We start from the raw sequence: 55,598 nt of genomic DNA, 5'->3' as shown, positions 1-55,598 counted from the left end.
GATCGAACGCTACATCCGCGAGCAGCGCATCGACCGTCCCGCCGTGATCGGCCATTCGCTGGGCGGCCAGATCGCCCTGCGCGTCGCCGCCGATATGGGCGACCGGATCGGGCGCGTCATGGTGGTCGATTCCTCCCCCTTCTTCCCGTCCCTGATCGACGCGCGCACCACATCGGATCAGGTCGAGCCCCTGGCCCGGCTGGGCTATCAGGCCCTGCTCCTGTTCGGCGATCAGGCGCTGAAGTCCCAGGTCGCGGCCTTCGGCGTGGACATGGGTCTGGCCGGCGACATGGTGTTCGAGGGGCTGGGACTTCAGGGCGGCGACCGGCGCGTCCTGGCCCAAGGCCTGTATGAGGCCCTGACCGTCGATCTGCGCCCCCGCCTGTCTGAGATCACCGCCCCGGTCACCGTCGTCTATGGCTGGACCCGCGATTCCGATGCGCCTCGCAACCGGCTGGAGGGTCTGTATCGCTACGGCTTCGAAGGCCTGGCGCGCCCGGTCCGGTTCGAACGGATCGAAGGCGCCGAACATCAGGTGATGATGCAGCAGCCGCAGCGGTTTCTGGCGGCGGTGCAGCGGTTCCTGAGCTGACGCTCAATCCTTCAGCGCATCCACGATGACGCCCTCGGTCAGCAGTTGCGGCAGGATTTCCGGCTCGGCCCGACCCGGTCGATACAGCAGATACAGCGGCACGCCCGATCGCCCGTGCGCCTGAAGCTCACGCGTGATGGCGTCGTCGCGCCGGGTCCAGTCGCCGACCAAATAGGCGGCGTTCGCTTCGCGCATCGCCTTGGCGACACGCGGCGAAGATAGGGCCGCGCGCTCGTTGATCTTGCACGTCACGCACCAGTCGGCGGTCAGATTGACCAGCACGGGGCGTCCCGAGGCCGTCGCTGCATTCACCGCCGCCGCCGACCAGGGCTGGGCCGCCAGCGGGCCGCTGTCGCCTTGCGGCGCGGCGTCCGCACTCCGCGCTGCACCGGCCGCGACGTCTGCCAGGCCCAGCGCCAGAACGCCGACGACGATCGCGCAGATCGTGGTCAGGATCGGACGTTCATCACGCTGGCGCGCCGCTTGCGCCAGGCCTGTCAGCCAGGCCGCCAGGGCCAGCAGCAGCGCCGCCGTCAGCAGCAGGCCCAAGGCGTCGACGCCGCTCTGTCGCGTGAACACCCACAGCAGCCACAGCGCCGCGCCATACATGGGAAAGGCCAGCAGACCTTTCAGCCGCTCCATCCAGACGCCCGGTCGCGGCAGGCGCGACAGCAGGCCGGGCGACAGGCTGACCGCCAGATAGGGCAGGGCCAGACCCAGCCCCAGCATCAGGAACACGGCCAGCGCCATCGGCCAGGACAGGACCAGAGCCGCGCCGAGCGCTGCGGCCATGAAGGGCGCGGTGCAGGGCGCTGCAACGACCACGGCCAGCACCCCGGTGAAGAAGGCGCCCGCCGATCCGGGCAGGCGCGACAGGGGGCCAGACCCCGCGTTCTGCAATCCGGCGCCCACATGGAAGACGCCCGACAGATTCAACCCGACCAGCAGCATGACCAGGGCCAGGGCCGCGACCACGCCCGGCGACTGAAGCTGGAAGCCCCAGCCGATCGCCTGACCCGCCGCCCTGAGCGCCAGCAGAACGCCGGCCAGAACCAGGAAGCTGACCAGCACCCCGGCGGTGAAGGCCAAGCCGTCGCGCCGCGCCCGCGCCGGATCATGCGCCGCCGCCGACAGCGACGCCGCCTTCATCGCCAAAACCGGGAAGACGCAGGGCATCAGGTTCAGCACCAGCCCGCCCAGCAGCGCCAGGCCCAGGGCCTGAAGGAAGACCAAAGCGCCGGTCTTCGCCGGCGCGGCCGTGGTTTCGTCCAGCGGTTTCAGCGCCGCGCCACCTTGGGCGGCTGCCAGAGGCGCGCCCGGCTCCGCCGTGATCTCCCACGCGCCCTTGTCGGTCGCCAGGACCCCGCTCAGCGCCGTCTGCGTGGCATCCTTGCCGGCCGTCAGCGTCAGGGTCAGGCCATTGGGCCCCCGCTGACCCGACTGCGACGCCGCGTGGTCGATGCGCCCGCCGTTGAAAGGATAGAAATAGACTTGGCTGATGTCGGCGCCCGCCTGGTCACCAGATAGGGGGCCGCCGGTCGCGGTCAGGATCAGCTGGCCGCCCTGACGCGTGACGCGCGCCTCGATCCCGGCCGGTCGCGGCGCGGTTTCGACCAGCCGCTCGATTTCTTCACCCCAGGGTTTGGCCAGCGGCGCTGCGCCCTCGCGCACCGGCAGGGCCAGCGACAAGGTCATCGGCTCGGGCACGCACATCTGGTCGCTGCACACCAGAAACAGCACATCCGTCGTCAGGGTCAGCACTTCGCCCGGCCGCGCCGTCGGCGGCACGTGGATCGGCACGGGCAAGAGCACCGCGCCCGAATAGCCATAGTTCATCAGGCTCATCAGCCGCTGCCGGCTGGGCAGGGGCCACAGGATCGGATCGGCGCTCACCCCGGCGGGCAGGGTCCAGATCAGGCTGGTCGCACCGCCGCTGTCGCCGGGATTGCGCCAATAGGTGTGCCAGCCGGGCGCGATCTTCTGGCGGACCGCCACCACGGTCGTCGAACCGGGCGCGACCCATTGCGACATCGGGACCAGTTCGGCCTCGATACGCTCGGTCCGCTGCGGTCCGAAGGCGACGACGCCCGTGGGCTGGCTCTGCACCGGCTGGGCGACGGCCGCCGAAACGCCCGTCAAACTGAACAGCAGGCCGAGGAGAAGAGCGAAGAGGCGCAAACGCGTGTTCCGGCAGGCGAGGGGAGCGCCGCAACCTAATGCGTCACGCGTCCCCGCGCCATCGCTGCGCCCGCCCCCGCGTCGATCAGCGCGGATAGGCCTCGTAGATCACTTCCGCACGGCGCCGCAGCGGTTCGTCATTGCCGGCTGCGGTCGTGGCGCCCGCATCGCCCGCAGCGTTCAGCTCGAAGATCGGCGCGGGCATGCCCGCCTGGGTCAGCGCCTCGACCACCGTCCGCGCGCGCCGCTGCGACAGGTTCAAATTGGCTTCGGGCGTTCCCGTGGCGTCGGCCAGGCCCACCACGCGGACCTTACGCACGTCGCAATCCTTGGCCTTGCTCGCCGCCGCCTTCAGCACCATCGCCGCGGGCTCGGTCAGCCGCGCCTGATTCTCCAAGAAGTAGATATCGAAACGCCCCGGCGCGCACAGCGATTCGCCCACCACCAGCGCTTCGCGCTTGGGCATCGGCGTGCACGCCGCCAGCATTCCCACGGCCGCCACAGCCAGACCCATCGATCGCTTCATCTCAGCCCTCCTCCGGCTCGGCCGGCCCATTACGCAAAAGAGGCGGCCCGTCGTCCGACAGGCCGCCTCTTCAACCTAGCGCCGGTCGCGGACCTTCGCGACCGGCATTTGATCACTGATCAATAACGGCGCTGACCATTGTCCCAGTAGCACTCGTCCTGGCGATTATCGTAGCAGTAGTAGTAACGGCCTTGATTGTCGCGGTAGCGCTGCTGGTTGTTGCGGTCCTGGTTCGAGCCGCGGATGGCGCCGGCCGTGCCGCCCAGTGCGCCGCCGATCAGGGCGCCGGTCGCAGCGTTGCCGCCGCCGACGTTGTTGCCGATGATGGCGCCGGCGACGGCGCCCAGGCCGGCGCCGATGGCACCTTGGCGGACGGTTTCATTCGAGCCGTTGTTATAGCCGTACGGGTCGCTGGCGCAGGCCGAAGCCAGCAGGCCGGCGCCGGCAATCGCGATAATCGCCTTTTTCATGATGAATTCCTTTGTCCCTGGGTGTTGGCCCCTGTGGGCAGGAAACGTGTCCTCGCGGCATAGGTTCCGCGTCGGCAGACTGCATCCGCAACTATGGTGACGCTTGGGCGGAACGACGGCGCCTGCGGGGCGTTCGGCCGCCATGACCGATGTCGCCCACCCCCCCTCCGATGCAGACGACAAAACTGCGTTGACGCCCCATGCCCAGATCCGGCACGCCGTGATGCTGGTCAATCCGCTGTCTGGAAGCGTGGGGCCCCGCGCCGCCGGCGAGGCCGAAGCCCTGTTGGGGCAGTATGACCTCAAGGCCGAGGTCGTGTCGTTTGAAGGAGGCAACTTCGACCAGATCATCGCCGACGCCTTCGCCGCCAAGCCGGACGTGATCTTCGTTCTGGCCGGCGACGGCACGGCGCGCTCGGTGGCGTCCAAGGCCAAGCCGGACGGTCCGATGATCGCCCCCCTGCCGGGCGGCACGATGAACATGTTGCCCAAGGCGCTGTACGGCACCGCCGACTGGAAACTGGCGCTGAAGCGGGCGCTGGAGGAGGGCGAACCTCAGGCCGTTTCGGGCGGCGAGGTTCAGGGCGAATACTTCTATTGCGCCGCCATTCTGGGATCGCCGGCGCTTTGGGCCCCGGCGCGCGAGGCGATGCGGACCGGCAAGATCAAGCTGGCCTGGCAATATGGCCGTCGCGCCCTGAAACGCGCCTTCTCCGGCCGTCTGCGCTTCACCCTGGATGGCGGCGAGAAACGCCGGACCGAGGCTCTGGTGCTGATCAGCCCGATGATCTCCAAGGCGATGGAGGATCCCATCGGACTGGAGGCCGCGGCCATGGACCCCAGCGACACAACCCAGGCCTTCCGCCTGGCTGCGACAGCCTTGTTCAGCGATTGGCGCCAGGATCCGGCCGTCTCGACCCGCCCGGCGAAACGGATCGAGGTGCGCGCCCGCTCGAAAATTCCGGCCGTGATCGACGGCGAGCCGCTGCTGCTCAAGCCCGAGGCCGTGATCCGCTTCGTGCCCAAGGCCTTCAAGGCGCTGGCGCCCAAGCCGCCTTCGGCCGAGGACAGCATCTAGTGGGCCGCGTTCTTCAGTTCTCCGACGTCCATTTCGGCTGCGAGCACAAACGCGCCTGCGCCGCCGCTCTGGACTACGCCCACGCCACGCCGAACGATCTGGTTCTGATCACCGGCGACATCACCCAGAAGGGGTTTCCCGACGAGTTCAAGGCCGCCGGCGAATGGATGCGGGCCATGCCCGAGCCGCGCTTCGTCATCGTCGGCAATCATGACGTGCCCTATTGGGACGCTATCGCGCGGGTCTTCCATCCCTGGCGGGCGTTCGAGACGGCGACCGGCTTTCCGGCCCACGACGGCCAGTTCTGCAGCGATGCGGTCATGGTGCGCGGCGTCGTCACCGCGCGCGGCTGGCAGGCGCGCCCCAACTGGTCGAAGGGCGTCATCGATCTGGACCAGACGCGGCGTGCGGCCGAGGCCCTGCGTCAGGCGCCGATCGGCGCGCTGCGGATTCTGGCCTGTCACCATCCGCTGATCGAGATGGTCGGCACGCCGATGACCGGCGACGTCAAGCGCGGCGACGAGGCGGCCCTGATCTTCGCCGAGGCGGGGGTCGATCTGATCATGACCGGCCACGTCCATGTGCCATTCGCCATGCCGATCCCGCTGGCGGATCGTTGCTCCTACGCCGTCGGCTGCGGAACCCTGTCGCACCGTGAGCGCGGCGCGCCGCCCGGCTTCAATCAGATCGACTGGGACGCCAAGACCATCACCGTGACGGCCCTGGCCTGGGATGGAACCAGCTATCGCTCACACCAGGTGTGGCGACTGCCGCGCCGTCAGGATACCCGTAAGGCGACCACCGCGCCCAGCCCGGTCGAGCCCGGCGCGCTGGAGAAGGCGGCGGTCTGAAGACCTCAGATCCGTCCCCTCCCTGCGAAGCGGGGAGGTGGCTCGAAGCGTAGCGGAGAGACGGAGGGGTTTCTTGCTGCATCGCAGCGCCGGTGCGACTTCAAGAGCCCTCCACCCCGCTTCGCGCGGTCCCCCTCCCCACGCTGTGGGGAGGAGACGGCTGGGATCAACGGAACGGCGGCTCGTCGAAGGCGCGCAGTTTGCGTGAGTGCAGCTTGGAGCCTTCGCTGCGCATCAGGTCGACCGCCTGGATGCCGATCTGCAGGTGTTCGGAGATCGAGCCTTCGTAGAAGCGGTTGGCCTGACCCGGCAGTTTGATCTCGCCGTGCAGCGGCTTGTCCGACACGCAAAGCAGCGTCCCGTAGGGCACGCGGAAGCGATAGCCCTGGGCCGCGATGGTGGCGCTTTCCATGTCGATGGCGACGGCGCGGCTCTGGTTGAAGCGCAGGGCCGACTTGGAATAGCGCAGCTCCCAGTTCCGGTCGTCGGTGGTGACGACAGTGCCGGTGCGAAGCCGCAGCTTGACCTCGTCGCCCGGCATGCCGCTGACCGACTTGGTGGCGTCATAGAGCGCGCGCTGGACCTCGGCGATGGAGGGGATGGGGATGTCGGGCGGCAGCACCGCGTCCAGCACGTGATCGTCGCGCAGATAGGCGTGGGCCAGCACATAGTCGCCGATGGTCTGGCTGGCGCGCAGGCCGCCGCAGTGACCGATCATCAGCCAGACGTGCGGACGGGTGACGGCCAGGTGGTCGGTGATCGTCTTGGCGTTGGACGGGCCGACGCCGATGTTGACCAGGGTCACGCCCTTATGGCCCGGCGCGGTCAGGTGATAGGCCGGCATCTGGTGCTTCTTCCAGGCCGTGTCGCTGATCGCCGCCTCGGGGTTGGGCGTATCGCGCGTGATCACCACGCCGCCGGCGCAGGACAGGGTCTGATACGGCGAGCCGGGCGTCCGAAGCTGCTCGATGGCCCAACGCACGAACTCATCGACGTAACGATTGTAGTTGGTGAACAGGACATAGGACTGAACGTCGTCCACCGGCGTGCCGGTGTAGTGTTTCAGCCGCGCCAGCGAGAAGTCTGTCCGCAGGCCGTCGAAGTGCGACAGGGGGAAGTCGCCGCCCATTTCGAACAGACCATCGGCGATTTCGTCGCCGATATGGGCGAGGTCCGTGGTCGGGAACCAGCGCGCCAGGGCGGCCGTCATCGATCGGTCCAGCGCGACCTCCAGCCCGTCCGTCACATAGGGGAAGGGGATTTCCTGGCGCGACAGCCCGACCTCGAAGGTCGCGGCGTATTCCTGCTCCAGCAGGCCGAGCTGTTCGGTCAGATAGGGGCGGAAAAGGTCCGGTCGCGTGACCGTGGTCGAATAGCTGCCCTGTCTCGACAGCCGGGCGTAGGCGCGCGGCTCCAGGTCCTGGGGGCGATCCCCGTCCCAGCGGATGCGAAGTTCGGGATAGGCGAACACCCCTTCGGCGCGTTTGACCGGATCGGGCCGCGCGCCGGTGTTGACGAAATCCCGCACGGCGTCGCGCAGGTTGGTCACGGATTGGGTGTAGAGGGTTTCGAGGCGGTCCAGCGCCGCCTGTGCTGTCATCTGTTCTGTCATGACTTCCTCTAGCGAAGCTTCGCGGCTTTGGCGAGGCGCCGGCCGTTCAAACCCGATTTCGCTGCATTGCAGCAATTTATGACGGGCGTACGGTTGCGGATCGGGGCGTGACGGCGCATCTGGCCCGGATGTCTTCTTCCCTTGCGTCAGCGCCCGCCAAGAAGGAGCTCGGCTTCGTCGAGTTCGTCTGCCTCATCGCCCTGATGATGGCGCTGAATGCGCTGGCGATCGATTCCATGTTGCCGGCCCTGCCGCACATCGGCGCCGACCTGAACGTGGCGACCGACAACGACCGACAATGGGTGGTGACGGCCTATCTGCTGGGCTTCGGCGGGGCGCAGCTGTTCTATGGTCCGTTGGCGGATCGGTTTGGCCGAAAGCCCGTCCTGCTGTTCGGCGTCGGCGTCTATGTGATGTTCAGTCTGCTGGCGACCCTGGCGCCGACCTTCGAGACGCTGATCATGGCGCGCGTTGGCCAAGGTCTGGGCAGCGCCTGCACCCGCGTGCTGGCCGTCTCCATCGTGCGCGACCGGTATGAGGGACGCACCATGGCGCGGGTCATGTCGTTCAGCTTCCTGGTCTTCCTGGGCGTGCCAATCCTGGCGCCGTCGCTGGGACAACTGATCATGCTGGTCGGACCGTGGCGCTGGATTTTCGCCGGGCTGGGCCTGATCGGGGTCGGCCTGATCGTCTGGGCCAGCTTGCGCCTGCCCGAGACGCTGAAGCCCGAGGATCGGCTGCCCATTCAGGTTAAGCGTCTGACGGCGGCCTACAAGATCGCCCTGACCGACCGCACCGCCGTCGGCTACACCCTGGCCATGACGGCGATCACCGGGGCCCTGTTCGGCTTCATCAACTCGTCGCAGCAGATCTTCGCCGACGTCTTTCACGCCGAGGCGGCGTTTCCGGCGGTGTTCGCGCTGATCGCGGGCGGCATCGCCGTGGCCTCGATCGTTAATGCGCGGCTGGTGGTGAGGCTGGGTTCGCGCAAGATTTCGCACACCGCCCTGATCGGCTTCACCAGCATCGCCGCCATCCATGCGGTGGTGGCGATCAGCGGTCATGAATCGATCTGGACCTTTGCGGTGCTGCAGACCCTGACCATGTTCTGTTTCGGCCTGATCGCGGGCAATTTCGGATCGATGGCGATGGAGACGATGGGCAAGATCGCCGGCACGGCGGCCTCGATCCAGGGGTTCGTCTCCACCATCGTCGGCTCGCTGCTGGGCTTTGCGGTGGGCCAACAGTTCAACGGCACGACCATTCCGATGTCGGTCGGCTTCACTGTCTTTGGCTTGGTCGCCCTGGGCTGGGTGCTGTTCGCCGAGCGGGGACGGCTGTTCCGGGCCCATCACGCGCCGGTCGCCGCCAAGGCTTGATCTTTTTCGCGTTTCCGCGCGTTCTCCGGGCCAATCGTCAAGATCAGCCCAGGAAAACCTCGATGACGCGCAAAGCGCTCGGTCTCGTCTCCGCCCTCGCCCTGGCCGCCGCCATGGGTCTGAGCGCCTGCTCCACCACGACGGGAGGGTCGGCCATGACCCCGCCCGCCATCGCGCCGGCGCCCGGCCCCGAAGCGGTGGACGTCCACACCCATGCCCGGCCCGAGATCGCCCGCGTCGTCGATGTGGCTCTGGACCTGACCGCCGACTTCAACGCCAAGACCCTGGCGGGCACGGCGACCCTGGACATCCTGGCGATCCCGGGCGCCAACGAGATCGTGCTGGATATCCGCGATCTGGACATTCAGGACGTGCGCGACGCGGCGGGCCAGCCGCTGCGCTATGTCGTGGGCGACAACGACCCGATCCTCGGCCAACCGCTGACGGTCTATTTCCCGGCCTTCGCCGCCAATGAGCGGCGCAAGATCACCATCCGCTATTCCACCCGCCCGAACGCGGCGGCGCTGCAATGGCTGAACCCCAGCCAGACGGCGGGCGGACAGAAGCCCTATCTGTTCAGCCAGGGCCAGGCGATCCTGACCCGCACCTGGGTGCCGACCCAGGACAGCCCCGGCATCCGCCAGACCTATTCGGCCCGCATCACCGCGCCCGAAGACCTGACGGTGGTCATGAGCGCCGACCATCTGACGCCGAACGGCGAGCGGGCCGCAAACGGGATGAAGACCTGGCGCTTCCGGATGGACAATCCGATCCCGCCCTATCTGATCGCGCTGGGCGTCGGCGACATCGCCTTTGCGCCGTTCGACGGCCGCACCGGAGTCTGGACCGAGCCCAGCCGCCTGCGCGCCGCCCAGTGGGAGCTGGAACCGACCGCCCAGATGGTGACGGCGGCCGAGAAGCTGTACGGCCCGTATCGCTGGGGCCGCTACGACCTCTTGGTCCTGCCGCCCTCCTTCCCGTTCGGCGGGATGGAGAACCCGAAACTGACCTTCGCCACCCCGACCATCATCGCCGGCGATCGCTCGCTGGTGTCGCTGGTCGCGCATGAGCTGGCGCACTCCTGGTCGGGCAATCTGGTCACCAATGCGACCTGGAACGACTTCTGGCTGAACGAGGGCTTCACCGTCTATTTCGAGAACCGGATCATGGAGTCGGTCTATGGCCATGACCGCGCCATGCAGGAGCAGGTGCTGGGCTGGGACAGCCTTCAGGACACGCTGAAGTCCCTGCCGGCGGCGGACACCCGCCTGCATCTGGACCTGAAGGGCCGCGACCCCGACGACGGCATGAACGACATCGCCTATGAGAAGGGCGCCCTGTTCCTGCGGACCATCGAACGCACCGTCGGGCGGGATCGGTTCGACGCCTGGCTGCGCGGCTATTTCGACCGCAACGCCTATCGTCCCATGACCACGGCCATGTTCCTGCAAGACATCCGCGACAACCTGATCAAGGGCGACGCGGCGCTGGAAAGTCAGCTGCAGATGGACGCCTGGGTCTATCAGCCCGGCCTGCCGTCCAACGCCGTGGCGCCGGTGTCCCATGCCTTCGAGCCGGTGGATGCGGCCGCCGTCGCCTTCTTCAAGGACAAGGGACCGGCATCGGCCATTCCGTGGGCGGACTGGAACACCCAGCAGCGCCAGCGTTTCCTGGGCTGGCGTCCCGAGGGTCTGCGGACAGGCGCCGACTGGCTGACGAATGCGCAACTGGCCGATCTGGAGCGGACGCTGAACCTGGCGAACGAAGGCAACGCCGAACTGACCTTCGCCTGGCTGCAGATCGCCCTGGCCCATCGGTATCAGCCGTCGGTCGCCACGGCCGAGAAGTTCCTGACCAGCCAGGGCCGTCGCAAGTTCGTCCTGCCGCTGTTCCAGACCCTGTGGAACGAGGGCGAATGGGGCCGGGGCAATGCGCGGCGCATCTACGCCGAGGCCCGGCCGCTCTATCACCCGGTCACCAGCGGTTCGGTCGATCAATTGGTCGGAAGGCCATAAGCCTAGAGGTCAATGACCGCCACGCCGGTTTCCGCCGACAGCCGTTCCGCCAGGACGGCGCGGTGGCAGCCGGCGTGATCGGCCTCGAAGCACAGCAGGGCGACGGGTTTGTCGGCCGCCAGCGCCTTCAATCGCTCGTACTCGATCTGCGCCTGGGGCTCGGCCAGGTGATCGGCGAAGATGGCGCGCATCTCTTCGACACGGCCCTTGCGCGCCGCGTCACGTCCCGCCTTGGGCGTGCCCAGCCCGCGCAGGTGGACATAGTCGATCTTTTCGGCCTTCAGGCTCTCGCCCAGGATCGTCTTGGAAAAGCCGGCGCGGCGGGACGCGGCGACCGCGCGGACATCGACCAGGGTTTGCACGCCGGCCGTCTTCAGCCGCGCGATGACGTCGGCCTGGGTCGCGCCCTCGTAGCCAATGGTGAAAAGCTTCATCCGCCTCAGATGGGCGGCCGCGCGTCGAACGCCAGCGTGACCGTGAAGGCTCGCGTTGCGGTGCGGCGCCCTATCGTCTATCCCGCCGAAACGGATTTCGACTGGAGCTTTCCCCATGGCTGACCTCGCCCCCGGCGTCGTGACCCTCTTCGGAGGTTCGGGCTTTATCGGGTCGCAGGCGGTGCGCGCCCTGGCGCGTCGCGGCTGGCGCATTCGGGTCGCCGTGCGCAACCCAGTCCTGGCGATCGAAATCCAGCCGCTGGGCGATCCCGGGCAGATCCAGTTCATGCGCTGCGACATCACCAACCCGGCGGATGTGGCGCAGGCCGTGCGCGGCGCGGACGCCGTCGTCAATCTGGTCGGCGTCCTGCATGACGCAGGCGGCAAGCGCGGCTTCGACTCCGTCCATACCGAGGCGGCCAAGACCATCGCAGAGGCCGCCAAGGCGGCGGGCGTTGAGCGCCTGGTCCAGATCTCGGCCATCGGCGCCGACGCCGCCAGCCCCTCGGCCTATGGTCGCACCAAGGCCCAGGCCGAGGCGGGCGTTCGCGACGTCTATCCGGACGCGGTGATCCTGCGTCCGTCGCTGGTGTTCGGCGCGGGCGACAGCTTCCTCAATCGCTTCGCCGCCATGGCGACGATGGCGCCGGCCCTGCCGCTGATCGGCGGCGGCGAAACCCGGTTCCAGCCGGTCTATGTCGGCGATGTCGCCGAGGCTATCGCGCGCGGCGTGACCCGCGCGGACGCCGCCGGCCGCACCTATGAACTGGGCGGGCCGAGCCTCTATACCTTCCGCGAGGTGCTGGAGCTGGTGCGTCGTGAGACGGGCCGCGACCGGATGCTGGTTTCGGTGCCCTTCATCGTCGCCAAGCCCCTGGGTTCGCTGCTGCAACTGAGCCGGTTCGTCGGCCTGACCCCGCCGCTGACGCGCGATCAGGTGCTGATGCTGGAGAAGGACAATGTGGTCGCCGCCGATGCGCTTGGCCTCAGCGATCTGGGCATCGACCATCCGGCCGGCATGGCGGCTATCGCCCCGTCCTATCTGTGGCGCTACCGCGTCGGCGGCCAGTTCGCCGAAGCGCCCGCCCACTAAACCCTCCCCCTATGACGCCGCCGCCGGTCGCCTTCGCGGCCGGCGGCGTCTTCTGTTTGGGAACAAAGAGTGCACAGCTTAAGGATGCCGGCCACGCGCCCCCAGTTTTCCTCGACCGATACGACTGACCTGAACGACGCGCGGGCGTTGTTGGCGCGCGTCTGGGGGCACTCCGACTTCCGGGGGCTGCAGGGGCAGGTGGTCGAGCAGATCCTGTCGGGCGGCGATGTGCTGGCGGTCCTGCCGACCGGCGGCGGCAAGAGCGTCTGCTATCAGATCCCGGCCATCCTGCGCCCCGGACTGGGGTTGGTGGTGTCGCCGCTGATCGCCCTGATGACCGATCAGGTGGAGGCGTTGAAGCAGCAGGGCGTCGCGGCGGCGCGGCTGGATTCCGGGGTGTCGCTGGACGAGCGCTCGGCCATCTGGGCGGCGGCGCGGTCGGGGGAGCTGGACCTGCTCTATGTCTCGCCGGAAGGCCTGGCGGCGGGGGCCATGATGGACCGGCTGGCGGAACTGCCGCTGAGCCTGATCGCCATCGACGAGGCCCACTGTGTGTCCCAGTGGGGTCACGACTTCCGCCCCGACTATCGCAACCTGGGTCTGCTGGCCGAGCGGTTCCCCGACGTGCCCCGCATCGCGGTGACGGCGACCGCCGACGCCCGCACGCGCTACGACATTCTGCGCTCGCTTCGACTGGAAGAGGCGACGGTCTTCGTCGATAGTTTCGCGCGTCCGAACCTGCAACTGTCGGCCGAGCGCAAGGAGAGCGCGTCTCGGGCCAAGACCGACGCGCGGGTCATTGAACTGGTGCGCGAACGGCGGGGCAAGTCGGGCGTGGTCTATTGCGGCAGCCGCGACGGCTGCGACCGCGTGGCCCAGGCGCTGCGCGACGCCGGGACCAACGCCATCGCCTATCACGCCGGCATGGATACGAAGGAGCGCGACCGCCGGCTGGAACGCTTCCTGGCCGAGGAGGGCGCCGTCATGGTCGCGACCATCGCCTTCGGCATGGGCGTCGACAAGGCCGATGTCCGCTTCGTCATCCACGCCGATCCGCCCGGTTCGCTGGAGGCCTATTGGCAGGAGATCGGGCGCGGCGGTCGCGACGGCGAACCGGCCGAGGGCATCACCCTGTATGGCCCGTCCGACATCGCCTGGTCCTTGCGTCGGCTGGACAGCCGCCCGATGGCCGAGGAGGTCAAACAGGTCCAGGTCAGGAAGACCCGTCAGCTGTTCGCCATGCTGGACGGCGCCGTCTGCCGCGCCCAGGCCGTGCGGCGATATTTCGGCGAGCATGACGCCCAGCCTTGCGGCGTCTGCGACATCTGCGGCGACCCGCCCCAGCTCTATGACGCGACCGTCCCGGCCCAGAAGGCGTTGGCGGCGGTGCAGCGCTTGGGCGGCCGGTTCGGGCGCAACCGCGTCGTCGATCATCTGACCGCCCGCACCAAGGACTTGCAGCCGTGGGAGCAGCAACTGTCCACCTGGGGCATCGGGCGCGAGATTTCGCTGACCAGCTGGCGCGAGATCGTCGATCATTTGCTGTTCGAAGGTCTGCTGGCCGAGGATCCTAACGACGGCAAGCCGCTGGTCGGGCTGGGCGATCCCGAAGCGGTGCGCGCCGTCTATCGCGGCGAGCGCCAGATCGAGGTGCGTCGCGCGCCTCTGAGGGCCGATACGGCCCCGCGCCGTCGTGACCGATCGGGCGAAGGGCGCAATGCGGCGCTGGAGACGATGGACGCGGACGTCCGCGCCCGGTTCGAGGCCTTGCGCGCCTGGCGCCGCGACCGCGCCTCGGAACAGCACGTCCCGCCCTATGTCATCTTCCAGGACCGGACGCTGCTGGAGATCGCCCACGCCGAGCCGGGCGACCTGAACAGTCTGGGCGCCATTTCCGGCGTCGGTCAGTCGAAGCTGGATCGCTACGGCAAGGGCGTGCTGGAGGCGCTGGCCGCTCTCTAGAAGGCGTCAGACTTCCGGCTTGGGCGGGGCGGTGATGACTTCGACGTTGTCGTTCAGCAGATAGGACAGTTCCGACAGGGCTGTGGCGCGCTCGGCCGGGTTGGCGGCGGCCTGAACGGCCTGAACCTTCTTGGGCATGTCCTCGGAAATGCCGCGCAGGATGCATTTCAGGTCGCCGTCGGTGCCGCGTTCCTTCAGGATCAGGTGACCCTGCATGTCCAAGGCGGCCAACTGTTCCGCCTGGGCTTTGAAGCCGGTGAAGGCCTGGCTGGTGAAGAAGGCGGCGTCGTCGGCGGCCTTGGCGGCGGCCCAGCCATCGACGACAGCCTTCAGGCTGGCCGAGCGTGAGATGATGTCAGCGAACAGCGGCTCGCCCGCCACCGAGATCGGCGCGCCGGGCGCGGCGGCCGGCTGTTCGGCGGCCAGGGCCACCGAGGGATTGGACATCGCCAGGGCGATCGTGAGAGCAAGGCCGCAGGACATGGAGGTGACTTCCTGTTTCAGCGTCCGCTGGGACGTTGAACCTGAATACGCCCCAGCCGTAAACGAGTGTTTACCCTGTCATTCCCGATGGAGACGACGATGACCCGCGACGCCGCCTGGACCGCCTTCGACCAAGCCGCCGCCGAGGCCGCCTCCGTGCGGATCGTGGATCAGTTCGCCGCCGATCCTGACCGGCTGGCGCGGATGTCGGTCGAGGCTGCGGGGCTCTATCTGGACTTGTCGAAACAGAGCTGGACCAAGGCCGCCTTCGACGCCTGTCTGAATCTGGCGCGCGCCAGCGACGTGGAGGGACGTCGCGCGGCCCTTTTCGCCGGCGAGGCCGTCAATCTGACCGAAGGGCGGGCGGTGCTGCACCCGGCCCTGCGCGCCGCGTCGGGCGCCGACTTCAAGGCCCTGGGTGAGCCGGTCTCGGCTGAGGTGGACGCCGTGCGGGCGGACATGAAGGCCTATGCCGACGCCGTGCGGTCGGGCGCCGAGGCGGGCGCGACGGGGCGCAAGTTCGAGGCGATCGTCCATGTCGGCATCGGCGGGTCGGACCTGGGGCCGCGCGTGGTCTGGGACGCCCTGCGCCCACTCGATCCGGCCATCGATCTGCGCTTCGTCGCCAATATCGACCCGCGCGACATGGCCGAGGCGTTGACCGGCCTCGATCCCGAAACCACCCTGGTCGTGGTCGTGTCCAAGACCTTCACCACCCAGGAAACCCTGGCCAATGCAGAGGCGGCCAAGGCTTGGCTGGCTGCGTCGCTGCCGGCCGAGGGGATGACCAAACACTTCATCGGGGTGACGGCGGCGCCGGACAAGGCGGCGGCCTTTGGCTGCGGCCGGACGTTCGCTTTCCGGGACTGGGTCGGCGGGCGCTATTCCCTGTGGTCGGCGGTCAGCCTGTCGTGCGGCATCGCCCTGGGCTGGGACGTGTTCGAAGGGATGCTGGCGGGCGCCGCCGCGATGGACGACCATTTCGTGTCGGCCCCGCTGGAGCGGAACGCCCCGGTTCTGCTGGCCCTGGCCCAGGTGTTCAACGTCGATGGCCTGAACCGGCCGGCGCGTACGGTGGCGCCCTACGCCCACGCCCTGCGTCGCCTGCCGTCCTTCCTGCAGCAGCTGGAGATGGAGTCGAACGGCAAGCGGGTGCATCGCGACGGCACGCCGGTGACGCGCCAGACCTGCCCCGTCGTCTTCGGCGAGCCCGGCACCACCGGTCAGCACGCCTTCTTCCAACAGATCCATCAGGGGCCGCAGACCGTCCCGGCCGAGTTCGTGATCGTAGCCAAGACTCATGGTGACGCGCCGGAGGCGCCCCCAGAAGCGCCTTTGTGGTCCAACGCCCTGGCTCAGGGCCAGGCCCTGATGCTGGGCAAGACGACAGAGGCCGCCAAGGCCGAAGGGTTGGCGCAAGGATTGTCGGAGGAAGAGGCGACGCGCCTGGCGTCCCACCGCACCTTCACCGGCAACCGTCCGTCGACCGCCATTGTCATGGAGCGGCTGACGCCCGAAACCCTGGGGGCGCTGCTGGCCCTGTATGAGCACAAGACCTTCGTCGAGGGCGTGATCTGGGACATCAACAGTTTCGACCAATGGGGCGTCGAACTGGGCAAGGTCCTGGCCAAGGCGATCCTGAAGGACGTGGACGCGGGCGGCCCCTCGGCGGACCTGGATCCGTCCACGGCGGCCCTGATGCGCCGCGTGATGGGCTGACGCGAAAAGGGCCCGTCCTTGCCGGACGGGCCCTTCCAGTCATCTAGACTGTCAAACGCTTACCAGCGGCGGTCGTAGCGGTAGTCGCGATCATTGCGATAGTCGCGGCGGTCATAGCGCGAGTCGTAACGGCGGCCGTCGTAGCGGTAGTCGTAGCCCGAGCGGCTGCGATCGATGCCGTGCTCGCGCTCCCAATGGCCTTGGTTACGGTAGCACTGGCCGCCGCGGTAGTATTCGCAGCCCGAGCCGCGGTTGGAGGCCACTGCGCCCAGCGCCGCGCCGGCCAGGGCGCCGCCCGCGATGTAGCTGCCATCGCCGTTGCCATAGATGGCGCCGGCCAGACCGCCCACCGCAGCGCCGATCAGTGCGTTGCGACCGGTGTTGTCGCGATCGCGCGATTGGGCGGAAGCCGGAGCGGCCATCAGGCTCAGGGCCACGACGGGGGCGGCGGCGACCGCAGTGATCTTCAGCAGCTTGGACATTTTGGTCTCCTTGTTTGCTTGCCGATCTGCGTTTCCGGGGCGGGAAGGCATCCAGCGTTGAGGCCTTTCTATCGCTCCCAGTTTGAACGACCCCGGAGGCCGGCATTCATTTTCGGTTCATTTGTCACAGAGAATTCGCGCGGCGATCCATCGCCGCCGCTTGACGATGACCCCCCATCTGCCTAACTCCCGCTCGCGTTAGCACTCTCGCTGGTCGGCTGCCAAAACGGCGATCGCGAGAGCGCCGCACACCGTTTCAAAAACGCCCCGATCCGGGGGTTTTACAGGGAGAAGTCCGATGGCGTTCCGTCCGCTCGGCGACCGCGTGCTGGTCAAGCGCGTTGAAGAAGAATCCAAGACCAAGGGTGGGATCATCATCCCCGACACCGCCAAGGAAAAGCCGCAGGAAGGCGAAGTCGTCTCCGTCGGCCCTGGCGCCCGCGACGACACCGGCAAGGTCAATGCTCTGGAGCTGAAGGCCGGCGACCGCATCCTGTTCGGCAAATGGTCCGGCACGGAAGTGAAGATCGACGGCGAAGACCTGATCATCATGAAGGAATCCGACGTCCTGGGCGTGCTGTCCTAAGCACCCGACGTCCGACGTTCTTCAATCAACCCATATAGATAGGAGCTGCCCGCATGGCCGCTAAAATCGTACACTTCAACACCGACGCGCGCGACAAGATGCTGCGCGGCGTCAACGTGCTCGCCAACGCCGTCAAGGTGACGCTGGGGCCTAAGGGCCGCAACGTCGTGATCCAGAAGTCGTTCGGCGCTCCGCGCTCGACCAAGGACGGCGTGTCGGTCGCCAAAGAGATCGAGCTGGAAGACGCCTTCGAGAACATGGGCGCCCAGATGATCCGCGAAGTCGCTTCGAAAACGAACGACAAGGCGGGTGACGGCACCACCACCGCAACCGTTCTGGCTCAAGCCATCGTGCAAGAGGGCCTGAAGGCCGTCGCCGCCGGCATGAACCCGATGGATCTGAAGCGCGGCATCGACAAGGCCGTCGGCCTGGTGCTGGAAGAGATCAAGTCGAACTCCAAGCCCGTTTCGAACAACTCGGAAATCGCCCAGGTCGGCACCATCTCGGCCAACGGCGACTCGGAAATCGGTGAGCTGATCGCTCAGGCGATGGCCAAGGTCGGCAACGAAGGCGTCATCACCGTCGAGGAAGCCAAGACCGCCGACACCACCGTTGACGTCGTCGAAGGCATGCAGTTCGACCGCGGCTACCTGTCGCCTTACTTCATCACCAACGCCGACAAGATGGAGGCCCAACTCGAAGAGCCGCTCATCCTGCTGTTCGAGAAGAAGCTGACCTCGCTGCAAGCCATGCTGCCGATCCTGGAAGCCGTGGTGCAGTCGGGCCGTCCGCTGCTGATCATCGCCGAGGACATCGAAGGCGAAGCCCTGGCGACCCTGGTCGTCAACAAGCTGCGTGGCGGCCTGCGCGTCGCCGCCGTCAAGGCTCCGGGCTTCGGCGATCGCCGCAAGGCCATGCTGGAAGACATCGCCATCCTGACGGGCGGCCAGGTCATCTCGGAAGACCTGGGCATCAAGCTTGAGAGCGTCACCATCGACATGCTCGGCAAGGCCAAAAAGGTCACCATCACCAAGGACGACACCACCATCGTCGAAGGCGTCGGCGGCAAGGACGAGATCGAAGCCCGCGTGGCCCAGATCAAGCGCCAGATCGAAGACACCACCTCCGACTACGACAAGGAAAAACTGCAGGAACGTCTGGCCAAGCTGGCCGGCGGCGTCGCGGTTCTCCGCGTCGGCGGTTCGACCGAAGTCGAAGTGAAGGAAAAGAAGGACCGCGTCGACGACGCCCTGAACGCCACGCGCGCCGCGGCTGACGAAGGCATCGTTCCGGGCGGCGGCATTGCTCTGCTGAAGGCCTCCAAGATCCTGGCCGACGTCAAGGGCGACAACGCCGACCAGAACGCCGGCATCGCGATCATCCGTCGCGCCCTGCAGGCTCCGATCCGTCAGATCGCCGAAAACTCCGGCGTCGAAGGCTCGATCGTGGTCGGCAAGGTGCTGGAAAACGGCGACGCTTCGTTCGGCTTCAACGCCCAGACCGAAGAGTACGGCGACCTGGTGCAGATGGGCGTCATCGACCCGGCCAAGGTCGTCCGCACGGCCCTGCAAGACGCCGCTTCGGTGGCCGGCATCCTGATCACGACGGAAGCCGCCGTCGCCGACGCGCCCAAGAAGTCGGGCGGCGCCTCGGCCCCCGACATGGGCGGCATGGGCGGCATGGGCGGCATGGACTTCTAAGTCCAAGCTGACCGACGCTGAAATGCAGAAGGGCGGGGCCGCAAGGTCCCGCCCTTTTTGTTTGCCTATCCTCTCTGCCAAGCAGGGAGGGTGTGGGCCGTCTCAGAACTCCGAAATCGCGCCTGGCTTGCGGGACCGCGTCTTCAGCCACATGACGCCCAAGAGGTCCGAGACCGACGCCCGCAGTCGGCCCCAGTTGGTGTATTTCGAGCGGCCGACCTCGCGGTGGCGGTGGTCCACGTCGAGATACTGGTTCTTGAACCCCTCGCGGATCATCAGCGCCGGCAGGTAGCGGTGGATGTGATCGAAGTAGGGCAGGCGCAGGAAGACGTCGCGGCGGAAGGCCTTCAGTCCACAGCCGGTGTCGTCGGCGTCGTCGCCCAACAGTTTGCGGCGGATGCGGTTGGCCCAGATGGAGGCCTGGCGTTTGGCCTCGGTGTCCTGACGTTTGGCGCGACGGCCGCCGACCAGGCCCACGTCGCCGGGGGCGGACAGAAGCGCATCGACTAGGCGGGGCGCATCGGCCGGCGGGTTCTGGCCGTCGCCGTCCATCGTCACCACGACCGGCGCGCGCGCAGCCAGGACGCCGGTTCGAACCGCCCGGCTCTGGCCCGCGTTAGCGCCGTGGGCCAGCACGCGGAGCGCTGGCAGTTCGGCCATGGCCGCCTTCAACTCGGCCAGGGTCGCGTCCCTGGACGCATCGTCCACGAAGATCATCTCGTACGAACGGCCGGCGAAGGCGGCGGCGATCTCGCGCGCCAGGGGCACGGCGGCGCCCGCCTCGTCATGGACGGGAACGACGACGGAGATTTCGGGCGTTTCGACGGTCATCGGCGCTCCATAGAGGATAACGAGAGCTTAGGGGAGACGGCTGACGCAGGCGTGGTCGCCGTGTAAGGAGTCTGGAATGAAGACTTTCGATCTGGATGGCCGCATCGCCGGCTGGCGCGGGCCGGTTCTCGCGGCCCTGCTGACGCTGATCGCCGGCCTGCCGGGCCTGCTGCTGCTGCCGCCGCTGGATCGCGACGAGAGCCGGTTCGCCCAGGCGACGTCCCAGATGCTGGAAAGCGGCGACTATGTCGACATCCGCTATCAGGACGAGCCGCGTTGGAAGAAGCCGGTCGGCATCTACTGGATGCAGGCGCTCGCCGTGGGTCTGACCTCGGATGTCGAGGACCGCGAAATCGCGCCCTATCGCATCCCCTCCCTGCTGGGCGCCATGCTGGCGGCCTGGGCCGTGGCCTGGGCCGGCTCGGCCATGCTGGGCGGGCGGGTCGGCTTCTTTGGCGGGGCCATCATGGGGGCGACCTTCCTGCTGTCGACCGAGGCGGGGATCGCCAAGACCGACGCCATGCTGTGCGGCGCGACGACCCTGGCCATGGCGGCGTTGGCGCGCATCTATATGGCGACGAAGGCGGGCGAACGACCGATCCGGCCGCACAAGCTGCTGTTCTGGATCGGGATCGGTCTGTCGATCCTGATCAAGGGACCGATCGGGTTCTTGGTCGTGGCCCTGGCGATCATCGCCCTGTCCATCTGGGATCGGAACATCAGATGGCTGTATCGCCTCGGTTGGGGGTGGGGCCTGCCGCTGGTCGCCCTGATGGTCGGACCGTGGGCCATCGCCATCACCATCGCCACCGACGGCGGTTTCTGGCGCGAGGCCATCGGCGGGGACCTGGCGCCCAAGATCGCGGGCGCGCATGAAAGCCATTCGGGCTTCCCCGGCATGTATCTGCTGCTGGCGCCCCTGCTGTTCTTCCCTTCGACCCTGCTCTTGCCCGCCGCCGTATCGACGGGCTGGAGCCGGCGCGCCGAGCCGGCGATCCGGTTCCTGGTCTGCTGGCTGGTCCCAGGCTGGCTGATGTTCGAACTGGCGCCGACCAAGCTGTGGCACTACACCCTGCCGACCTTCGGAGCGCTGGCCCTGTTGGCGGCCGCGGCCCTGGCCCAACCCATCGGCAAGGTCTCGCGCATCACCGGCGCGGTGCTGGGCGCGTTCGCGGCTCTGCTGATCATCGGCATCACCGTCTATGGGCTGACGGTCTATGGCACCTCGACGGCCCAGACCTGGGCGGCGCTGACGGTGGTCATGGCGCTGGCGGCAGGGGCGATGGGGGGCTTCCTGCTGCTGAACCGCGCGCCGGTCGCAGCGCTGGTCGCCTCGCTGGCCTTCGGGATCGTGGCGCACGCGGCTCTGTCGGGCACCATCCGCCAACTGCGGCCCCTGGCCATCGCGCCTCAGCTGGAAAAGGCGCTGGAGGCGGCGGACCTGCACCCGCGTCAGGGGCGCACGCCGGGGCCCGTGGCGATCACCGGCTTCCATGAACCCAGCTTCGTCTTCCTGACCGGACGCGACACCGACCTGACCGACGCCCAAGGCGCGGCCGAGGCCCTGGCCGAGGGGCGGCCCGCCATCGTCGAAGGACGCGACGCCGACGCCTTCCGTGCGGCTGCGGCGCGTCTGGGCGTGTCCGGTCGCGCGGTCGGGACGGTCAACGGCTACAACTATTCGGCAGGCGATCCGGTCAGCCTGACCGTCTATGCGCCGCCGCCCAGAAACGGGAATGGTAACGGGAACGGGAACGGGAACGCCGCAGCGGGAGCCGAGTGATGGGCCGCTTCATCCAGATCGTCGAAGTCGGGCCGCGCGATGGCCTGCAGAACGAAAAGGCGGTGCTTGAGCCCGCCGTCCGCGCCGATCTGGTGCGACGTCTGGAGCAGGCGGGGGCGAAACGGATCGAGGCCGTCTCCTTCGTCCATCCTAAATATGTGCCGCAGATGGCGGGTGCCGAGGAGGTCATGGCCGCCCTGCCGCACGAGGCGGGGCGCAGCCGCATTGGCCTTGTGTTGAACGGCAAGGGCTATGACCGGGCGCTGGCGACCGGGGTGGACGAGGTCAATGTCTCGGTCGCCGCCACCGACGGCTTCGGCCTGAAGAACCAGGGCCTGGCGGTGAAGGATCAACTGGCCATGCTGGGCGAGATCGTCGCCCGCCGCCACAACGCCGAGGCCAGCGAGGGCGCGCCGTCGCTGTCGGCCATGATCTCCTGCGTCTGGGGCTGTCCGTTCGACGGCGAGGTGTCGGTCGATCAGGTCGCAGACATGGTCGGCGCCATCGCCGAGATGGGCGTGGGCGAGATCGGTCTGGCCGACACCATCGGCGCGGGCGATCCCTGGGCGGTGACGAAAAAGGTCGAGGCGGCCAGGGCGGCGGCGCCGGATGCGACCCTGCGCCTGCACTTCCACGACACCCGCAACACCGGCCTGGCCAACGCCTATGCCGGCGTCGAGGCCGGGATTGACGTCCTGGACGCCTCGGTCGGGGGGATCGGCGGCTGCCCGTTCGCGCCGGGCGCCACGGGAAACATCGCCACCGAGGATCTGGTCTATATGCTGGTGCGGGGCGGGTTCGAGACCGGCTATGACCTGGACGCCCTGATCGCGACGGCGCGCTGGATCGGCGAGGCCATCGGCCGGCCGGCGCCGTCTGCGCTCAGCCGGGCAGGTGGATTTTCCAGGGCTTGAACCTTTGTGGCGGCGTTTCGCAAACGGCGCTAAATCAGAGTGAACAGGCGTAGCCGTTGGACCGGCTGCGAAGAGGACCGTCCATGCTGCTCGCCATTCCGCTGCTGCTGATCCCGGTGGTGCTCTACAATATCGTGGTGCTGTTCGGCGCGCCGAGCGAGGCGGGGATGGTGCAGGCGGACGTGCTGCTGCGCGATCCGCTGTTTTCCGTCACCATGACCTCGGGCGCGCAATGGACGATCGGATCCGGCGACCTGATCCTGTTTCTCGGCCTGATCCTGCTGTTCTTCGAGCTGGTGAAGTCCACCTCCAGCCAGCGGATCGCCATCATCAATCACGCCCTGTCGATGATCCTGTTCATAGGCGTGCTGGTGGAGTTTCTGCTGCTGCCGGGCTTTGCGACCTCGACCTTCTTCTTAATCGTGATCATGATCCTGCTGGACGTGCTGGCCGGGTTCATCGTGACCATCATCGCGTCGCGCAAGGATTTCGATTTCGGCGGGGCTTGAGCCCAACGGCTCTCCCCGACAACGGCCTCAAGTCACGCAAAGCGCGATAGGCCCATAAGAAACATGCGCTCAAGCAGCGCGAAGCGCGGTAGCGCTTACGAAAACGCCGTGAAGATCAGGGCGACGACGGCGACGTCGAAGGCTTTGGCGAAAAGGGCGAAGACGGCGGGCATGGGCGGGTCCGGCTGAGAGCGTTCTGCCTTGCTCCCCAGCAAACCCCGTGCCGCCCGAGCGGCGTCAGCTCAGATGTCGGTCTTGGCGGTCTTGCCCGTTTTCGGACGACGCTCGGCCGCGCCCGAATATTCGGCTCCAAGGTACGCAGAGCGGGCTGCATCCAGCACCGGCGGGCCTCCGCGCAGGCCGCGTTTCTGCCCGCTCTGGCCCATCTGCTGGGCGACGAAGGCGGCGGCGCCGGGCTCGGGCGTCGGCAGGACGGCAGCTCTTGCCGGGGCCGGTTGGGGTTCGAGGATCTCAGGCGGATCGACGGGGACCAGGGCGCGCGAGGCGGATCGGGCGCGCCGCTCGCGCTCGCGGCGTTCGCCTTCGCGGCGATCCACCCGGTCCGGTCCGCCGACGGCCTGGATCCGGTCGGTCATTTGCTCTTGCCGCCCGCCAGCTTTTCGATCTGACGGCGCATCTCGTCCATCTGGCGACGCATCTCGTCTAGGGCGTCAGGCGCCTCGGGCGGCGGCGGCGGCTCGGCCTTGTCATCGGACGCGGCGGGCGTCGGTTCGGCGCGGGGATAGGTGAAGGCCGGGAACATCTGCATGGCGCGCTCGAACATCGCCATATTGGCCCGCGCGGCGTCCTCCATCAGGGTCGCGCCCGCGCCGGTGCCGAAGGCGCGTCCCATCTGGCTGGCGAACTGTTCCTGCTGGCGACCGAAGTTGGCTAACGACATCTCCAGATAGGAGGGCAGGACGCCTTGCATCTGACCGCCGTAGAAGCCGATCAGCTGGCGCAGGAACTGAACCGGCAGCAAGGCCTCGCCCCGGCTCTCTTCCTCGAAGATGATCTGGGTCAGGATCTGGCGGGTCAGGTCGTCGTTGGTCTTGGCGTCATAGACGACGAACTCCGTGCCCTCGCGCACCATGGTGGCCAGGTCTTCCAGCGTCACATAGGCGCTGGTCCGCGTGTTGTAGAGCCTGCGGTTCGCATACTTCTTGATGACGACCTGAGCACTGTCGCCGGTCTTTCCACCCTTGGTCTTTTCGTCAGCCACGCTTGTTCTCGCGATGTTGCAACGCGTCACTATCCTCCGTTGCGACGCGATGCGCCAGAGGGGGAGAAAACCGCGGGGAACGGACGGTTGATCAGTGGCTCATGGCCGGGGCCAGCACGACGCCGACCAACACGGCGGTCCAATGCACGGTCGCCCCGGTGACGACGAACCCGTGCCAGATGGCGCGGCGGAACTTCACGCGCGGGCTGATGAAGACGAAGACGCCGGCGGTGTAGATCAGGCCACCGATGACCAGCAGGGCCAGGGCGATCGGATGCACCGTCTCGACCATCGGCTTCAGGGCCGCAACCGCCAGCCAGCCGAAGACGACGTAGACGCCGCTCCAGAACTTGTCCGAGATGCGCGGCGCGAACAGCTTCACCCCGGCGCCGAGGAAGGCCAGGGTCCAGATCAGGGTGGTGAAACCGATGGCCCACAGACCTTCAAACCGCTGAGTGGTGAAGGGGGTGTAGCTGCCGGCGATCATCAAAAAGATCGCCGCCTCGTCCAGTCGCCGCAACACCGGTCGCGCGGCGCAGGGATTGGTCCAGTTGTAGATGGTCGAGGCCGTCAGCATGCCGACGAGGCACAGGGCGTAGATGGCGGTGGCCATCACGCCGCCGATCCCCGCATAGACCCCGGCCAGACCCGCCAGGATGATGCCGCCGACCGCCGCCAGCATCAGGCCGACGACGTGGACCCACAGATCCGCCAGCTTTTCCGCGCGCGTTGGATAGTGCTCGATCATGTCCAGCTCATCCGGCGTGCAGACGTGGGTGACAAGACGTTTCAGCGTGCGCAGCATGGACCTTCCAATCCGTCGATCGCCTCTATCGTTCCCCGACAATGCGCCGACAGGGTGACGATTGGCTGAATCGCGCCCTGTCCATGTCGTCGCAGGTGACGAACGCGCTGCAATGCGGCAAAACGGTCACGCCGAGTTATTCTCCAAAGAGTGAAATCCCATGACCGACGTCGTCATCGTTTCCGCCGCGCGCACCCCCGTCGGCTCCTTCCTGGGCGCCCTGTCGTCGCTTCCGGCGTCCAAGCTGGGCGAGATCGCAATCAAGGCGGCGCTGGAGCGGGCCGGCGTCTCCGGCGACGAGGTCGATGAGGTCATCCTGGGTCATGTGCTGCAGGCCGCCGCGGGTCAGGGCCCTGCGCGCCAAGCCGCCGTCGGCGCGGGCGTTCGAAAGGAAGCGGCCGCCTGGAGTCTGAACCAGATCTGCGGATCGGGCCTTCGCGCCGTCGCCATCGCCGCCCAGCAGATCGCTTTGGGCGACGCCAAGATCGTCGTCGCCGGCGGTCAGGAGAGCATGAGCCAGGCGCCGCACGCCCAACAGCTTCGCAACGGACACAAGATGGGCGACGTCGCCCTGGTCGACACCATGGTCAAGGACGGCCTGTGGGACGCCTTCAACGGCTATCATATGGGTCAGACGGCCGAGAACATCGCTGAAAAATGGTCGATCAGCCGCGAGGCGCAGGACGAATTCGGGCTGGCCAGCCAGCACAAGGCCGAGGCGGCCCAGAACGCCGGCAAGTTCGATGAGGAGATCACGCCGGTCGTTATCCCCGGCAAGAAGGGCGATGTGACGGTCGACAAGGACGAATACATCCGCCACGGCGCGACGCTGGAGCTGATGCAGAAGCTCAAACCGGCCTTCACCAAGGACGGCAGCGTCACCGCCGCCAATGCGTCCGGGCTGAACGACGGCGCCGCCGCCCTGGTGCTGATGAGCGCCGACGAGGCCAAGGCGCGCGGGCTGGAGCCGCTGGCCCGCATCGCCTCCTACGCCACCGCCGGCGTCGATCCGTCGATCATGGGGACCGGCCCGATCCCGGCGTCGAAGAAGGCGCTGGAGAGGGCGGGCTGGGACGTTTCCGATCTGGATCTGGTCGAGTCCAACGAGGCCTTCGCCGCCCAGAGCCTGTGCGTGGTCAAGGAGCTGGGTCTCGACCCGGCCAAGGTCAACGTCAACGGCGGCGCCATCGCCATCGGGCACCCCATCGGCGCCTCGGGCGCGCGCATCCTGACGACGCTTCTGTTCGAGATGAAGCGCTCGGGCGCGAAGAAGGGTCTGGCGACCCTGTGCATCGGCGGCGGCATGGGCGTGGCCATGTGCGTCGAGCGCGCGTGATTTTCTAAGCCCTTCTCCCGGTGGGAGAAGGTGGCCGGGCGGAGCCCGGCCGGATGAGGGTCGGATAATGGGCCAAATCGCACCAGCCGACCCTCACCCTTTCGCACAAGGACGACGGCTGCGCCGCCGTGTGCTCAAGCCCTCTCCCAACGGGAGAGGGTCGTCATTTTCAGTCCGCAGGATATTCGAACGGATCGCTCGGCGTCGGCTGGGTGGGCAGCGGCATGCGCGGCAGGGGCTCGTCGCGGTTGGCGGCGTTCAGCAGGAAACTGGCCAGAATGACGGCCGCCTGACGCAGGTCCTCGGCCTTCAGGTGGTCATAGCTGTCGATGCTGGTGTGGTGCAGGCGGCTGGAATAGTCGAGCGGATCCTGGATGAACTGATATCCCGGCACGCCGACGGTCTGCATATAGACGTGGTCGGTGCCGCCCGAATTTCGCAGCGAGACCGTCGTCGCACCCATGCTGGCGAAGGGCGCCAGCCATTCCTGGAAGATCGGGGCGGCGGCGACATTGCCCTCGGCGTTGATGCCGCGGATCTTGCCCGAGCCGTTGTCCAGATTGAAATAGGCGACCAGATCGCGATAGCCGGCGCGCGGCTCGATCGGCCAGCGGCTGCGCCAGGTGCGGTTGTCCGGTAGGCCCGCCAGCGCCGGATCGTTCGACGGCGCGCGCGTCGCCAGATGACGGTCGACATAGGCGAGAGAGCCCAGGATGCCTTGCTCCTCGCCGTTCCACAGGGCGAAACGGATGGTGCGTTTGGGCTTGACGTTGAGCGCCTTCAGGATGCGGGCGGCCTCCATGACCACCGCGCTGCCGGCGGCGTTGTCGACAGCCCCGTCCGAGGCGACCCAGCTGTCCAGATGGGCGCCGGCCATCACGTATTCGGTTCCGCGCGCCGTGCCGGGGATGTCGGCCAGGATGTTGTAGGCGTTGACGTCCTCGTCGTGGAAGCGGACCTCGCTCATCAGCTCCAGCGTCGGCGGCGCGTCGGTCAGTGCGAGGCGCGCCAGACGGCGATAGTCCTCGGCCGCCAGCTCCATCCCCGCCAGCTTGGGCGTGGCGCCGACCTGATAGGTGTAGCCCGTGCCGTGCAGCAGGCCGCCGTCACGCTGGGAAATCCGCACCCAGGCCAGGGCGCCCTGTTCGGCCAGGAAGGCGTCCAGCTGATTGGCGAAGTTGACGGTCTTCAGCGAGCGTTCGATGGCGGCCGGCGAATGCTGGGGCTGGCTATAGGTGTTGCGCTCGGCCAGTTCGGCGCTGGTCCAGCGGCGGAAGGCGGGCTCGGTCGGCTCCGACCCCGTGCCCGGCTGGGACAGCATGACGATCTTGCCCGCCAGCTTTCCGCGCCACTTGTCGAAATCCTCGACCTTGGAGATCGGGGCCACGATCACGCCGCCGCTGATCACGCCATTGGTCGAGGGCGTCCAGGCCACCGGGATGGCGCGCAGATCCAGCGGGCGCGGCGCGGTCATGCGGGCGCTGGAGCGGACGATGGACCAGCCCCGGCCGAACTCGAACCCTTCGGCGCGCACGTCGGACAGGCCGTAGTCGCGGAACTGCTGTTGCGCCCAGCGTTCGGCCTCGCGCATCTGGGGCGAGTTGGTCATCCGCCCGCCGATCCGGTCGGTCAGATAGGCGGCGGTCTGCATCACCTGGCTGTGGTTCAGCCCCTGGTCGATGATGCCGTTGACGACGACGCGGTCCACCGACTGGGCGGCGACCGGCGTGGCGAGAAGAGCGGCGGCGGAGACGAAGGCGAGCAGACGCGACATGGATTTCCCCAAGAAAGCCCGATGGCTGAACAGGGGCGCATCTGATGTGATCCGGTCGCGGAGTGCAAACCGCAAACGGCGTCCAGGCCGCGACGATCAGCCCCATGTTCATCCGCATGTTCACCCCCAGGGGCCGCGCGGCTCCGTCGGGGTAGTCGGGACGCCGGTGGTCGTGAAACCGGCGGCCGGGCGCGGCTGGGTCAGGTCCGGCGTGCGGGGGCGCGGCTGCATGCCCATCTTCGCGCCCAGCTCCATCAAGGCCCGGACGCGGTTTCCCGTCGCCGGATGGGTCGAGAACAGATTGTCCGCGCCACGGCCCGCCAGCGGATTGATGATGAACATCTGACCCGAGGCTGGATTGCGCTCGGCCGTCTGATTGGTGATCCGCCGGGCGTAGGCGTCGATCTTCTGCAGGGCCGAAGCCAAGGCCTGGGGATCGCCGGCGATTTCGGCGCCGACGCGGTCGGCCTCATATTCGCGGCCCCGGCTGATGGCCATCTGCACCAGCCCGGCGGCCATGGGCGCCAGCAGCATCAGGGCGATTGTGCCAATGATGCCGCCCGGCCGCTCGCGGTCGTTGCCGCCAAAGAACAGGGCGAAGTTGGCGAGCGCGGCGATGGCGCCGGCGATGGTCGCCGTCACCGTCATGATCAGGGTGTCTCGGTTCTTCACATGGGCCAACTCGTGCGCCATCACCCCGCGCACCTCCTCGCGCGTCAGCATGTCCAGCAGGCCGGTGGTGGCGCAGACGGCGGCGTTCTCGGGGTTTCGGCCCGTGGCGAAGGCGTTGGGCTGATCATTGGGGATGATGGCGACCTGCGGCTGGGGCAGGCCCGCGTGGCGGGCCATCTGGCGCACGTCGGCGACATAGTTGCGGACCACGGCGTTGGGGTGCTGCTCGTCGACCGGCTGGGCCCGATACATCTTCAGCACGATCTTGTCGGCGTTCCAGTAGCTGAACAGATTCATCCCGCCCGCGAACAGCAAGGCGATCGCCATGCCGGGGCCGCGACCGATCAGATAGCCGACCCCTGCGAACAGGGCCGTCATCGCCGCCAACAGAATGAAGGTCTTCAGATGGTTCATCGTGGTTCCATTCCCGATCCGTCTGGCGTCACGGGCTTGAACCTCTATTTGAGAGAAGGCGCATCAAGCCTCAAGGGAGCCGCCCTGTGACCGAACATCCCACCCTCACGGCGAATGACGCTGAAGAAACGCCGGTTGCGGCGCCGGTTTTCAATGCCGACGTGCCCCACGCCACGCCTGAACGGCCGCTCAGCGAGGCCGCGCGCCGCGCGCTTCAGGAAGCGGCGGATCGTCGCGCGGCGGAAACGACCGTTCAGGCGGACACGGAATACGGCGGTCCGACCGGTCCCGAACCGACCCGTTTCGGCGACTGGGAGAAGAAGGGTCTGGCGGTCGATTTCTAACCCGCCGCGCCTGCCGCGCCGGGTGTAAAGGTTAACCACGCCTTAAGAAACAGGCGCCGGACTTGCCAGTGTCGGGACAACTCAGAGGAGTCTGTCCCGTGACGATACAGTCGATACTTACCGCCGCGTCGGCGGCTCTGCTGCTCTCCGCAGCGCCCGCTCTGGCCGGTGGTCCCGGTCACGGGGGTTATGGCGGCGGCCATCCCGGCGGCAGCTGCGGCGGGGGATGCGGCGGCGGCGGCGGTCACTACGGCGGCGGCAACTACAACGCCAACCACAACGTCAATGTGAACGTGAACGGCGGCGCCTACGCCAATGCCAATGCCAACGCCTATGCGAGCGCCTCCAGCTATTCGGCGAGCAGCGCCCGGTCCTATTCCAGTTCGTCCAGCTTCCAGCGCGGCTATGTCGGCGGCGGCACGACCTATGTCGGAAGCGGCGGATATTCGGACGGCTATTACGGCGGCGGCTATGTCGGCGGCGTCAGCGCGACCTCGGTCCTGGTCGGTCGTCCTCCGGTCAGCGCTCCGGTCGGTTATCCGGTCTATGGGTTCGGCCGTGACTACATCGGCTGGCGTCCGTATCCGAGCCGTCCGGTCGACTGCAACTGCCGTCCGCCCGTGCGCCCGCCGGTTCGCTACGAACACCGCTATGAGCAGCGTTACGAGCAGAGCTACGTCGATCAGCCGCCGGTCTATGTCCAGGCGCCGCCCGTCCAGATCGCGCCGCAGCGCATCTATGTCGCGCCTTCGCAGGTCAGCATTGCCCCGCCCCAGATCGAGATGGGACCGCCCACCTATATCGAACAGCCGCCCATCTATGTGCAGGCGCCGCCGGTGAACATCGGGCCGCAGCGCGTCCAAGTGGCTCCGTCGCAGGTGAACCTGGCCCCGGCCCAGGTCGATGTCGGCCCGCCCGTCTACGTCGATCAGGCCCCGGTCTATGTGCAGTCGGCGCCCGTCAACATTGGTCCGCAACACATCCAGGTCGCCCCGGCCCAGGTCAATGTCGCGCCCGCCCAGGTCGAGGTCGGCGGCCCGGTCTATGTCGATCAGTCGCCGGTCTATGTGCAGTCCGCGCCGGTCAATGTGGCCCCGGCCCAGGTCTATGTCGCGCCGCCGGAAGTGAACACGGCCCCGCCGCCGCCGCCGCCCCCGCCCCCGCCCCCGCCGCCGCCGTCGGGCTACTACGGGGACCTGCCGCCGCCCGAAGCGCCCGCGCCCCACGCTCCGCCGCGTCACGGCTACGCCCAGGAGCCAGGCGAGCGCGGCTGATCGCCTCGCGCGAGAACAACCGAAGACGAAACGGTCGCCCTGGTCTGTCTCAGATCAGGGCGATCTGTTGTGCGATCTGTTGCGCCGCCGCGCGTGGATCGCTCGACGCCGTGATCGGCCGACCGATGACCAGATGTGTCGCGCCGGCCTGAAGCGCCGCCTCGGGCGTCGCCGCTCGCGCCTGGTCGTCCAGCGCGGCGCCGACGGGTCGCACGCCGGGCGTGACGATCAGAAAGTCGGGCCGGCCCGCCTCGACCGCCAACGAACGAGCACGCGCCGCCTCATGCGGGCTGGAGACGACGCCGTCGATTCCGGCCTCCAGCGCCTGCCGCACGCGTCGTTCGACCAGATCGGCCGGAGACAGGTTGTGGTCGTCGGCGGCCAAATCCTCGGCCGTCAGGCTGGTCAGGACCGTAACCCCCAGCACCTTCATATTCGAGCCCGCCGCGCCGCGCGCCGCCGCCGCCATGACCTGGGGCCGCGCATGGACCGTCAGCAGGTCGCAGTCGGCGCCCGCCAGATTGGCCGTCGCCTTCTCCACGGTCGCGCCGATGTCGTGCAGTTTCCAGTCCAGGAAGATTTTTCGCCCCTGCGCCTTCAACTCACGCGCCAGCGCCATGCCGTCGACCGCGAACAGTTGCAGCCCGACCTTGTAGAAGCTGATCGCGTCGCCGATTCGCTCGGCCAAAGCAGCCGCCTCGGCCGTGGTCGGCACGTCCAGGGCGCAGATGATCCGCTCGTCGGGCGCACGATCGGAGGAGGTTTGGGGATCGGTCATCGACGGACTCGCGCTGAGCGGCTATGCCGGACACGAGGGCGCGTCGGCAGGGCGGCGTGATGGATTGAGGGCGAGGGCAGGCGATGAACGCAGTCGATTTGGGTGTCAACCTGTTCGTGACCCTGTTCGCCCTGCTGGACCCCATCGGCAATCTGCCGATCTTCGCCGCCGCGACGGCCGGGGCGACCCTGCGTCAGCGGATTTCGGTTTCGGCCCTGATCTGCGCCTTCGCCGCCGTTTTCCTGGCCTTCTTCCTGTTCACGGGCCTGGGCCTGTTGCAGTTCTTCGGCATTTCGCTGGCGGCGTTCCGCATCGCGGGCGGCATATTGCTGCTGTTCCTGGGGCTGGACATGGCGCGCGGCGACTTCCTGGCCATGTTCGCCGACAAGGATGCGCTGGCCGATTCCAAGGACGTGCGCGGCTATGCCCGCAGGCGGTTCCAGCGCCTGGTCGTGCCCTTCGCCATTCCGTTGATGATCGGCCCCGGCGCTATTTCGGCGGTCATCATCCAGGCGGGCGAGGCGGCCAAGCTGGGCTACGCCGGGACCATGGGCTCGCTGGTCGCGATCGCGGCGGCCTGCGCCGTCTCCTTCGTCTGTTTCGCCCTGACCGGGTCGCTTAGCCGCCTGCTGGGCGAGGTCGGCATGGCGATCATCGTCAAGGTGCTGGGCCTGATCCTGTGCGCCCTGGCGATCCAGTTCATCCTGTTGGGCCTGGGCGAGGCCATCCCCGGCATGATCTCCGGCGCGGTGACGACGCCCTATCCGGCGACCAAATAGGCCGGGTTCAGTCGGCGTCGTCCTCGATGGCGTGGATGTCGTCGTCGGTCAGGCCCAGGTGGTGGCCGATCTCGTGGATCAGGACGTGGGCGATCAGTTCGCCGATCCCCACGTCGCCGCGTTCGCACCATTCGTCCAGGATAGGGCGGCGATAGAGGAAGACCCGCGACGGCTCGGCCGCCGGGCCCAGGCTGTCGCGCCGGCCGATGTCCACGCCATGGTACAGGCCCGTCAGCTCGAACGGGTCCTGAATCTCCATCTCCGCCAGCGTCGCTTCGTCGGCGAAGTCGTCGATGCGGATGACCACCTCGCCCGCCGCCTGTTTGAACGGTCCGGGCAGGGCGTCGAAGGCCTCTTGCGCCAGGCGGGCGAAGTCATCGAGAGAGGGGGCGATAGGGTCGGTCATCCCCGCGATATCGCCGCCCCGACGCCCTGCCGCAACGGGGCGCGATGACGCGATCACGAGACTGCCGCTTTTTCGCGCGCTTGGAGTATGGTTAGCGAATCGGGGCTGAGACTCTTCTCCAGGGACACGAATGGCCGAGGCCGACATCGCCTATGTCGCCACAGCGGGCGCAGCCGGACTGGCCATGGCCGTCAGCGCCTGGGCCTTGCTGCTGCGTGGGCGGTTGCATGAGACCGCCGTCGCCGCCGAGCGCGAGCGGGTCGAGGCCCTGGCCGATCTCAGCCGCCATGACGCCATGCTGCGCGCCTTCGACGACGTCAGCCTGGCCCTGACGCCGGACGGGCAGGCGGCCGGTCTGCCGATCGGTTCGGCCGAACTGATCGCGCGGCTGGCGGGTGAGGACGCCGAGGCCGGCGCCGCCGTCCTGACCAAACTCCGGATCACCCACGGCGCCCTGATCGACGCCCTGGTTCACGAAGGTCAGGCGTTCGAAGGTCTGGTCGCACTGGACGATGTGGAGCCCTGGCGGATCGAGGGCCGGGTGGCGGGCGGTTCGGCCTGGCTGCGGCTATCGCCCGCCTCGCGCTTCACCCTGACTGGGGCGGATGCGACCGAAAGCGGCCTGGCCCTGTTGGGCGACGCCTCGCCGACCCCGACCTGGGTCGTGGACGGGACCGGCAAACTGGCCTGGGCTAACCGCGCCTGGCTGAACGAGACCAATGCCGAGAGCATCGACGACGCCGTCGAAAAGGGCGTGTCCTTCGACCGCGGCGCCGACGCCCTGGTCGCCGAGGCCGCGCGGCTGGGCGTGCGCCAGGAGGGCTTCCGCTGGACGACCGGTGGGGGCGCGCGGCGCGCCTGGCGCATCATCGCAGAGCCGGCGGGCGGCGGCGCCGTCACCGCCTTCGCCATCGAGGTGACCGAGGCGGAAGAGACGCGCGACACCCTGCGCCGCCACGTCGACGCCCATGACGAGACCCTGAACCACCTGGCCGACGCCGTGGCGATCTTCGGCCCGCAAAAGCGGCTGGCCTTCCACAACACCGCCTTCCAGACCCTGTTCGACATCGACGCGGCCTGGCTGGACGAACGTCCGACCCATGCCGAGCTGCTGGATCGCCTGCGCCAGCGTCGCAGCCTGCCCGAGGTCGTCGATTACGCCGGCTGGAAGGCACGTGAGCTGGAGTTCTATGGCGCGTCGGAGGCCTCACCGGACGACAGCTGGTCCCTGCCGGACGGGCGCACTTTGCGCGTCGTGCGGCAGCCGCACCCGCTGGGCGGCATTCTGCTGATCTTCTCGGACATCACCGACGAGCTGAAGCTGCGCAGCCGCTTCAACGCCCAGATCCAGGTCCAGCGCGCGACGCTGGACAAGTTGAACGACGCGGTCGCGGTGTTCGGCTCGGACGGCCGACTGCGGCTGCATAATGAGGCGTTCGAGACCTTCTGGAACCTGTCGGCGGACAAGATCGCGACGGCCTCGGACTTCGACGCCCTAGCCGAACTGTGCAAGGCCGTGCTGCCCGATCCCGCCCTGTGGCTGGGGCTGAAGGCGCGCGTCGCCGATCCCGACCCCGAAAGCCGCGTAGCCATCTCCGGCGAGGGCCGGACCGTGGACGGTCGCGTCGCCGCCTGGCAGACCCGCCCCCTGCCGGACGGCGCGACCTTGGTCGCCTTCTCGGACGTGACGGCCCGACGCGGGCTGGAGCAGGCGCTGGTGCAGCGCGAACAGGCCCTGGCCGAAAGCCAGGCGCTGAAGCGCGAGTTCGTGGGCAGCGTCTCGTATGAGCTGCGCACGCCGCTGACGACCATCGTCGGCTATTCCGAACTGCTGGAGACGATGGGCGACCTGCCCGAGCGCAGCCGCCAGCACGCGGGCGCCATCCGCATCGCCGCCAGCCAGCTTGCCCGATCCATCGACGACGTGTTGGACATGGCCCAGATCGACGCCGGCGAGATGGAGCTTTCGCTGGGCGATCTGCGGGTCTGCGACCTGCTGAGCCAGGCCGCCGAAAAGGTCCGGGCGCGGGTCGAGGGACGCGGCGCCACACTCACCGTTTCCTGTCCTGCCGATCTCAAACCCATCCGCGCCGACGAACACAGGATCGGCCAGGCGCTGGATCATCTGCTGGAGAACGCGGCGCGCGCCGTGTCCGAAGGCGGGGCTGTCGAGCTGAAGGCCGAGACCGGCCCGTCTGAAATCCGCCTGACGGTGTCCGACACCGGGCGCGGCATTCCCTATCATCTGCAGGCCCACGTCTTCGACCGCTTCGTGCGGCGCGAGCGCGGCGGTCCCGGCGTGGGTCTGGCCCTGGTCAAGGCCCTGGTCGAACTGCACGGCGGCTGGGCCGAGGTCGAAAGCGAGCCGGGCAAGGGCGCCGCCTTCATCCTGCATCTGCCGCTGGGCGCCGCGACCACCGCCGCCGCGCCCGAGCTTCAGCTGGAAATCTAGCGCCGCGACGCCTTCGAGGTGTCCCGCGCCGGGCCGAACTCGGCGCCGGCGTTCCATTCCGGCCATTGGTCCCCGTCCGCCAGTTCGCGACCGACGGCGTAGATCAGCGCCACATCGGCGGCGGCGGCGTTCATCGTCCAGGTCGAATCCCATTCGTCCGTAGGCTGATGATAACGGTTCTGGACGTAGTCGCGGCTGGCCGCGCTGGCGCCGGTGAAGCCCGCCGCCGGGAACAGGGCCGGTACGCCCTTCAGCGCCAGGGGGAAATGATCCGAACGATAGAAGGCTCCGGCCTGGGGCGCCGGATCGGCGATCAGGGTGCGGCCCGTCTCGGTCGCGTGGCGCGCCAGGATGTCGTCCAACTGGTTCTTGCCCCTGCCGATGACGACGACGTTCGGGTCGATCTCGGTCCCTGGCAACAGGCTGTCGACGTTGATGTTGGCGACCGTGGTCTCCAGCGGCCAGACCGGATTGGCGGCGTAATAGGTCGAGCCCAAGAGGCCCGCCTCCTCTCCCGACCAGGCGGCGAAGACGACCGAGCGTTTCGGGCGCGGACCCTCGGCGAAGGCGTGGGCCAGTTCCAGCAGGGCCGCGACGCCGGTCGCATTGTCCACCGCCGCATTATAGATCTTGTCGCCCTGGGCGTTCGGCGTGCCGACGCCGTAGCCGTCCCAGTGGGCGCCGTACATGACGGTCTCGTCCGGGCGTTCGGAGCCGGGTATGCGGGCGATGACGTTCTTGGTCTCCACCTTGTCGGCGATCTGGCCGAAATCGACGCTCATCGTCAGGCCGGGCAGGACGACGGGCTCGAAATCGGCGCTGCGCGCACTGTCCTTCAGGGCCGCGAAATCAAGGCCGGCGGCGGTGAACAGCTCTTCCGCCTTGGCGCGCTGGATCCAGCCCTGGAACGCCGCGCGCTCGGCGTCGGGGTTGGCGCGCACGATGTCGAACTTGGGCGCGGCCGATGAGTTCTGCAGCGTCGACCAAGGATAGCCCGCGCCGGCCGTCTCATGCACCACCAGCACGCCCGCCGCACCGCGACGACCCGCCTCCTGGAACTTGTAGGTCCAGCGGCCATAGAAGGTCATGGCGTTTCCGTCGAACTTGCCTGCGACCGGATCCCCGTCGGGCGCCTGGAAGTCGGGATCGTTGACCAGGACGACGATGACCTTGCCGCGCACGTCCATGTCCTTGAAATCGTCCCACTGGCGCTCGGGCGCCGTCGTGCCGTAGCCGACGAAGACCACAGGCGCGTCGGTCACTGTGATGTGGTTGGTCGGCCGGTCGCTGGACACCAGAACGTCGGGACCGCGCTCCAGGCTGATGGTCTTGCCGCCAACGGTCGCGGCGACGGTCGCCGGACCGTCCTGGCGCGTGCGCGACAGATGGGCGACCTGGACGAAGGCGCCGTCCGGCCCGCCGCCCTCGGCCGCCGCGGCCTTGAACTGTTCGACGAGCCAGGCGACGGTATTTTCCTCGCCGGCGGAGGCAGGGGCGCGGCCTTCGAATTCGTCCGACGCCAGAACCCGAACCGACTCATTCATCCGCGCGGCGTCGATGTTCGGCGCCGTCACCTGCGCCAAGGCCGGGGACCAGGCCATCATCAGGGCCAGGATGGACACAGCGGGGAAGGCGTGGCGCATCGGATACTCCTGATCGAACCTCGCGACCCTGCCTTTCTCAGTCCCGACTGTCGAGCCAGTCGATGACGCCCAGGGCCGCGACGACGCCGGAGGCGAAGCTGGCCTGAAGCAGATAGCCGCCGGTCGGCGCCTCCCAATCCAGCATCTCGCCCGCGACGAAGACGCCCGGTCGCGCGACCAGCATCAGCCGTTCGTCCACGCCGTCCAGTATGACGCCGCCCGCTGAGGAAATCGCCCGTTCCAGTCCCTGAACGCCGGTCAGGGTCAGCGGCATGGCCTTGATCCGCTCGGCCAAGGCCCGAGGCGAGGCGGGCAGGGGACCGGCCTCATACAGCAGGGCGACGGCGGCCGACTCCAACCCGACCACCTTGCGCAGATGGTTCGACAAGCTGGCCTTGCCGCGCGGCTTCGACAGACGGTCGGTCAGTTTTCCGACCGCCACATCCGGCTTCAGGTCGATCTGGATCTCGGCGCGCCCCGCCGTCTCGACCGTCGTCCTCAACGCGGTGGACAGCGCATAGATGGCGCCGCCCTCGATGCCGTAGCGGGCGATCATCGCCTCGCCCCGCGCCGTCCGGTCATTGTGCGTGACAGCGACGCCTTTCAGCGGCTGGCCCGCGAACCGATCACGGAACAGCGCCGACCAGGCGACGTCGAAGCCGACATTGGCCGGCCGGAACGGCGACACGGCGGCGCCCTGCGCTTCCAGCCACGGCGCCCAGGCCCCGTCCGAACCCAGACGCGGCCAGCTGGCGCCGCCCAGCGCCAGGACCACGGCGTCGGGTCGTTCCAGCCGTTCGCTCTCCGGCGTCTCGAATGTCAGCGCGCTGTCGCGCCAACCGGTCCAGCGCGAGCGTGTGCGAATCTCGACGCCCTGCGCCTCCAGCCGCGCCAGCCAGGCCCGCACCAGGGGCGACGCCTTCATGGCCTTCGGAAACACCCGCCCGCTTGAGCCGACGAAGGTTTCCTGCCCCAGGGCCTCGACCCAGGCGGTCAGGTCGGCAGGCGTGAACCGGTCGATCCAGGCGGCGGCCGTCGGCTGGGCGAGACCATAGCGGGTCATGAACCGGTCCAGCGGTTCCGAATGGGTCAGGTTCAGCCCGCCGCGTCCGGCCATCAGCAGCTTGCGGGCCACGGACGGCATCCGGTCGTGCACCACGACCGTCGTGCCCGCCTGCGCCAGCCGCTCGGCCGCCATCAATCCGGCGGGACCGGCGCCGATCACGTGAACGATGCGAGAGGTCGTAAGACTGGGCGACTGTTGCATGGCGTGGCTTTGCGCGCTTGCGGCCGCGCTGGCTATAGGCGTCGTCATCGCTATGTTCCCTACCATGAGCGTTGCCTTCACCCGCGAAGAAGATCTGGAAGCCACCGCCGCCGACCTGGCGGACCGCCCGATCTCGCCCCATCCCAATCTGGTCACGCCCGAGGGGCTGGCTGCGATCGAGGCCGAACTGGCCTCGGCCCGCGCCGCCTATACTGCCGCCCAGGTGCAAGGCTCGATCGAGAGCGACCGCACCGCCATGGCCCGCGCGACGCGGGACCTGCGCTACTGGTCCGCACGGCGCGCTTCGGCTCAGCTGATCGCGCCGACCGAGGACGATGGGGCCGTGCGGTTCGGGGGTTCCGTCTCCATCGAGCGCGAGGATGGGCGCGCCCAGACCTGGCGCATCGTCGGCGAAGACGAGGCCGATCCGGCCGCAGGCTCGGTCAGCCATGTCTCGCCCCTCGCCCGCGCCGTTATGGGCAAAAGGGTCGGCGACGAGGTGACGGTGGCCGGTCAGTCGGCCGAGATCGTCGCGGTCGGCTAGACCTCAGTTCTGGGCGTCGTCGTCGCCCAGCATATCCCGCATCATGTCCAGGATCAGCTTCTGCTTACGCGCAGGCAGGCGTGGCGCCAGGCGGGTGATCTCGACGCTGGTCTTGGTCGGACGGTGCTCGTGGTCGAAGGCGGGCGCCTCTTCGGCGACGCCGACCGTCGCGCTGCTGTAGCCGTCGAAGAAGAAGGGAATGCCGACCTTCATGAACTCGGCCATTTCGAACAGTTTCGAGGCCGAGACGCGGTTCGTGCCCTTTTCGTACTTCTGTACCTGCTGGAAGCTGACGCCGACGGCTTTGGCGAGGGCGGTCTGGGTCAGGCCAAGGTCGAGACGCTTTTCCTGAACGCGACGGCCGACATGGCGATCGACGGGATGCGGATCCTCGTCCTTTTCACGCGCCATCGCCGTCACCCTTCACCTAGATCGCTGCTTGATTCCCCTGGACCCTAGATCGCCGGACCGACGGCCACAAGGACAGGATGAACGCTGTTAGCACTGAGAAAAAGAACAGGAAATCGCCAAATCGACCGTAGGGCGTGACGCCCGTCGGACGGGGCAGGGGGGCGTCGATGACGCCCATGACGCCCGGCTCCAGCCGTTGGCCCGCGACGATCCGGCCCCACGGGTCGATCATGGCAGAAATGCCGGTCGGGGTGGCCCGCGCGATGGGCAGGCCGGTCTCGATGGCGCGATAGCTGGCCAGGTTCAGATGCTGACGCGGACCCGAGGTCGCGCCGAACCAGGCGTCATTGGACGCATTGACGATCCACTCGGGCCGTCCGGCCGCGCCCGGGGTAAAGCCGGGATACAGGCTCTCGTAGCAGATCAGCACCTGCGCCGGCGGGGCGCCTGGAACCGAAATCGGGGCCGGCGTCGGCCCGGCCGTAAAGTCGCTGGGCATGTGCACCAGGCTGCGCAGGCCGATGGAGGTCATGATCGACCCCAAGGGCAGGTATTCGCCGAACGGCACCAGCCGGTGCTTGTCATAGACGGCGGCGACCCTCAGGCCCGCTCCGCCTTCGTCGGCCAGGGCGAACAGGCTGTTGTAATAGCGCGCGCCCTCGGGCGCAGTCAGGTCCGGCTCGCCCCGCGCCAGGCCCATCAGCAAGGTCTGTCCGGGTCGCAGGGCGCCCGCGATGGCCTGGGCGTCGGCTGAGGCGAAAACGTCGTTGGCCGAGGCGGGCAGGGCGCCTTCGGGCCAGACCACGACATTGGGCGTCCGCGTCGCCGCCTGACCCGTCAGGGCGACATAGCGATCGACGATGGAGCGATAGGCCTCGGGCGACCATTTGGTTTCCTGCTTCACATCAGCCTGAACCAGGCGCACGACTGTGTCTGTGAACTGAAGATCCGACTGCGCCAATCTGACGGCGCCGAAGCCGCCGACGGCGAGCAGGGCCAGGGCGCCCAAGCCTGCAGAGATCAGGCGGCTGCGCTTGTCGCCAGGTCCGATCAGGGGCGCGAAAGCCGTCGTGACCGCGACCGTCACCAGGCTCAGCCCATAGACGCCGACGACCGAGGCGAATTGAGACATGCCGCCGCCCGCGCGCCAGGTCGCGCCGGCCGGGTTCCACGGAAAGCCCGTCAGCACATGCCCCCGCAACCATTCGGCGGCGCAGAACAGGGCGGCGAACAACAGCACCCGCACAGCTCCCAGCGGCGCGAACCGGCGATAGAGGGCGCCGGCCGTTCCCCAGAACAGCCCCAGGCCCGCCGGCAGCAGGCTAGCCGCAAACGGCGCCATCCACGCCTGTTCGGGATTGACGAAAAACGCCTCTGCCACCCACCAGCAGCCGACGAAGAAATAGGCGAACCCCGCCAGCCACCCCATCCAGAAGGCGCCGCGCGTCGTGTCGGACCGCTCCGACAGGATCATCAGCAGCGGATAGCCCAAAAGCCCGATCAGCACTCCGAACGGCGGATGAGCGAAGGCCGTCCCGGCACCGGCCAGCAGCGCCAGAACGATGCGGATCAGCCGCCACGTCAGGGCGCGTTTCCTGTCGGGCAGGGCGCGGATCGGGGCCGCGAAACGGTCCAGCAGGGCGTCGGGGAACATCGGGTCAGTCCTGCTCGGCGATATAGGGGTCGGCGACGCCGATCTGGGCCAGGATTTCGCGCTCCTCGGCCTCCATCTCCTCGGCCTCGGCGTCGTCTTCGTGGTCGCGGCCCAAGAGGTGCAGCACGCCGTGGACGACCAGATGGCTCAGATGATCGGCCAGAGTCTTACCCTGCGCCTCGGCCTCGGTCGCGCAGACGCCGTAGGCCAGGACGATGTCGCCCAGATGCGGAAAGGCGTTTTCCGGCGCGGGGAAGGACAGGACATTGGTCGGCCTGTCCTTGTCGCGAAACCGCCCGTTCAGCTCGCGCACGGCGGCGTCGTCAGTCAGCAGGACGACGATATCGCCCTCCACCGTGCCCAGCGCGGCCTGCGCCGCGCGTTCGACGACGGCCTCCGCGTCCGGCAGGGCGCCGGTCCAGGCCTCGGCCTCGACTTCAATCTCGATCATGCGCGCTCTTCGAGGTCCGGGGCGGGGCGTCCGCGCGCGGCGTCGGCGTCATAGGCGCGCACGATCCGCTCGACCATGGCGTGACGCACCACGTCGGAAGCCTCGAACTTCAGGATGCCGACGCCCTGAACTCCGTCCAGAATACGCAGGGCGTGGGCCAGACCTGAATCGCGCGGGTTCAGCAGGTCGATCTGCGACGGGTCGCCCGTCACCACCATCCGTGCGCCCTCGCCCAGGCGCGTCAGCACCATCTTCATCTGCAGACGACTGGTGTTCTGGGCTTCATCGACGATGACGAAGGCGTGGCTGAGCGTGCGGCCTCGCATGAAGGCGATCGGGGCGGCCTCGATCTCGCCCTTGTCGCGGCGACGCTGCACGTCCTCGGCGCCCAGAATGTCGTTCAGCGCCTCCCAGATCGGCGCCAGATAGGGATCGACCTTTTCGTTCAGGTCGCCGGGCAGGAAGCCCAGCTTCTCGCCCGCCTCGACCGCCGGGCGGGTGATGACCAGCCGGTCCACCTGCCCCCGCCGCAGCAGCGATGCGCCATAGGCCGCCGCCAAAAAGGTCTTGCCGGTGCCCGCCGGGCCAACGCCGAAGCTCAGTTCGCACCGGCCCAGCATGTCCAGATAGGCGGCCTGCGCCTTGGTCTTGGGCACGATGGCGCCGCGCTTGCCGCCCGGCAGCGACACGCCCGCCGCCGCCATGCCGGGCGTGCCGCGACCGCCGCGCGCCTGGCCCAGGGCTGCGCGCACGTCGGCCTCGGTGACTTCGGCGCCCAGGGCCGCGCGCTTGGCCAGATCCTCGATCACCTGGCGGGCGTCCGTGCGGTCGCGTGCGCCGCCGTTGACGGAGACCCCGCCGCCCGGTGCCTCGACCAGCACCTTGAACGCGTCCTCGATCAGGGCGACGTGGCGACTGTTCGGCCCGATGACCGCCCGCACTTCGGCATCGTTCAAGGGGACGAATTCAGACTCACGCGCCATCAAGCGGCCTTTTCTTTTTGGGCTGTCGCCGAGCCTGCGGGACCCGGCTGCCTGAGCCCGTCTGCTATGAGCCGGCCTGACAGACTGTTCTGCTGGCCGGCGATGATCTCGATCGGAACGATCTGCCCGATCAGATGATCCGCGTCATCGACGTGGACCGATTGAAGATATGGGGATCGACCGATCGCTTGGCGACGGTGGCCGTGCCGTCCCGGCTTGTCGAACAGGACGTTCAGCGTCCGGCCGGCCTGAGCCACATTGAAGGCGGTCTGCTGTTCCGTCAGCAGGGCGATCAGGCGATGCAGTCGATCCTTGGCGACGTCCGGCTCGACCTGTTTGCCCATGCCCGCCGCCGGCGTGCCCGGTCGCGGCGAATAGGCAAAGGCGAAGGCCCCAGCGTAGTTCACACGCCGCACCAGATCCAGCGTGTCCTCGAACTCCCGATCCGTCTCACCGGGGAAGCCGACGATGAAGTCGCCCGCGATGGCGATATCCGGCCGCGCGACGCGGATCCGGTCGATCAGATCGAAATATTTCTGACGCCCGTGCTTGCGGTTCATCGCCCGCAAAATGCGATCCGACCCCGCCTGAACCGGCAGATGCAGATAGGGCATCAAGGCGTCCAGATCGCCATGCGCGGCGATTAACTCATCGGCCATGTCGTTGGGATGGCTGGTCGTATAGCGGATGCGGTCCAGGCCGGGGATCTCGGCCAGGGCATAGGCCAGTTCGGCCAGGGTCGCCTTGCGCCCGTCCGGCCGCTCGCCGTCATAAGCGTTGACGTTCTGGCCCAGCAGGGTGACCTCGCGCACGCCCCGATCCGCCAGTTGTCGCGCCTCTTCCAACACCGCCGCCATCGGTCGCGACCATTCGGCGCCGCGCGTATAGGGCACGACGCAGAAGGTGCAGAACTTGTCGCAACCCTCCTGCACCGTCAGGAAGGCGGTCGGCCCCTCGGTGAAGCGGGCCGCGGGCAGGGCGTCGAACTTGTCGTCGGGAGCGAAGTCGGCGCCGATCCGCTCGCCCCGCGCCCTCGCCGTGCGGGTCAGAAGCTCGGGCAGTTGGTGATAGGCCTGGGGACCGACGACCATATCGACGGCCGGCTGGCGACGCATGATCTCTTCGCCCTCGGCCTGGGCGACGCAGCCGGCGACGGCGATGGTCAGATCCCCGCCGGTTTCGCGCCGGATGTCGCGCATCTCGCGCAGCTTGCCGAGCTCGGAATAGATCTTCTCGGCCGCCTTTTCGCGGATATGGCAGGTGTTCAGGATGACGAAGTCGGCGGCCTTCACGTCGTCGGTGACGCCATAACCCAGCGGGCGCAGCACATCGGCCATGCGCTCGCTATCATAGACGTTCATCTGACAGCCGTAGGTCTTGATGAACAGACGCTTTTCGGGCGCCGTCTCGACTTGAGGAACCAGGGTCTCGGTCATCGTGGGCTTATGATCGCCCGCAAGCGTCGCGACAAGCCGAGCGTCAGCCCGCATCCACATCGGCGGGATCGACCCGCGCCGCATGGCGGGTGAAGATCAGGCCTTCGCGCTTGGACGGCTCGGCGCCCTCGATCGCAACGCCATAGAGCTCCAGCTTGTGGCCGATCAGCTGGAAGCCCAGCCGTTCCGCGATCTCGTTCTTCAACCGCTCGATCTCGGCGTCGAAGAATTCGATCACCTCGCCCGACTTGGTGTCGATCAGGTGGTCGTGGTGGTCGTCGCCGGCCTCTTCATAGCGGCTGCGGCCGTCGCCGAAGTCGTGCTTCTCGACCACGCCCGCCTCTTCGAACAGGCGCACGGTGCGATAGACGGTGGCGATCGAGATGTGCGGATCGATGGCCGAGGCGCGGCGATACAGCTCTTCCACATCCGGGTGGTCCGCGGCGTTGGACAGCACCCGGGCGATCACCCGGCGCTGTTCGGTCATACGCATGCCGCGCTCGGCGCAGAGTTTTTCGATCCGGTCCATGCGCCTAGAATAGGGGCTTGGATCGCATCAGGGAAGCGTCAGGTTGGCGTCAGGCGCACAGAGGTCGCGGCTCATCACCACCGCATCGGTCCGCGATCCGTCGGCGCCCGCATAATAGGCTTTGCGGCGACCGATCGGGGCGAACCCGGTCTGCTCATACAGGCCGCGCGCGGCGACATTGTCGTCGGCGACCTCCAGGAACAGCCGCGTCGCGCCGGCCTGGACCGCAGCGAGGGCCGCCGCCTCGACCAGACGTCGCCCCAGTCCGTGGCGACGCGCGGGCGGGACCACGGCCAGGGTCAGGATTTCCGCCTCGTCGACCACGGTCCGGATCAGGATGAAGCCGTCGGGCTCGCTGACCGCCAGCACGCCTGGCTGCGACAACAGATCGGCGAAGGTGTCGGCGCCCCACGGCGCGGCAAAAGCCTGGGCGTGCAGGGCGGCGAGTGAGGCGGGGTCCGCCGCCGTCACGGCGCAGGCTGGCGCGGCTGGCCCGGCAGGCGGCTGGGCGGCGTGGCGTCGGGCGCGCGCAGATAGAGCGGACGGGGCGGCTGGGTCGCCGGATCGGCGACGGCGGCCAGGCGCGCCAGCGCCTCCGGCGACGCTGCGACCCGGTCGTCCAACTGAGCGAAGGGCAGGTCGGGGAAGGCCTGGGTCACGACCGCTGCGCCATTGCCGACCAAGGCGACGCCCGGTCCGATATCGGCGATCCGCCGCGCGGCCTCTTCCAGCGACAACGCTTCATCGGGGCCAAGCGGCCCACCGTCGGCGAAGAGGCGCGCATAGACCTGACCGCGCCGCGCATCGATCAGGGCTGCGATGGGGCCGTCTTGATTGGCGAGCGAGGCGGCGAGCGCGTCCAGCGCCGACAGACCGACGACCGGCCGATCCAGCGCCGCGCCCAAACCCTGGGCAAAGGCCAGGCCGACGCGCAGACCGGTGAACGAGCCCGGTCCGACCGTGACGCCGATTCGGTCCAGGCTGTCGAAACCGCCACCCGCCTCGGCCATGACGTCGCGCACCAGGCCGCCGATCCGTTCCTGATGTCCCTTGATCATCGGCTCAAAGCGCACGGCGAGCGCGCGATCGTCCTCGAACACCGCCGCCGTGCAGGCGCCGAGCGCCGTATCGATCACCAGAAGTCTCATGGGCGTCTTCTAGGCGGCGCGTTGCAGAACCGCCACCGCGTCCGGATCAGAGGGTCTGCTCGACCCGCGTCACCTCGGGCACATAGTGGCGCATCATCTGCTCGACCCCGGCCTTCAAGGTCGCCGACGACGACGGACAGCCGGCGCAGGCGCCGCGCATCCGCAGGTTCAGAACGCCGGTCGCCTCGTCAAAGGAATCGAACAGGATATCGCCGCCGTCCTGGGCCACGGCGGGGCGAATGCGGCTATCCAGCAGGGCCTTGATCTCGGCGACGATCTCGCTGTCGTCCTCGGCATGGCCGTCGGTTTCGCCGCCGGCGCCGCGCGTCAGCGCCTGACCCGAGACGAAGTGATCCATGACGACGCCCAGGATCGGCGCCTTCATCTCGGACCACTCCGGACCCTGCGGCTGGCGGGTCACCGAAACATAGTCCGCGCCGAAGAAGACGCCGTCGACGCCTTCCAGCTCGAACAAGGCCTCAGCCAGCGGAGAGGCCGTCGCCTCGTCGATGGTGCGGTATTCCAGCGCGGCGGTCGGCGACACGTCGCGGCCGGGCAGGAACTTCAGCACGTTCGGATTGGGCGTGGGTTCGGTCTGGATGAACATGGGCGGGAGATGCGCTCGCCCCCGCCCCGTTGCAAGACCCGAGCAGAACCTAGCGCCGCTTCAACCCGCCCAGCAGACCGCGCATCAGTTCGCGGGTCAGGGTCGATCCGGCCGTGCGCAGGACCGACTTGGTCAGGGCCTCGACCGGGGTTTCGCGGGTTGACCGACGCGCAGGCTTCGCGGCCTCGCGCGACGCCCGCGCTTCGGCTTGAGCTTGAGCCTTCGCCCGCGCCTCGGCGGCCTTCTGATCGGCCTTGGCCTGAGCGGCGGCGGCCTTGTCGGCCTCGGCCTGCGCCTTGGCCTGAACTTGGGCCTGAACTTCAGCCTGATCGGCGGCGCTATGACGATTGGCCAGGATTTCGGCGGCGGATTCGCGGTTCAGGACCTGCTCGTAAAGGCCCCGCACCGGGCTGGCGGCCATGACGGCGGCGCGCTCAGTATCGGTCGCGGGACCCAGGCGCGAGGCCGGCGGGCGGATCTTGGTGCGGGCCACGATGGTCGGCGCGCCCTTTTCGTCCAGCACCGACACCAGGGCCTCGCCCACGCCCAGACCCTGAATGGCCTCGGCCGTGTCGAAGGCGGCGTTGGCTCGGAAACTCTGCGAGGCGGCCTTCAGCCCCTTTTGCTCGGACGGTGTATAAGCGCGAAGCGCGTGCTGAATGCGGTTGCCCAGCTGGGCCAGGACGCTGTCGGGAATATCGGCCGGATTTTGCGTCACGAAATAGACCCCGACCCCCTTGGACCGGATCAGGCGCACGACCTGTTCGACCTTTTCCAACAGGGCGCGCGGGGCGTCGTTGAACAGCAGGTGCGCTTCGTCGAAGAAGAAGACCAGGCGCGGCTTTTCCGGATCGCCCACCTCTGGGAGCTGTTCGAACAGCTCCGACAGCAGCCACAGCAGGAAGGCCGCATACAGGCGCGGACTGTTCATCAGCCGGGTCGAATCCAGCACATTGACCTGGCCCCGGCCGTCCAGGCCGACGCGGATCATGTCTTCCAGCTTCAGCGCCGGCTCGCCGAAGAAGGCGTCGCCGCCCTGTTGCTCGACCTGCAACAAGGATCGCTGGATGGCGGCGATGGAGGCGGGGGCGACATTGCCGACCTCTCGCCCGATCCGCTCGGCGTTCTCGCCGACATAGACCAACAGGCTGCGCAGATCGTCGAGGTCCAGCAGCAGCAGGCCTTCCTTGTCCGCCACATGGAAGACCACGGTCAGCACGCCCTCCTGCACGTCATTCAGGTTCAGCATCCGCGCCATCAGCACCGGGCCGATCTCGGACACCGTGGTGCGGATCGGATGTCCCTTCTGGCCATACAGGTCCCAGAAGACGGTGGGGGCGGCGCGAGGCGTCAGGGTCAGGCCCATCTCGGTGGCGCGGGCGACCAGCTTCTCGTTCGGCGTGCCGATCTGGGAGATGCCCGACAGGTCGCCCTTCACATCGGCGCAGAAGACCGGCACCCCGGCGTCGGAAAAGCCCTGGGCCATGATCTGCAGAGTGACCGTCTTGCCTGTCCCGGTCGCGCCGGCGACGACGCCGTGGCGGTTGGCGCGGTTGAACAGCAGGTTTTCCGGCTGGGCGGCGTCGGACTGGCCGAGGAACAGGCCGGGCAGGGCGTCGGGCATTGGGGTCTCCGATGGGGCTCCGGCAAAGGTCTAGCGCGTTCCCCGCGCGCTCGGAACAGCGATTGACGGCGACGGCGGGCGGTTCGACAACACGGTCATGAAAAACCCCATCGCCACGCCGTCCTCGGTCGCCGCTCGCAATGCTCTCGGCGTCATCGCCACGGTGGCGGCCGGGGCGGCGATCTACTGGCTGCGGGACATCCTGACGCCGCTGGCGATGGCCATCTTTCTCCTGATCATGATCGACGGGGTGAAGCGGTCGGTCGAGGCGCGTACGCCATTGAACAGCCGCATGGCCGGGATCGCGGCCCTGATGCTGGTGGTGCTGGCCTTCTTCGCCTCCATCGCCATCATCGTGAACGGGGCGGCGGGCTTCTTCGGCGAGGCGTCCGGCGTGTCCCAGAACATCGGCCCGCGCATCGATCAGATCATTCGCGACGCCTATGGGCTGGTGCGTCTGGCCAATCCGCCCACGGCGCAGGACCTGATCAACGGCGTCGATGTGCGCGGCTGGCTGACCTCCATGGCTTTCCAGGTGCAGGGCATCGCCTCGGGCGCCTTCTTCGTCCTGATCTATCTGGGCTTTCTGCTGGCCTCCCAGGTCGGCTTCCGGCGCAAGATCGTCGCCATGTTCCCATCAGAAGCCCAGCGCGACGAGGCGGTCGCGGTGTTCCAGCGCGTGCGCGGCGGGGTCGAGGGCTATATCTGGGTGCAGTCGGTGACCGGCGCGATGATCTGCATCGTCGCCTGGATCCTGATGCGGGCCGTCGGGCTTCAGAACTCCGAGTTCTGGACCTTCGTCATCTTCATTGTCGGCTTCATCCCCGTGCTGGGCGGGGCGGTGGCCGGTCTGGCCCCGCCGCTGTTCGCCTTGGTCCAGTTCGAAAGTTACTGGCCCGCCGCCATCCTGCTGGTCGGGTTGCAAGTCATCCTGTTCGTCGTCGGCAACTTCATCCAGCCGCGCATGCAGGGCGACAACCAGAACATCGACCCGGTCGTGGTGCTGCTGGCCCTGGCCTTCTGGGGCAAGCTGTGGGGCGTGGTCGGCATGTTCCTGTCCACGCCGCTGGCGGTCATGGCCATGGCGATCCTGGCCGAGTTCAAGGGCTCGCGCTGGATGGCGATCCTGCTGTCGGGCGACGGCGAGCCCTATGCGAACGAGGGCAAGACGACCGACAGGCCCAAATCGACCCGCCGCAAACCCAAACCGGAATCCGCAGCGGAGGCCTGATCAGGGCTGCCAGCCGCTGATCTGGTCCGCGTCGCTGTCGCCGGCCAGGGCGCCGCGCGTCTTCTTCACCTCGGCCCAGGCCGCGCGCAGCAGGGCGGGCACGCCCTCGCCCGACACGCCGGACACCAGCATGGGACGGCGACCGGCGACGGCCTCCAGTTCGGCGGCCTTCTCCTCGCGCGCCTCCGGCGTCAGGGCGTCGATCTTGTTCAGGGCCAGGATTTCGGCCTTGTCCGCCAGACCCTCGCCATAGGCTTCAAGCTCGCCCCGGATGATGCGGTAGGCCTCGACCACGTCGTCCTGGGTGCCGTCGATCAGGTGGATCAGGCTGGCCGAGCGTTCGACATGGCCCAGGAACCGCGTGCCCAGTCCCGCGCCCTCGCTGGCGCCCTCGATCAGGCCGGGAATGTCGGCGATGACGAAACGCTCGGACGGCGACAGGTCCACCATCCCTAGGTTCGGGGCCAGGGTGGTGAACGGATAGTCGGCGATCTTGGGCTTGGCGGCGCTGGCGGCCGACAGGAAGGTCGACTTGCCGGCATTGGGCAGGCCCGCCAGACCGATGTCGGCGATCAGCTTCAGCCGCAGCCAGATCCAGCGCTCCTGACCGTCCTGACCAGGATTGGCGTAGGTCGGCGCCTGGTTGGTCGGCCCCTTGAAGCGCACATTGCCCCAGCCGCCGTTGCCGCCCTTTAGCAGCAGCTCCATCTTGCCGGGCGTGTCCATGTCCAGCAGAACCGTTTCCTTGTCCTCGTCAAGCACCTGGGTGCCGACGGGCACCTTCAGATGTACGTCCTCGCCCTTGCCGCCGTGCATCTGGCGCCCTTGGCCGTGGTGGCCGGTCTGGGCCTTGAAATGCTGCTGATAGCGATAGTCGATCAGGGTATTCAGCCCGTCGACCGCCTCGATCCAGACATCCCCGCCCTTGCCGCCGTCGCCGCCGTCCGGCCCGCCGTTCGGGATGAATTTCTCGCGTCGAAACGACACGGAGCCCGCGCCGCCGTTGCCGGAGCGGATATAGATCTTGGCCTGGTCGAGGAACTTCATCGCGGGCTTATGCCGCAGAAGCGCGGCGAATTACAGGCCCGGCGACCCGGCGCTATTTCAGCGCCAGTGTCACCGTCTTGACATCCACATATTCGTCGATGCCGTGGATCGAGCCTTCGCGGCCATAGCCCGACTGCTTGACCCCGCCGAACGGCGCGACGGCGGTGGAGATCAGGCCGGTGTTGACCCCGCACATCCCCGCCTCGATCCGGCGGCTGAATCGCATCGCCCGGTCCAGATTACGGGTGAACAGATACGACGCCAGTCCGTATTCGCTGGCGTTGGCCTTCTCCAGCGCCTCCTCTTCGGTGTCGAAGGCGAAGACGGGGATCATGGGACCGAACGTCTCTTCCTCGCGGAACAGGGCGTCGTCGCCGCCCAGGGTCACGGTCGGGTGGAAGAAGCGGCCGCCCAGATCGTGGCGCGACCCGCCGGTCAGGACCCGACCGCCGTCGGCCTTGATCGCCGCCACATGCTTTTCGACCTTGTCGATGGCCTTGTCCTCGATCAGAGGCCCGACTTTCACGCCGTCGTCGAAGGCGGGACCGACCACGATCTTGGCCACCTCGGCGGCCAGTTTCTCGGCATAGGTCTCGGCGACCGACCGCTCGACATAGACGCGGTTGGGACAGACGCAGGTCTGGCCCGAGTTCCTGAACTTGCCCTTGATCGTTTCGGCGACCGCCAGATCGAGATCGGCGTCGGCGAAGACGATCAGCGGCGCCGCGCCGCCCAACTCCATCGACACCCGTTTCAGCGTTCCGGCGCATTGCTCGGCCAGCTTGCGGCCCACGCCGGTCGAACCGGTGAAGGACAGTTTGCGAATGTCCGGGCTATCGGTCAGCGCCTTGCCGATAGTGGCGGCATCCCCGGTGACGATCGACAGGGCGCCTTTCGGCAGGCCGGCTTCATAGGCCAGTTCGGCCAGGGCGATGGCGGTGAACGGCGTCTGGCTGGCCGGCTTGACCACGGCGGTGCAGCCTGCCGCAAAGGCCGGCCCCAGCTTTCGCGTCAGCATGGCGGCGGGGAAGTTCCAGGGCGTGATCAGGGCGCAGGGTCCGACCGCCTCGCGATAGGTCAGGATCAGATGGCCCAGCGGACTGTCCTGGGTCTCGCCGATCAGCCGCTCGGCCTGACCCGCGAACCATTTCAGGAAACCGTTGGCGTAGGTGACCTCGCCCTTGGCCTCCTCGAACGGCTTGCCGTTTTCCAGCGCCATCAGGGCGCCCAGGCCTTCCAGGTTGTCGTCGATCAGCGCCGCCCATTTGCGCAGGAAGGCCGCACGCGCGTGCGGATCGGATCGGGACCAGGTCTTGAACGTCTCGCTCGCCGCCGCGATGGCCTGTTCGGTCTCGGCGGCGCCCAGATCGGGGATATGGCCGATCACATCGCCGGTCGCCGGATCATCGACGGCGATGCCGCCGCCGTTGGCCGGAACGGCCTTGCCGGCGATCAGGGCGTGCTGGCGCAAGAGTTTGAGGCCGGCGTCGCGGGCGGTGTGGTTCACGGGATGGCTCCTATCGCGGTCCTGAAACGAACAAGGCCCCGACGATGCGGGGCCTTGCCGGTCGAATGCTGCAGCCTGGGCTGCGGCCGTCGATTAGTTCTTGGCGTCTTGGGCGGCGCCGGTCACGGCCTGGCCGGCGGCCTGGGTGTCGCGGCCCACGCCTTCGACGGTGTTGCAGGCGGCGGTGGTCAGGGCGGCGGCGGCGGCGACCAGAACGAAAATCTTGCGCATAGGGGAAGCTCCAGGGTTGGCCGGGGTGAAACTCCGCCGGTCTCGCCTCATCAACGCGACGCCAGCGCTGCGGTTCCGGGCGTCTTGTCCGCCGGATCGACGGGCGCCAGGGCTTCAGGCGTGGCGAAGATCATGCGGGCGATGGTGCCGCCGCCGGGCGGGGTGGCGAACTCGGTCTCGCCGCGCAACTGTTTGGCGAAGGCGCTCATCAGGGTGCGACCCACTCCGACCTCGGCGCCGGCCTGGGCGCCCGGGCCATTGTCCTCGACTTCCAGAACCGATTTCTCGCCCTGGACGCGGAAGCGCACCTTCAGCTCCCCGCCGCTGCCGGCGAAGGCGTGTTTCTGGGCGTTTGTCACCGCCTCGACCAGCCACAGCGCCAGGGGCGCCAGCTTGTCGGGATCGACGTGTAGGGAGTCGGCGTCCACCGAACTGATGACCACCGGTCCGCGCCCGGCCTCGCTGGCGACCAGTTGCCCCACGAGTTCGTTCAGGAACTCGCGCGCATCGGCGTGGCGAATGTCGTTGCTCTGATACAGGGTGCGGTAAATCAGGGCCAAGGCCGAGATGCGTTGGCGCGTATCGCCCAGCGCCGCCTTGGCCGGCGCATCGGTCAAGGCGCGCTGCTGCATCGACAGCAGGGACGAGATGATCTGAAGGTTGTTCTTCACCCGGTGATGGATTTCGCGCATCAGCGCGTCTTTTTCCGTCAGGGCGTCGGTCAGTTCGCGGTCACGCACGGTGATGGCTTCAGCCATCTCATCCAGGGTGCGCGCCATGGTGCGGATTTCGGACGGGGCGTTCATCGCCTGCAGCGGACGCACCGAGAAACGGCCCTTGGCGTAGATGGCCGCGACCCGCTCCAGATAATCCAGCCAGCGAATGAAGATCCGCTCCGACAGCAACATCACCGCCGCGAACGCCGTCAACCAGGCGCCCAGCGGCAGCAACAGGGTGCCGATCGGATTAAGCCGCGCCCACGACAGCCACCCCGGCGCCGGGGCCGACAGCAGGGCGTAAAGATCGCCGCCGGCCAGGGCCGCGCCCGCATAGTCGCGGCGCTGGTTCTGCGCATCCTTGGCCTCGAACACCGCAGACCCCTGGTCGCGCGCCCGGTCGACCCAGCCTGCGATGTCGTCGCCGGCCGACAGTTTGAACACGTCGGGATCGCTGGCCGTCAGAATACGACCCGCGCCGTCGGTCAGGGCGGCTTGAGCGCCCGAGGGCAGGGCGGGATCGGCCACATCGGGTTGCAGGGCGGAGAAAGGGATCACCGCAACCATGGCGCCGTCGAACCGGCCCATCGGCCGCTCGGCGCGGGTGGCCACGATCAGCGCGCCTTCATAGCCGGCGCCATCGGGGGCGCGCATGACGACCAGTTCTTCGCCATTGCGCAGTCGCTGGAACCACGTCGCCTGGGCGGCGGGCGCCACGCCGGATCTGACGCCGTCCGCGCGGCCCGAGGCGCAGACCGCCTCGCCCGTCGGGCCGATGCGATAGAGGCCCTCATAGCCTTCCAGACGTCCGACAAGCGCCGTCAGGCGCGGTGCGCAATAGGGGCCGACCGCATCGGGGCTGAGCGCGCGCAACAGCACCTGGGCGCTGTCCAGCTGGGCCTTTGCGCTGGAGGCGCTGCGTTCGGCGGCCAGTTGCAGATCGACCTGTCGGTCGTCGGCCTGTCTTTGGAAGTCCGCCTGGGTCTGGATCAGGCTGAGCACGAAGATCGGCAGCAGGGCCATGGCCATGGCCGCGCCCAGTCGAAACCGGATGCCCTGAAAGCGATCCGAGCTCCACGTGCGACCCAGCCGCGGCCTTGGGGCGTCCCTGGTCGTCTCGTTCACCGCCGCTCAGCTCCGGGCGCCGGCCAGCCTGTCGGCCTCGCCGAGAATTGAGCGCATGGCGTCACCCGCCGCCTTGCCGTCGCGTCCGTAGCCGCCCCGTTCCAGGGTGGCTTGCAGCGCACGCCGCGCGCGGCTGACGCGGCTCTTCACCGTGCCGACAGCGCAGCCGCAGATTTCGGCCGCTTCTTCATAGGCGAAGCCGCCAGCGCCGACCAGGATCAAGGCCTCGCGCTGTTCTTCGGGCAGGGTCTTCAAAGCTTGACGCAGCTCGTCCAGAGCAACGGGCGCCTCGGGATCGTCCACGGCGACCAGGGTCCTCTCGGCGGCTTCTTGATCCAGCTGCGACTGACGCCACGAGCGGCGTTTTTCGGAATAGAACTGGTTGCGCAGGATCATGAAGGTCCAGGCCTTCATGTTCGTGCCCATCTGATAGCTGGCGCGCGCGTCCCAGGCCTTCATCATGGCGTCCTGCGCCAGATCGTCGGCTGCGGTCGGGTCGCCGGTCAGAGTCCGGGCGAAGGCGCGCAGGTGCGGGATCAGCAGCACCAGTTCGCGCTTGAAGCCCTCGTCGTCGGCCGACGCGGGTTTGGGGGCGGCCCCAAGACGTGAGGTGCTCATGCGGCGCTGTCCGAAGACTTGGCGTCGGCGCGTTTCAGGATATCGAGAAACTCATCGGGCACGGGTTCGTTGACGACCTCGTCGAACATGTGCCGCAGCTTAACGCCAATGGCCTGCTGGCGAAGGCGAGCTTCTTCAAGCCCTGCCTCCCCCTTCTGGTCGCCTTTGGGACGAGAGGAGTCCGGAGAATCGATCATAGACAGAGCCAAGCCCACCCAACTGTCATCGCGAAGAGATGTCGGTCTCAAACGTCATCAGACCGGCGGGGTTCCTGCATGAACGGCTTTTAATGCTAAAGCTTGTTCGCAGCGGCGGAACCGTGATGCGAATGTGACGTTTAAGCTGGCTATAACGCCCTGCCTTGCCGGTCGGGCTGTGATTTGTCGGGGACTATCTGAATGAGCCTTCTGGCCAGACTCGCGCCGCATCTTCCTTATGTGCGCCGTTACGCACGCGCCCTGACCGGCGATCAATCCACGGGCGATAACTATGTCCGTGTCGCTCTGGAGGCCCTGGCGGCCGGCGAGCAGCAGCTGTCGACCGATATGACGCCGCGGGTCGCCCTTTATCATGTCTTCCACGCCATCTGGTCCTCGACCGGCGCGCAGCTGGAAACCGGCACGCTGGAAACCACGGGCAGCGACGCCTCGCAGCGTCTGCTGCGCATCGCGCCGCGCTCGCGTCAGGCCTTCCTACTGACGGCCCTTGAAGGCTTCACCCCTTCGGAAGCCGCGCAAATCCTGTCCGCGGATCCGCGCGACGTGGAGCGTCTGATCGCAGACGCCCAGGCCGACATCGACGCCGAGCTGGCCACCGACGTTCTGGTCATCGAGGACGAGGCCATTATTTCGGCCGACATCCAGAGCCTGGTCACCGAACTGGGTCACCGCGTCACCGGCACCGCCACGACGCACGATGAGGCGATCGACGCCGTCGCCCGCCACAAGCCCGGTCTGGTTTTGGCCGACATCCAACTGGCCGACGGCTCGTCGGGCATCGATGCGGTCAAGGATATCTTGAAGACCATGGATGTGCCGGTGATCTTCATCACCGCCTTCCCGGAACGCCTGCTGACCGGCGAGCGTCCTGAGCCGACCTTCCTGATCACCAAGCCCTTCCAGCCGGAAACGGTGAAGGCGGCGATCAGCCAGGCGCTGTTCTTCCATCCGTCCCGCCAGAAGGAAGCCGCTTAAAACGCGGTCTTTCGCTGACGACAAGATTGGCCTCGGTCCTTCGGGATCGAGGCCTTTCCTTTGTTTTGCGCCAGCATCGATGGGCGAAAGTACGAAGGCGCAAAAAAAAGCGATCAAGGCCGGGAACCGGCTTCAGACGCCGTCGTTATGGGTCTGTGGAGGCGGCGACGCCCCCCGACT

The 55,598-nt window shown here is 67.9% G+C and carries 54 protein-coding genes (1 of these 54 only partly in view); 21 read left to right on the top strand and 33 right to left on the bottom strand.

What is annotated here, in order from left to right; all coding sequences use genetic code 11:
* On the top strand, positions 1-592 hold the 3' portion of the coding sequence (locus E4341_RS00825) for an alpha/beta fold hydrolase (RefSeq protein WP_240893591.1). The gene continues 308 nt to the left of window position 1, outside the view; the window shows 592 of its 900 coding nt (coding positions 309-900); its start codon lies beyond the left edge, outside the window; the stop codon is at positions 590-592.
* 3 nt (positions 593-595) lie between these two features.
* Here the strand turns inward: E4341_RS00825 and E4341_RS00820 are convergent, their stop codons facing one another.
* The 3 genes from E4341_RS00820 to E4341_RS00810 form a co-directional block, all read right to left on the bottom strand.
* A complete protein-coding gene (locus E4341_RS00820; RefSeq protein WP_255491262.1) occupies positions 596-2,770 on the bottom strand; it encodes a protein-disulfide reductase DsbD in 2,175 nt (724 codons plus the stop codon).
* 85 nt (positions 2,771-2,855) lie between these two features.
* The gene (locus E4341_RS00815) at positions 2,856-3,284 is read right to left on the bottom strand and encodes an OmpA family protein (protein WP_165114311.1); all 429 of its coding nucleotides are present in this window, start codon (positions 3,282-3,284) and stop codon (positions 2,856-2,858) included.
* Positions 3,285-3,415: 131 nt separating this feature from the next.
* The gene (locus E4341_RS00810) at positions 3,416-3,766 is read right to left on the bottom strand and encodes a glycine zipper domain-containing protein (RefSeq protein WP_055754593.1); all 351 of its coding nucleotides are present in this window, start codon (positions 3,764-3,766) and stop codon (positions 3,416-3,418) included.
* A 142-nt stretch (positions 3,767-3,908) separates the two neighbouring features.
* On the opposite strand from E4341_RS00810, the gene E4341_RS00805 reads away from it, so the two are divergent.
* Together E4341_RS00805 and E4341_RS00800 are read left to right on the top strand one after the other, a co-directional pair.
* Entirely contained in the window at positions 3,909-4,844 is a 936-nt protein-coding gene (locus tag E4341_RS00805) for a diacylglycerol kinase family protein (protein WP_153923523.1), read from the top strand.
* Positions 4,844-5,695, top strand: a complete 852-nt coding sequence (locus E4341_RS00800) for a metallophosphoesterase (protein ID WP_165114308.1) — start codon at positions 4,844-4,846, stop codon at positions 5,693-5,695. The genes E4341_RS00805 and E4341_RS00800 overlap by 1 nt, the downstream gene beginning before the upstream one ends.
* Before the next feature lie 166 nt (positions 5,696-5,861).
* On the opposite strand, the gene E4341_RS00795 is transcribed toward E4341_RS00800, so the two are convergent.
* A complete protein-coding gene (locus tag E4341_RS00795) occupies positions 5,862-7,307 on the bottom strand; it encodes an AMP nucleosidase (RefSeq protein WP_165114305.1) in 1,446 nt (481 codons plus the stop codon).
* A gap of 128 nt (positions 7,308-7,435) precedes the next feature.
* Between E4341_RS00795 and E4341_RS00790 the strand changes: the two genes are divergently transcribed.
* Complete coding sequence (locus tag E4341_RS00790) at positions 7,436-8,686, top strand: multidrug effflux MFS transporter (RefSeq protein ID WP_165114300.1); 1,251 nt, start codon at positions 7,436-7,438, stop codon at positions 8,684-8,686.
* A 62-nt stretch (positions 8,687-8,748) separates the two neighbouring features.
* Complete coding sequence (locus E4341_RS00785; RefSeq protein ID WP_165114297.1) at positions 8,749-10,701, top strand: M1 family metallopeptidase; 1,953 nt, start codon at positions 8,749-8,751, stop codon at positions 10,699-10,701.
* Positions 10,702-10,703: 2 nt separating this feature from the next.
* Here E4341_RS00785 and E4341_RS00780 read toward each other — a convergent pair whose 3' ends face one another.
* A complete protein-coding gene (locus E4341_RS00780) occupies positions 10,704-11,135 on the bottom strand; it encodes a DUF488 family protein (protein WP_165114293.1) in 432 nt (143 codons plus the stop codon).
* Between the two features lie 115 nt (positions 11,136-11,250).
* Here E4341_RS00780 and E4341_RS00775 point away from each other — a divergent pair, with 115 nt between their 5' ends.
* The gene (locus E4341_RS00775) at positions 11,251-12,228 is read left to right on the top strand and encodes a complex I NDUFA9 subunit family protein (protein ID WP_165114289.1); all 978 of its coding nucleotides are present in this window, start codon (positions 11,251-11,253) and stop codon (positions 12,226-12,228) included.
* An 84-nt stretch (positions 12,229-12,312) separates the two neighbouring features.
* Complete coding sequence (gene recQ, locus E4341_RS00770) at positions 12,313-14,190, top strand: DNA helicase RecQ (RefSeq protein ID WP_165114286.1); 1,878 nt, start codon at positions 12,313-12,315, stop codon at positions 14,188-14,190.
* A gap of 6 nt (positions 14,191-14,196) precedes the next feature.
* Here the strand turns inward: recQ and E4341_RS00765 are convergent, their stop codons facing one another.
* Positions 14,197-14,673 (bottom strand): hypothetical protein, encoded by a 477-nt coding sequence (locus E4341_RS00765; RefSeq protein ID WP_055808821.1) that lies wholly within the window; start codon positions 14,671-14,673, stop codon positions 14,197-14,199.
* Positions 14,674-14,772: 99 nt separating this feature from the next.
* Here E4341_RS00765 and pgi point away from each other — a divergent pair, with 99 nt between their 5' ends.
* Positions 14,773-16,392, top strand: coding sequence for a glucose-6-phosphate isomerase (gene pgi, locus E4341_RS00760; RefSeq protein ID WP_165114283.1), 1,620 nt, complete (start codon positions 14,773-14,775; stop codon positions 16,390-16,392).
* Between the two features lie 59 nt (positions 16,393-16,451).
* On the opposite strand, the gene E4341_RS00755 is transcribed toward pgi, so the two are convergent.
* On the bottom strand, positions 16,452-16,874 hold the full coding sequence (locus E4341_RS00755; RefSeq protein ID WP_165114280.1) for a hypothetical protein: 423 nt from the start codon (positions 16,872-16,874) through the stop codon (positions 16,452-16,454).
* Between the two features lie 298 nt (positions 16,875-17,172).
* Between E4341_RS00755 and groES the strand changes: the two genes are divergently transcribed.
* Positions 17,173-17,460, top strand: coding sequence for a co-chaperone GroES (gene groES, locus E4341_RS00750; protein ID WP_055808823.1), 288 nt, complete (start codon positions 17,173-17,175; stop codon positions 17,458-17,460).
* A 53-nt stretch (positions 17,461-17,513) separates the two neighbouring features.
* Complete coding sequence (gene groL, locus E4341_RS00745) at positions 17,514-19,160, top strand: chaperonin GroEL (protein ID WP_055754584.1); 1,647 nt, start codon at positions 17,514-17,516, stop codon at positions 19,158-19,160.
* Positions 19,161-19,262: 102 nt separating this feature from the next.
* On the opposite strand, the gene E4341_RS00740 is transcribed toward groL, so the two are convergent.
* Positions 19,263-19,991 carry a glycosyltransferase family 2 protein gene (locus E4341_RS00740; RefSeq protein WP_055808825.1) on the bottom strand — a complete coding sequence of 243 codons (729 nt, stop codon included), beginning with the start codon at positions 19,989-19,991 and terminating at the stop codon, positions 19,263-19,265.
* Positions 19,992-20,067: 76 nt separating this feature from the next.
* On the opposite strand from E4341_RS00740, the gene E4341_RS00735 reads away from it, so the two are divergent.
* From E4341_RS00735 to E4341_RS00725, 3 genes are all read left to right on the top strand, one after another.
* Positions 20,068-21,774, top strand: a complete 1,707-nt coding sequence (locus E4341_RS00735) for a glycosyltransferase family 39 protein (protein WP_165114276.1) — start codon at positions 20,068-20,070, stop codon at positions 21,772-21,774.
* A complete protein-coding gene (locus E4341_RS00730) occupies positions 21,774-22,688 on the top strand; it encodes a hydroxymethylglutaryl-CoA lyase (RefSeq protein ID WP_165114272.1) in 915 nt (304 codons plus the stop codon). Before E4341_RS00735 ends, E4341_RS00730 begins: the two co-directional genes overlap by 1 nt.
* 83 nt (positions 22,689-22,771) lie before the next feature.
* The gene (locus tag E4341_RS00725) at positions 22,772-23,197 is read left to right on the top strand and encodes a hypothetical protein (protein WP_165114268.1); all 426 of its coding nucleotides are present in this window, start codon (positions 22,772-22,774) and stop codon (positions 23,195-23,197) included.
* A 242-nt stretch (positions 23,198-23,439) separates the two neighbouring features.
* On the opposite strand, the gene E4341_RS00720 is transcribed toward E4341_RS00725, so the two are convergent.
* The 3 genes from E4341_RS00720 to E4341_RS00710 all read right to left on the bottom strand — a co-directional run bounded on the left by E4341_RS00720 (position 23,440) and on the right by E4341_RS00710 (position 25,224).
* Entirely contained in the window at positions 23,440-23,793 is a 354-nt protein-coding gene (locus E4341_RS00720; protein WP_165114263.1) for a hypothetical protein, read from the bottom strand.
* Positions 23,790-24,419, bottom strand: coding sequence for a polyhydroxyalkanoate synthesis repressor PhaR (gene phaR / locus E4341_RS00715; RefSeq protein WP_165114259.1), 630 nt, complete (start codon positions 24,417-24,419; stop codon positions 23,790-23,792). The genes E4341_RS00720 and phaR overlap by 4 nt, the downstream gene beginning before the upstream one ends.
* Before the next feature lie 91 nt (positions 24,420-24,510).
* Positions 24,511-25,224 (bottom strand): hemolysin III family protein, encoded by a 714-nt coding sequence (locus tag E4341_RS00710; RefSeq protein WP_017505478.1) that lies wholly within the window; start codon positions 25,222-25,224, stop codon positions 24,511-24,513.
* A gap of 160 nt (positions 25,225-25,384) precedes the next feature.
* On the opposite strand from E4341_RS00710, the gene E4341_RS00705 reads away from it, so the two are divergent.
* A complete protein-coding gene (locus tag E4341_RS00705; RefSeq protein ID WP_165114237.1) occupies positions 25,385-26,560 on the top strand; it encodes an acetyl-CoA C-acetyltransferase in 1,176 nt (391 codons plus the stop codon).
* Between the two features lie 169 nt (positions 26,561-26,729).
* On the opposite strand, the gene E4341_RS00700 is transcribed toward E4341_RS00705, so the two are convergent.
* Complete coding sequence (locus E4341_RS00700; protein WP_165114231.1) at positions 26,730-28,334, bottom strand: M20/M25/M40 family metallo-hydrolase; 1,605 nt, start codon at positions 28,332-28,334, stop codon at positions 26,730-26,732.
* Positions 28,335-28,454: 120 nt separating this feature from the next.
* A complete protein-coding gene (gene htpX / locus E4341_RS00695) occupies positions 28,455-29,420 on the bottom strand; it encodes a zinc metalloprotease HtpX (RefSeq protein WP_165114224.1) in 966 nt (321 codons plus the stop codon).
* Positions 29,421-29,506: 86 nt separating this feature from the next.
* On the opposite strand from htpX, the gene E4341_RS00690 reads away from it, so the two are divergent.
* Together E4341_RS00690 and E4341_RS15405 are read left to right on the top strand one after the other, a co-directional pair.
* A complete protein-coding gene (locus E4341_RS00690) occupies positions 29,507-29,764 on the top strand; it encodes a DUF1674 domain-containing protein (RefSeq protein WP_240893590.1) in 258 nt (85 codons plus the stop codon).
* 98 nt (positions 29,765-29,862) lie between these two features.
* Positions 29,863-31,038 carry a hypothetical protein gene (locus tag E4341_RS15405; RefSeq protein WP_240893589.1) on the top strand — a complete coding sequence of 392 codons (1,176 nt, stop codon included), beginning with the start codon at positions 29,863-29,865 and terminating at the stop codon, positions 31,036-31,038.
* Between the two features lie 49 nt (positions 31,039-31,087).
* Here E4341_RS15405 and pyrF read toward each other — a convergent pair whose 3' ends face one another.
* Positions 31,088-31,816 (bottom strand): orotidine-5'-phosphate decarboxylase, encoded by a 729-nt coding sequence (gene pyrF, locus E4341_RS00680; protein ID WP_165114220.1) that lies wholly within the window; start codon positions 31,814-31,816, stop codon positions 31,088-31,090.
* An 83-nt stretch (positions 31,817-31,899) separates the two neighbouring features.
* Between pyrF and E4341_RS00675 the strand changes: the two genes are divergently transcribed.
* Entirely contained in the window at positions 31,900-32,595 is a 696-nt protein-coding gene (locus tag E4341_RS00675) for a MarC family protein (protein ID WP_017505485.1), read from the top strand.
* 7 nt (positions 32,596-32,602) lie between these two features.
* Here the strand turns inward: E4341_RS00675 and E4341_RS00670 are convergent, their stop codons facing one another.
* Positions 32,603-33,001: a metallopeptidase family protein gene (locus tag E4341_RS00670; RefSeq protein WP_165114216.1), complete on the bottom strand. Its 399-nt coding sequence runs from the start codon at positions 32,999-33,001 to the stop codon at positions 32,603-32,605.
* Positions 33,002-33,131: 130 nt separating this feature from the next.
* Here E4341_RS00670 and E4341_RS00665 point away from each other — a divergent pair, with 130 nt between their 5' ends.
* Positions 33,132-35,453 (top strand): PAS domain-containing sensor histidine kinase, encoded by a 2,322-nt coding sequence (locus tag E4341_RS00665; RefSeq protein ID WP_165114213.1) that lies wholly within the window; start codon positions 33,132-33,134, stop codon positions 35,451-35,453.
* On the opposite strand, the gene E4341_RS00660 is transcribed toward E4341_RS00665, so the two are convergent.
* Entirely contained in the window at positions 35,450-37,096 is a 1,647-nt protein-coding gene (locus E4341_RS00660; protein WP_165114210.1) for a M28 family metallopeptidase, read from the bottom strand. The two genes, E4341_RS00665 and E4341_RS00660, sit on opposite strands and share 4 nt — an antisense overlap.
* 37 nt (positions 37,097-37,133) lie before the next feature.
* A complete protein-coding gene (locus E4341_RS00655) occupies positions 37,134-38,363 on the bottom strand; it encodes a TIGR03862 family flavoprotein (protein ID WP_165118459.1) in 1,230 nt (409 codons plus the stop codon).
* 64 nt (positions 38,364-38,427) lie between these two features.
* Here E4341_RS00655 and greA point away from each other — a divergent pair, with 64 nt between their 5' ends.
* The gene (gene greA, locus E4341_RS00650) at positions 38,428-38,907 is read left to right on the top strand and encodes a transcription elongation factor GreA (protein ID WP_026108478.1); all 480 of its coding nucleotides are present in this window, start codon (positions 38,428-38,430) and stop codon (positions 38,905-38,907) included.
* Between the two features lie 3 nt (positions 38,908-38,910).
* Here greA and E4341_RS00645 read toward each other — a convergent pair whose 3' ends face one another.
* From E4341_RS00645 to E4341_RS00600, 10 genes are read right to left on the bottom strand one after another with little or no spacing between them, the layout of a single operon-like run.
* A complete protein-coding gene (locus tag E4341_RS00645; RefSeq protein ID WP_066625335.1) occupies positions 38,911-39,318 on the bottom strand; it encodes a helix-turn-helix transcriptional regulator in 408 nt (135 codons plus the stop codon).
* Between the two features lie 16 nt (positions 39,319-39,334).
* On the bottom strand, positions 39,335-40,972 hold the full coding sequence (gene lnt, locus E4341_RS00640) for an apolipoprotein N-acyltransferase (protein ID WP_165114207.1): 1,638 nt from the start codon (positions 40,970-40,972) through the stop codon (positions 39,335-39,337).
* A gap of 4 nt (positions 40,973-40,976) precedes the next feature.
* Positions 40,977-41,423, bottom strand: coding sequence for an rRNA maturation RNase YbeY (gene ybeY, locus E4341_RS00635; RefSeq protein WP_165114202.1), 447 nt, complete (start codon positions 41,421-41,423; stop codon positions 40,977-40,979).
* Positions 41,420-42,406, bottom strand: a complete 987-nt coding sequence (locus E4341_RS00630; protein ID WP_165114186.1) for a PhoH family protein — start codon at positions 42,404-42,406, stop codon at positions 41,420-41,422. Before E4341_RS00630 ends, ybeY begins: the two co-directional genes overlap by 4 nt.
* Positions 42,406-43,842, bottom strand: a complete 1,437-nt coding sequence (gene miaB / locus E4341_RS00625; protein WP_240893588.1) for a tRNA (N6-isopentenyl adenosine(37)-C2)-methylthiotransferase MiaB — start codon at positions 43,840-43,842, stop codon at positions 42,406-42,408. The genes E4341_RS00630 and miaB overlap by 1 nt, the downstream gene beginning before the upstream one ends.
* A gap of 43 nt (positions 43,843-43,885) precedes the next feature.
* Positions 43,886-44,371, bottom strand: a complete 486-nt coding sequence (locus E4341_RS00620; protein ID WP_017505496.1) for a Fur family transcriptional regulator — start codon at positions 44,369-44,371, stop codon at positions 43,886-43,888.
* A 27-nt stretch (positions 44,372-44,398) separates the two neighbouring features.
* Positions 44,399-44,842, bottom strand: a complete 444-nt coding sequence (locus E4341_RS00615; RefSeq protein ID WP_165114182.1) for a GNAT family N-acetyltransferase — start codon at positions 44,840-44,842, stop codon at positions 44,399-44,401.
* Positions 44,839-45,519: a tRNA (adenosine(37)-N6)-threonylcarbamoyltransferase complex dimerization subunit type 1 TsaB gene (gene tsaB, locus E4341_RS00610; RefSeq protein WP_165114160.1), complete on the bottom strand. Its 681-nt coding sequence runs from the start codon at positions 45,517-45,519 to the stop codon at positions 44,839-44,841. The genes E4341_RS00615 and tsaB overlap by 4 nt, the downstream gene beginning before the upstream one ends.
* Positions 45,520-45,565: 46 nt before the next feature.
* Entirely contained in the window at positions 45,566-46,126 is a 561-nt protein-coding gene (locus E4341_RS00605; protein WP_055808867.1) for a NifU family protein, read from the bottom strand.
* A 49-nt stretch (positions 46,127-46,175) separates the two neighbouring features.
* Positions 46,176-47,750 (bottom strand): helicase HerA-like domain-containing protein, encoded by a 1,575-nt coding sequence (locus E4341_RS00600; protein WP_165114139.1) that lies wholly within the window; start codon positions 47,748-47,750, stop codon positions 46,176-46,178.
* Positions 47,751-47,847: 97 nt separating this feature from the next.
* Between E4341_RS00600 and E4341_RS00595 the strand changes: the two genes are divergently transcribed.
* Positions 47,848-48,981 (top strand): AI-2E family transporter, encoded by a 1,134-nt coding sequence (locus E4341_RS00595; RefSeq protein WP_165114132.1) that lies wholly within the window; start codon positions 47,848-47,850, stop codon positions 48,979-48,981.
* Here the strand turns inward: E4341_RS00595 and obgE are convergent, their stop codons facing one another.
* From obgE to E4341_RS00565, 6 genes are all read right to left on the bottom strand, one after another.
* Entirely contained in the window at positions 48,982-50,028 is a 1,047-nt protein-coding gene (gene obgE, locus E4341_RS00590; RefSeq protein ID WP_165114127.1) for a GTPase ObgE, read from the bottom strand.
* A gap of 52 nt (positions 50,029-50,080) precedes the next feature.
* The gene (locus tag E4341_RS00585; RefSeq protein WP_165114123.1) at positions 50,081-51,535 is read right to left on the bottom strand and encodes an NAD-dependent succinate-semialdehyde dehydrogenase; all 1,455 of its coding nucleotides are present in this window, start codon (positions 51,533-51,535) and stop codon (positions 50,081-50,083) included.
* Between the two features lie 93 nt (positions 51,536-51,628).
* Positions 51,629-51,766: an entericidin A/B family lipoprotein gene (locus E4341_RS00580; protein WP_017505506.1), complete on the bottom strand. Its 138-nt coding sequence runs from the start codon at positions 51,764-51,766 to the stop codon at positions 51,629-51,631.
* Positions 51,767-51,816: 50 nt separating this feature from the next.
* Entirely contained in the window at positions 51,817-53,511 is a 1,695-nt protein-coding gene (locus E4341_RS00575) for a sensor histidine kinase (protein WP_165118457.1), read from the bottom strand.
* 102 nt (positions 53,512-53,613) lie between these two features.
* Positions 53,614-54,225 (bottom strand): sigma-70 family RNA polymerase sigma factor, encoded by a 612-nt coding sequence (locus tag E4341_RS00570; RefSeq protein WP_055754558.1) that lies wholly within the window; start codon positions 54,223-54,225, stop codon positions 53,614-53,616.
* A complete protein-coding gene (locus E4341_RS00565; RefSeq protein WP_045809524.1) occupies positions 54,222-54,422 on the bottom strand; it encodes a NepR family anti-sigma factor in 201 nt (66 codons plus the stop codon). Before E4341_RS00565 ends, E4341_RS00570 begins: the two co-directional genes overlap by 4 nt.
* Positions 54,423-54,623: 201 nt before the next feature.
* Between E4341_RS00565 and E4341_RS00560 the strand changes: the two genes are divergently transcribed.
* A complete protein-coding gene (locus tag E4341_RS00560) occupies positions 54,624-55,418 on the top strand; it encodes a response regulator (protein WP_165114119.1) in 795 nt (264 codons plus the stop codon).
* Positions 55,419-55,598: the final 180 nt, after the last annotated feature.

Source organism: Brevundimonas sp. 'scallop', assembly GCF_011045535.1.
Classification (GTDB): Bacteria; Pseudomonadota; Alphaproteobacteria; order Caulobacterales; family Caulobacteraceae; genus Brevundimonas; species Brevundimonas vesicularis.
This window is presented reverse-complemented; position numbering and strand designations above follow the sequence as displayed.

Bases quoted from the DNA above. Each gene is read 5' to 3' on its own strand.
- E4341_RS00815 (WP_165114311.1), bottom strand. From the start codon at position 3,284: ATGGGTCTGGCTGTGGCGGCCGTGGGAATGCTGGCGGCGTGCACGCCG.
- E4341_RS00810 (WP_055754593.1), bottom strand. From the start codon at position 3,766: ATGAAAAAGGCGATTATCGCGATTGCCGGCGCCGGCCTGCTGGCTTCG.
- E4341_RS00805 (WP_153923523.1), top strand. From the start codon at position 3,909: ATGACCGATGTCGCCCACCCCCCCTCCGATGCAGACGACAAAACTGCG.
- E4341_RS00795 (WP_165114305.1), bottom strand. From the start codon at position 7,307: ATGACAGAACAGATGACAGCACAGGCGGCGCTGGACCGCCTCGAAACC.
- E4341_RS00790 (WP_165114300.1), top strand. From the start codon at position 7,436: ATGTCTTCTTCCCTTGCGTCAGCGCCCGCCAAGAAGGAGCTCGGCTTC.
- E4341_RS00785 (WP_165114297.1), top strand. From the start codon at position 8,749: ATGACGCGCAAAGCGCTCGGTCTCGTCTCCGCCCTCGCCCTGGCCGCC.
- E4341_RS00780 (WP_165114293.1), bottom strand. From the start codon at position 11,135: ATGAAGCTTTTCACCATTGGCTACGAGGGCGCGACCCAGGCCGACGTC.
- E4341_RS00775 (WP_165114289.1), top strand. From the start codon at position 11,251: ATGGCTGACCTCGCCCCCGGCGTCGTGACCCTCTTCGGAGGTTCGGGC.
- recQ (WP_165114286.1), top strand. From the start codon at position 12,313: ATGCCGGCCACGCGCCCCCAGTTTTCCTCGACCGATACGACTGACCTG.
- E4341_RS00765 (WP_055808821.1), bottom strand. From the start codon at position 14,673: ATGTCCTGCGGCCTTGCTCTCACGATCGCCCTGGCGATGTCCAATCCC.
- pgi (WP_165114283.1), top strand. From the start codon at position 14,773: ATGACCCGCGACGCCGCCTGGACCGCCTTCGACCAAGCCGCCGCCGAG.
- E4341_RS00755 (WP_165114280.1), bottom strand. From the start codon at position 16,874: ATGTCCAAGCTGCTGAAGATCACTGCGGTCGCCGCCGCCCCCGTCGTG.
- groES (WP_055808823.1), top strand. From the start codon at position 17,173: ATGGCGTTCCGTCCGCTCGGCGACCGCGTGCTGGTCAAGCGCGTTGAA.
- groL (WP_055754584.1), top strand. From the start codon at position 17,514: ATGGCCGCTAAAATCGTACACTTCAACACCGACGCGCGCGACAAGATG.
- E4341_RS00740 (WP_055808825.1), bottom strand. From the start codon at position 19,991: ATGACCGTCGAAACGCCCGAAATCTCCGTCGTCGTTCCCGTCCATGAC.
- E4341_RS00735 (WP_165114276.1), top strand. From the start codon at position 20,068: ATGAAGACTTTCGATCTGGATGGCCGCATCGCCGGCTGGCGCGGGCCG.
- E4341_RS00730 (WP_165114272.1), top strand. From the start codon at position 21,774: ATGGGCCGCTTCATCCAGATCGTCGAAGTCGGGCCGCGCGATGGCCTG.
- E4341_RS00725 (WP_165114268.1), top strand. From the start codon at position 22,772: ATGCTGCTCGCCATTCCGCTGCTGCTGATCCCGGTGGTGCTCTACAAT.
- E4341_RS00720 (WP_165114263.1), bottom strand. From the start codon at position 23,793: ATGACCGACCGGATCCAGGCCGTCGGCGGACCGGACCGGGTGGATCGC.
- E4341_RS00710 (WP_017505478.1), bottom strand. From the start codon at position 25,224: ATGCTGCGCACGCTGAAACGTCTTGTCACCCACGTCTGCACGCCGGAT.
- E4341_RS00705 (WP_165114237.1), top strand. From the start codon at position 25,385: ATGACCGACGTCGTCATCGTTTCCGCCGCGCGCACCCCCGTCGGCTCC.
- E4341_RS00700 (WP_165114231.1), bottom strand. From the start codon at position 28,334: ATGTCGCGTCTGCTCGCCTTCGTCTCCGCCGCCGCTCTTCTCGCCACG.
- htpX (WP_165114224.1), bottom strand. From the start codon at position 29,420: ATGAACCATCTGAAGACCTTCATTCTGTTGGCGGCGATGACGGCCCTG.
- pyrF (WP_165114220.1), bottom strand. From the start codon at position 31,816: ATGACCGATCCCCAAACCTCCTCCGATCGTGCGCCCGACGAGCGGATC.
- E4341_RS00675 (WP_017505485.1), top strand. From the start codon at position 31,900: ATGAACGCAGTCGATTTGGGTGTCAACCTGTTCGTGACCCTGTTCGCC.
- E4341_RS00670 (WP_165114216.1), bottom strand. From the start codon at position 33,001: ATGACCGACCCTATCGCCCCCTCTCTCGATGACTTCGCCCGCCTGGCG.
- E4341_RS00665 (WP_165114213.1), top strand. From the start codon at position 33,132: ATGGCCGAGGCCGACATCGCCTATGTCGCCACAGCGGGCGCAGCCGGA.
- E4341_RS00660 (WP_165114210.1), bottom strand. From the start codon at position 37,096: ATGCGCCACGCCTTCCCCGCTGTGTCCATCCTGGCCCTGATGATGGCC.
- E4341_RS00655 (WP_165118459.1), bottom strand. From the start codon at position 38,363: ATGCAACAGTCGCCCAGTCTTACGACCTCTCGCATCGTTCACGTGATC.
- greA (WP_026108478.1), top strand. From the start codon at position 38,428: ATGAGCGTTGCCTTCACCCGCGAAGAAGATCTGGAAGCCACCGCCGCC.
- E4341_RS00645 (WP_066625335.1), bottom strand. From the start codon at position 39,318: ATGGCGCGTGAAAAGGACGAGGATCCGCATCCCGTCGATCGCCATGTC.
- lnt (WP_165114207.1), bottom strand. From the start codon at position 40,972: ATGTTCCCCGACGCCCTGCTGGACCGTTTCGCGGCCCCGATCCGCGCC.
- ybeY (WP_165114202.1), bottom strand. From the start codon at position 41,423: ATGATCGAGATTGAAGTCGAGGCCGAGGCCTGGACCGGCGCCCTGCCG.
- E4341_RS00630 (WP_165114186.1), bottom strand. From the start codon at position 42,406: ATGGCGCGTGAGTCTGAATTCGTCCCCTTGAACGATGCCGAAGTGCGG.
- miaB (WP_240893588.1), bottom strand. From the start codon at position 43,842: ATGACCGAGACCCTGGTTCCTCAAGTCGAGACGGCGCCCGAAAAGCGT.
- E4341_RS00620 (WP_017505496.1), bottom strand. From the start codon at position 44,371: ATGGACCGGATCGAAAAACTCTGCGCCGAGCGCGGCATGCGTATGACC.
- tsaB (WP_165114160.1), bottom strand. From the start codon at position 45,519: ATGAGACTTCTGGTGATCGATACGGCGCTCGGCGCCTGCACGGCGGCG.
- E4341_RS00605 (WP_055808867.1), bottom strand. From the start codon at position 46,126: ATGTTCATCCAGACCGAACCCACGCCCAATCCGAACGTGCTGAAGTTC.
- E4341_RS00600 (WP_165114139.1), bottom strand. From the start codon at position 47,750: ATGCCCGACGCCCTGCCCGGCCTGTTCCTCGGCCAGTCCGACGCCGCC.
- E4341_RS00595 (WP_165114132.1), top strand. From the start codon at position 47,848: ATGAAAAACCCCATCGCCACGCCGTCCTCGGTCGCCGCTCGCAATGCT.
- obgE (WP_165114127.1), bottom strand. From the start codon at position 50,028: ATGAAGTTCCTCGACCAGGCCAAGATCTATATCCGCTCCGGCAACGGC.
- E4341_RS00580 (WP_017505506.1), bottom strand. From the start codon at position 51,766: ATGCGCAAGATTTTCGTTCTGGTCGCCGCCGCCGCCGCCCTGACCACC.
- E4341_RS00575 (WP_165118457.1), bottom strand. From the start codon at position 53,511: ATGGCCATGGCCCTGCTGCCGATCTTCGTGCTCAGCCTGATCCAGACC.
- E4341_RS00570 (WP_055754558.1), bottom strand. From the start codon at position 54,225: ATGAGCACCTCACGTCTTGGGGCCGCCCCCAAACCCGCGTCGGCCGAC.
- E4341_RS00565 (WP_045809524.1), bottom strand. From the start codon at position 54,422: ATGATCGATTCTCCGGACTCCTCTCGTCCCAAAGGCGACCAGAAGGGG.
- E4341_RS00560 (WP_165114119.1), top strand. From the start codon at position 54,624: ATGAGCCTTCTGGCCAGACTCGCGCCGCATCTTCCTTATGTGCGCCGT.